This is a genomic window from Dyella acidisoli, assembly GCF_030160295.1.
Classification (GTDB): domain Bacteria; phylum Pseudomonadota; class Gammaproteobacteria; order Xanthomonadales; family Rhodanobacteraceae; genus Dyella_B; species Dyella_B acidisoli.
Genome location: NZ_BSOB01000037.1, coordinates 22,460 through 78,433, shown reverse-complemented (window position 1 = coordinate 78,433; position 55,974 = coordinate 22,460). Strand labels below are relative to the sequence as shown.

The 55,974-nt window shown below is 59.8% G+C and carries 55 protein-coding genes, 1 tRNA gene and 1 pseudogene (1 of these 57 running past the window's edge); 36 read left to right on the top strand and 21 right to left on the bottom strand.

What is annotated here, in order from left to right:
- Window positions 1-473: the 5' portion of a DUF72 domain-containing protein gene (locus QQJ86_RS16025; RefSeq protein ID WP_284321968.1), read on the bottom strand. Its footprint begins 355 nt before the window's first position; the window shows 473 of its 828 coding nt (coding positions 1-473); it begins with the start codon at window positions 471-473; the stop codon falls past the left edge of the window.
- Between the two features lie 19 nt (window positions 474-492).
- Complete coding sequence (locus QQJ86_RS16020) at window positions 493-1,305, bottom strand: c-type cytochrome (protein ID WP_284321967.1); 813 nt, start codon at window positions 1,303-1,305, stop codon at window positions 493-495.
- A 383-nt stretch (window positions 1,306-1,688) separates the two neighbouring features.
- Here QQJ86_RS16020 and pncB point away from each other — a divergent pair, with 383 nt between their 5' ends.
- A complete protein-coding gene (gene pncB, locus QQJ86_RS16015) occupies window positions 1,689-2,888 on the top strand; it encodes a nicotinate phosphoribosyltransferase (protein WP_284321966.1) in 1,200 nt (399 codons plus the stop codon).
- A 131-nt stretch (window positions 2,889-3,019) separates the two neighbouring features.
- Here pncB and QQJ86_RS16010 read toward each other — a convergent pair whose 3' ends face one another.
- The 3 genes from QQJ86_RS16010 to QQJ86_RS16000 form a co-directional block, all read right to left on the bottom strand.
- Window positions 3,020-3,817: a MetQ/NlpA family ABC transporter substrate-binding protein gene (locus QQJ86_RS16010; protein ID WP_284321965.1), complete on the bottom strand. Its 798-nt coding sequence runs from the start codon at window positions 3,815-3,817 to the stop codon at window positions 3,020-3,022.
- Window positions 3,818-3,892: 75 nt separating this feature from the next.
- Entirely contained in the window at window positions 3,893-4,585 is a 693-nt protein-coding gene (locus tag QQJ86_RS16005) for a methionine ABC transporter permease (protein ID WP_284321964.1), read from the bottom strand.
- Window positions 4,582-5,592: a methionine ABC transporter ATP-binding protein gene (locus QQJ86_RS16000; protein WP_284321963.1), complete on the bottom strand. Its 1,011-nt coding sequence runs from the start codon at window positions 5,590-5,592 to the stop codon at window positions 4,582-4,584. The genes QQJ86_RS16005 and QQJ86_RS16000 overlap by 4 nt, the downstream gene beginning before the upstream one ends.
- A gap of 97 nt (window positions 5,593-5,689) precedes the next feature.
- On the opposite strand from QQJ86_RS16000, the gene QQJ86_RS15995 reads away from it, so the two are divergent.
- Entirely contained in the window at window positions 5,690-6,166 is a 477-nt protein-coding gene (locus QQJ86_RS15995; RefSeq protein ID WP_284321962.1) for a glutathione peroxidase, read from the top strand.
- 106 nt (window positions 6,167-6,272) lie between these two features.
- On the opposite strand, the gene dacB is transcribed toward QQJ86_RS15995, so the two are convergent.
- Together dacB and QQJ86_RS15985 are read right to left on the bottom strand one after the other, a co-directional pair.
- Window positions 6,273-7,823, bottom strand: coding sequence for a D-alanyl-D-alanine carboxypeptidase/D-alanyl-D-alanine endopeptidase (dacB, locus tag QQJ86_RS15990; RefSeq protein ID WP_284321961.1), 1,551 nt, complete (start codon window positions 7,821-7,823; stop codon window positions 6,273-6,275).
- Between the two features lie 39 nt (window positions 7,824-7,862).
- The gene (locus tag QQJ86_RS15985) at window positions 7,863-9,200 is read right to left on the bottom strand and encodes an MATE family efflux transporter (RefSeq protein ID WP_284321960.1); all 1,338 of its coding nucleotides are present in this window, start codon (window positions 9,198-9,200) and stop codon (window positions 7,863-7,865) included.
- A gap of 127 nt (window positions 9,201-9,327) precedes the next feature.
- On the opposite strand from QQJ86_RS15985, the gene QQJ86_RS15980 reads away from it, so the two are divergent.
- On the top strand, window positions 9,328-9,810 hold the full coding sequence (locus QQJ86_RS15980; protein WP_284321959.1) for an FKBP-type peptidyl-prolyl cis-trans isomerase: 483 nt from the start codon (window positions 9,328-9,330) through the stop codon (window positions 9,808-9,810).
- A 195-nt stretch (window positions 9,811-10,005) separates the two neighbouring features.
- Here the strand turns inward: QQJ86_RS15980 and QQJ86_RS15975 are convergent, their stop codons facing one another.
- Window positions 10,006-11,088, bottom strand: coding sequence for a phospholipase A (locus QQJ86_RS15975; protein WP_284321958.1), 1,083 nt, complete (start codon window positions 11,086-11,088; stop codon window positions 10,006-10,008).
- Window positions 11,089-11,210: 122 nt separating this feature from the next.
- A complete protein-coding gene (locus QQJ86_RS15970; protein ID WP_284321957.1) occupies window positions 11,211-11,621 on the bottom strand; it encodes a hypothetical protein in 411 nt (136 codons plus the stop codon).
- 149 nt (window positions 11,622-11,770) lie between these two features.
- Between QQJ86_RS15970 and QQJ86_RS15965 the strand changes: the two genes are divergently transcribed.
- On the top strand, window positions 11,771-13,030 hold the full coding sequence (locus QQJ86_RS15965; protein WP_284321956.1) for a winged helix-turn-helix domain-containing protein: 1,260 nt from the start codon (window positions 11,771-11,773) through the stop codon (window positions 13,028-13,030).
- A 2-nt stretch (window positions 13,031-13,032) separates the two neighbouring features.
- On the opposite strand, the gene QQJ86_RS15960 is transcribed toward QQJ86_RS15965, so the two are convergent.
- Entirely contained in the window at window positions 13,033-13,428 is a 396-nt protein-coding gene (locus QQJ86_RS15960; RefSeq protein WP_284321955.1) for a hypothetical protein, read from the bottom strand.
- 284 nt (window positions 13,429-13,712) lie between these two features.
- On the opposite strand from QQJ86_RS15960, the gene QQJ86_RS15955 reads away from it, so the two are divergent.
- The 8 genes from QQJ86_RS15955 (at window position 13,713) to QQJ86_RS15920 (ending at window position 20,051) form a co-directional block, all read left to right on the top strand.
- Window positions 13,713-13,922, top strand: a complete 210-nt coding sequence (locus tag QQJ86_RS15955) for a cold-shock protein (RefSeq protein ID WP_115479759.1) — start codon at window positions 13,713-13,715, stop codon at window positions 13,920-13,922.
- Between the two features lie 292 nt (window positions 13,923-14,214).
- Window positions 14,215-14,424 (top strand): cold-shock protein, encoded by a 210-nt coding sequence (locus QQJ86_RS15950; RefSeq protein WP_284321954.1) that lies wholly within the window; start codon window positions 14,215-14,217, stop codon window positions 14,422-14,424.
- A gap of 273 nt (window positions 14,425-14,697) precedes the next feature.
- A complete protein-coding gene (locus QQJ86_RS15945) occupies window positions 14,698-14,910 on the top strand; it encodes a cold-shock protein (RefSeq protein ID WP_284321953.1) in 213 nt (70 codons plus the stop codon).
- 72 nt (window positions 14,911-14,982) lie between these two features.
- Entirely contained in the window at window positions 14,983-15,879 is an 897-nt protein-coding gene (locus tag QQJ86_RS15940; RefSeq protein ID WP_284321952.1) for an alpha/beta hydrolase family protein, read from the top strand.
- 54 nt (window positions 15,880-15,933) lie between these two features.
- Window positions 15,934-16,992 (top strand): NADH:flavin oxidoreductase/NADH oxidase, encoded by a 1,059-nt coding sequence (locus QQJ86_RS15935; protein ID WP_284321951.1) that lies wholly within the window; start codon window positions 15,934-15,936, stop codon window positions 16,990-16,992.
- 13 nt (window positions 16,993-17,005) lie between these two features.
- Window positions 17,006-17,881 carry a pirin family protein gene (locus QQJ86_RS15930; protein WP_284321950.1) on the top strand — a complete coding sequence of 292 codons (876 nt, stop codon included), beginning with the start codon at window positions 17,006-17,008 and terminating at the stop codon, window positions 17,879-17,881.
- Between the two features lie 70 nt (window positions 17,882-17,951).
- On the top strand, window positions 17,952-18,254 hold the full coding sequence (locus tag QQJ86_RS15925; protein ID WP_284321949.1) for an Mpo1-like protein: 303 nt from the start codon (window positions 17,952-17,954) through the stop codon (window positions 18,252-18,254).
- Window positions 18,255-18,440: 186 nt separating this feature from the next.
- Window positions 18,441-20,051, top strand: a complete 1,611-nt coding sequence (locus QQJ86_RS15920; RefSeq protein ID WP_284321948.1) for a glycosyltransferase family 39 protein — start codon at window positions 18,441-18,443, stop codon at window positions 20,049-20,051.
- Window positions 20,052-20,098: 47 nt separating this feature from the next.
- Here QQJ86_RS15920 and QQJ86_RS15915 read toward each other — a convergent pair whose 3' ends face one another.
- On the bottom strand, window positions 20,099-20,488 hold the full coding sequence (locus QQJ86_RS15915) for a cytochrome C (RefSeq protein ID WP_284321947.1): 390 nt from the start codon (window positions 20,486-20,488) through the stop codon (window positions 20,099-20,101).
- 146 nt (window positions 20,489-20,634) lie between these two features.
- Between QQJ86_RS15915 and QQJ86_RS15910 the strand changes: the two genes are divergently transcribed.
- Complete coding sequence (locus QQJ86_RS15910; RefSeq protein WP_284321946.1) at window positions 20,635-21,417, top strand: tRNA threonylcarbamoyladenosine dehydratase; 783 nt, start codon at window positions 20,635-20,637, stop codon at window positions 21,415-21,417.
- 21 nt (window positions 21,418-21,438) lie between these two features.
- Here the strand turns inward: QQJ86_RS15910 and phbB are convergent, their stop codons facing one another.
- The gene (gene phbB, locus QQJ86_RS15905) at window positions 21,439-22,179 is read right to left on the bottom strand and encodes an acetoacetyl-CoA reductase (RefSeq protein WP_284321945.1); all 741 of its coding nucleotides are present in this window, start codon (window positions 22,177-22,179) and stop codon (window positions 21,439-21,441) included.
- Between the two features lie 137 nt (window positions 22,180-22,316).
- Window positions 22,317-23,183 carry a tRNA glutamyl-Q(34) synthetase GluQRS gene (gluQRS, locus tag QQJ86_RS15900; RefSeq protein ID WP_284321944.1) on the bottom strand — a complete coding sequence of 289 codons (867 nt, stop codon included), beginning with the start codon at window positions 23,181-23,183 and terminating at the stop codon, window positions 22,317-22,319.
- Between the two features lie 142 nt (window positions 23,184-23,325).
- Here gluQRS and htpX point away from each other — a divergent pair, with 142 nt between their 5' ends.
- Entirely contained in the window at window positions 23,326-24,219 is an 894-nt protein-coding gene (gene htpX, locus QQJ86_RS15895; protein ID WP_284321943.1) for a protease HtpX, read from the top strand.
- A gap of 192 nt (window positions 24,220-24,411) precedes the next feature.
- On the top strand, window positions 24,412-26,280 hold the full coding sequence (htpG, locus tag QQJ86_RS15890) for a molecular chaperone HtpG (RefSeq protein ID WP_284321942.1): 1,869 nt from the start codon (window positions 24,412-24,414) through the stop codon (window positions 26,278-26,280).
- Window positions 26,281-26,416: 136 nt separating this feature from the next.
- Here the strand turns inward: htpG and QQJ86_RS15885 are convergent, their stop codons facing one another.
- Window positions 26,417-27,028 (bottom strand): trimeric intracellular cation channel family protein, encoded by a 612-nt coding sequence (locus tag QQJ86_RS15885; protein ID WP_284321941.1) that lies wholly within the window; start codon window positions 27,026-27,028, stop codon window positions 26,417-26,419.
- Window positions 27,029-27,114: 86 nt separating this feature from the next.
- Here QQJ86_RS15885 and QQJ86_RS15880 point away from each other — a divergent pair, with 86 nt between their 5' ends.
- The gene (locus QQJ86_RS15880) at window positions 27,115-27,519 is read left to right on the top strand and encodes an RNA-binding S4 domain-containing protein (protein WP_284321940.1); all 405 of its coding nucleotides are present in this window, start codon (window positions 27,115-27,117) and stop codon (window positions 27,517-27,519) included.
- A 102-nt stretch (window positions 27,520-27,621) separates the two neighbouring features.
- Entirely contained in the window at window positions 27,622-28,179 is a 558-nt protein-coding gene (locus QQJ86_RS15875) for a response regulator (RefSeq protein WP_284321939.1), read from the top strand.
- Window positions 28,180-28,274: 95 nt separating this feature from the next.
- Here QQJ86_RS15875 and katG read toward each other — a convergent pair whose 3' ends face one another.
- On the bottom strand, window positions 28,275-30,485 hold the full coding sequence (gene katG / locus QQJ86_RS15870) for a catalase/peroxidase HPI (RefSeq protein WP_284321938.1): 2,211 nt from the start codon (window positions 30,483-30,485) through the stop codon (window positions 28,275-28,277).
- Between the two features lie 216 nt (window positions 30,486-30,701).
- Window positions 30,702-31,301, bottom strand: coding sequence for a TetR/AcrR family transcriptional regulator (locus QQJ86_RS15865; protein WP_284321937.1), 600 nt, complete (start codon window positions 31,299-31,301; stop codon window positions 30,702-30,704).
- A 128-nt stretch (window positions 31,302-31,429) separates the two neighbouring features.
- On the opposite strand from QQJ86_RS15865, the gene QQJ86_RS15860 reads away from it, so the two are divergent.
- The gene (locus tag QQJ86_RS15860; RefSeq protein WP_284321936.1) at window positions 31,430-32,059 is read left to right on the top strand and encodes a glutathione S-transferase family protein; all 630 of its coding nucleotides are present in this window, start codon (window positions 31,430-31,432) and stop codon (window positions 32,057-32,059) included.
- A gap of 39 nt (window positions 32,060-32,098) precedes the next feature.
- On the opposite strand, the gene mutS is transcribed toward QQJ86_RS15860, so the two are convergent.
- On the bottom strand, window positions 32,099-34,675 hold the full coding sequence (gene mutS / locus QQJ86_RS15855) for a DNA mismatch repair protein MutS (protein ID WP_284321935.1): 2,577 nt from the start codon (window positions 34,673-34,675) through the stop codon (window positions 32,099-32,101).
- 68 nt (window positions 34,676-34,743) lie between these two features.
- On the opposite strand from mutS, the gene QQJ86_RS15850 reads away from it, so the two are divergent.
- From QQJ86_RS15850 to QQJ86_RS15820, 7 genes are all read left to right on the top strand, one after another.
- Window positions 34,744-35,253, top strand: coding sequence for a CinA family protein (locus QQJ86_RS15850; RefSeq protein ID WP_284321934.1), 510 nt, complete (start codon window positions 34,744-34,746; stop codon window positions 35,251-35,253).
- A 131-nt stretch (window positions 35,254-35,384) separates the two neighbouring features.
- Complete coding sequence (recA, locus tag QQJ86_RS15845) at window positions 35,385-36,422, top strand: recombinase RecA (protein ID WP_284321999.1); 1,038 nt, start codon at window positions 35,385-35,387, stop codon at window positions 36,420-36,422.
- Between the two features lie 2 nt (window positions 36,423-36,424).
- Window positions 36,425-37,054, top strand: coding sequence for a short chain dehydrogenase (locus QQJ86_RS15840; RefSeq protein WP_284321933.1), 630 nt, complete (start codon window positions 36,425-36,427; stop codon window positions 37,052-37,054).
- Window positions 37,055-37,226: 172 nt separating this feature from the next.
- The gene (locus QQJ86_RS15835; protein ID WP_284321932.1) at window positions 37,227-37,718 is read left to right on the top strand and encodes a regulatory protein RecX; all 492 of its coding nucleotides are present in this window, start codon (window positions 37,227-37,229) and stop codon (window positions 37,716-37,718) included.
- 78 nt (window positions 37,719-37,796) lie between these two features.
- Window positions 37,797-40,433: an alanine--tRNA ligase gene (alaS, locus tag QQJ86_RS15830; protein ID WP_284321931.1), complete on the top strand. Its 2,637-nt coding sequence runs from the start codon at window positions 37,797-37,799 to the stop codon at window positions 40,431-40,433.
- 270 nt (window positions 40,434-40,703) lie between these two features.
- The gene (csrA, locus tag QQJ86_RS15825; protein WP_188796865.1) at window positions 40,704-40,910 is read left to right on the top strand and encodes a carbon storage regulator CsrA; all 207 of its coding nucleotides are present in this window, start codon (window positions 40,704-40,706) and stop codon (window positions 40,908-40,910) included.
- A gap of 84 nt (window positions 40,911-40,994) precedes the next feature.
- Window positions 40,995-41,087: transfer RNA gene (locus QQJ86_RS15820), tRNA-Ser, on the top strand.
- 76 nt (window positions 41,088-41,163) lie between these two features.
- Here QQJ86_RS15820 and QQJ86_RS15815 read toward each other — a convergent pair.
- Window positions 41,164-41,586 (bottom strand): helix-turn-helix domain-containing protein, encoded by a 423-nt coding sequence (locus tag QQJ86_RS15815; RefSeq protein ID WP_284321930.1) that lies wholly within the window; start codon window positions 41,584-41,586, stop codon window positions 41,164-41,166.
- On the opposite strand from QQJ86_RS15815, the gene QQJ86_RS15810 reads away from it, so the two are divergent.
- Entirely contained in the window at window positions 41,570-42,523 is a 954-nt protein-coding gene (locus tag QQJ86_RS15810) for a class I SAM-dependent methyltransferase (RefSeq protein WP_284321929.1), read from the top strand. The genes QQJ86_RS15815 and QQJ86_RS15810 overlap by 17 nt on opposite strands.
- Before the next feature lie 11 nt (window positions 42,524-42,534).
- Here QQJ86_RS15810 and QQJ86_RS15805 read toward each other — a convergent pair whose 3' ends face one another.
- Window positions 42,535-43,752 (bottom strand): citrate synthase family protein, encoded by a 1,218-nt coding sequence (locus QQJ86_RS15805; RefSeq protein WP_284321928.1) that lies wholly within the window; start codon window positions 43,750-43,752, stop codon window positions 42,535-42,537.
- A 265-nt stretch (window positions 43,753-44,017) separates the two neighbouring features.
- Here QQJ86_RS15805 and prpB point away from each other — a divergent pair, with 265 nt between their 5' ends.
- The 7 genes from prpB to QQJ86_RS15770 all read left to right on the top strand — a co-directional run bounded on the left by prpB (window position 44,018) and on the right by QQJ86_RS15770 (window position 50,734).
- Window positions 44,018-44,905: a methylisocitrate lyase gene (gene prpB, locus QQJ86_RS15800; protein WP_284321927.1), complete on the top strand. Its 888-nt coding sequence runs from the start codon at window positions 44,018-44,020 to the stop codon at window positions 44,903-44,905.
- A 58-nt stretch (window positions 44,906-44,963) separates the two neighbouring features.
- On the top strand, window positions 44,964-46,115 hold the full coding sequence (prpC, locus tag QQJ86_RS15795; protein ID WP_284321926.1) for a bifunctional 2-methylcitrate synthase/citrate synthase: 1,152 nt from the start codon (window positions 44,964-44,966) through the stop codon (window positions 46,113-46,115).
- Between the two features lie 407 nt (window positions 46,116-46,522).
- Entirely contained in the window at window positions 46,523-47,428 is a 906-nt protein-coding gene (locus QQJ86_RS15790; protein ID WP_284321925.1) for a hypothetical protein, read from the top strand.
- 93 nt (window positions 47,429-47,521) lie between these two features.
- Entirely contained in the window at window positions 47,522-47,917 is a 396-nt protein-coding gene (locus QQJ86_RS15785; protein WP_284321924.1) for a hypothetical protein, read from the top strand.
- Entirely contained in the window at window positions 47,914-48,603 is a 690-nt protein-coding gene (locus QQJ86_RS15780; protein WP_284321923.1) for a C39 family peptidase, read from the top strand. Before QQJ86_RS15785 ends, QQJ86_RS15780 begins: the two co-directional genes overlap by 4 nt.
- Window positions 48,604-48,611: 8 nt before the next feature.
- The gene (locus QQJ86_RS15775; protein WP_284321922.1) at window positions 48,612-49,322 is read left to right on the top strand and encodes a hypothetical protein; all 711 of its coding nucleotides are present in this window, start codon (window positions 48,612-48,614) and stop codon (window positions 49,320-49,322) included.
- 38 nt (window positions 49,323-49,360) lie between these two features.
- The gene (locus QQJ86_RS15770; protein ID WP_284321921.1) at window positions 49,361-50,734 is read left to right on the top strand and encodes an acetate kinase; all 1,374 of its coding nucleotides are present in this window, start codon (window positions 49,361-49,363) and stop codon (window positions 50,732-50,734) included.
- Window positions 50,735-50,795: 61 nt separating this feature from the next.
- Here the strand turns inward: QQJ86_RS15770 and QQJ86_RS15765 are convergent, their stop codons facing one another.
- Entirely contained in the window at window positions 50,796-51,407 is a 612-nt protein-coding gene (locus QQJ86_RS15765) for a glutathione S-transferase N-terminal domain-containing protein (RefSeq protein ID WP_284321920.1), read from the bottom strand.
- 48 nt (window positions 51,408-51,455) lie between these two features.
- The gene (locus QQJ86_RS15760) at window positions 51,456-52,127 is read right to left on the bottom strand and encodes a TerC family protein (protein WP_284321919.1); all 672 of its coding nucleotides are present in this window, start codon (window positions 52,125-52,127) and stop codon (window positions 51,456-51,458) included.
- 297 nt (window positions 52,128-52,424) lie between these two features.
- Here QQJ86_RS15760 and QQJ86_RS15755 point away from each other — a divergent pair, with 297 nt between their 5' ends.
- The 3 genes and pseudogenes from QQJ86_RS15755 to QQJ86_RS15745 form a co-directional block, all read left to right on the top strand.
- Window positions 52,425-53,876 carry a bifunctional 2-methylcitrate dehydratase/aconitate hydratase gene (locus QQJ86_RS15755; RefSeq protein ID WP_284321918.1) on the top strand — a complete coding sequence of 484 codons (1,452 nt, stop codon included), beginning with the start codon at window positions 52,425-52,427 and terminating at the stop codon, window positions 53,874-53,876.
- Window positions 53,877-54,155: 279 nt separating this feature from the next.
- Window positions 54,156-55,295, top strand: a complete 1,140-nt coding sequence (locus QQJ86_RS15750) for an OmpA family protein (RefSeq protein ID WP_284321917.1) — start codon at window positions 54,156-54,158, stop codon at window positions 55,293-55,295.
- Window positions 55,296-55,614: 319 nt separating this feature from the next.
- Window positions 55,615-55,974: pseudogene (locus tag QQJ86_RS15745) on the top strand (OmpA family protein); the annotation flags it as partial.

The window sequence follows — 55,974 nt, the reverse complement described above, 5'->3', positions numbered from 1 at the left end:
TCCGGATCGCGTACGTCCAGCACATGGCGCAACGTGCGTGCTTCGATCTGCTTCGGCAACAAATCGAGGAATTCGGCGAAACTGTCGCGCTGCACATTCTCGTTGGCGTCGAATTGCCACACGATCGGGCCGAGCCGATCGCCCAGCGAGATGATGCCGCCCAGGAAGTCCTCAATCTGGGGCCTAGTTTTCTCCAGCTTGCGCGATTGCATGATGCGCATCGGCGCCTTGGCTGAGAACACGAAACCTTCTGGCGTTTCAGCAGCCCATTTTGCATACGTTGAGGGCTTCTGCGTCCCGTAATACGTGCCGTTGACTTCGATTGCGGTGAGTTTGCGGCTGGCGTACTCCAGTTCGCGCCGCTGCACGAGACCTTTCGGATAGAAGTTGTCGCGCCATGGCGCGAAAGTCCAGCCACCGATGCCGACGCGAATACCGTTTACCGGTCGGGGATGTTCGTCGAACAGTTCCATGGTTCAAGTGCTCCGCGGGTTACTTCTCCGCTTTATGTTGCGCCATGTACTTCAAGTAGGCGATCACCGCATCCAGATCCGCGTCCGACAGTAACGCCTGTGTGGGGAAGCCGGTCATCTTTCCTTCCGGCCAGCGTCGCAGAGACTGCGGATTGCGGATGAATGCGCGCAGCGTGTCCGAGCTGAGGTACTCGGTGGGGCTGTGCGGAATATTGAGGTCCGGTCCCATGCGGGCATCACCCTCGCCATTGAGTGTGTGGCAGGCGAAGCAGGTGCGTTGGAACACGGCATAGCCCTGTCGAACGGGGCTGTCAGCAGGCACGGAAGCTGCAGGTGTGATGGCTGGAAAGCGGGAAGCTACATCTTGCGTGCGTTGGATGCGTGCCAATTGGTAAGGCCATTGCTCGCTGCTGATGTTGGCTGCCGTTGGATGTGTCCACACCACATAGAAAGGACCGGCATCGCCCTTGTTATTGGGCAGCGATGGCCATACGTGCCGCGGGTCCTCAATCGCAAGCCATGCTTGCGCGCCTGCCTGATTGAGAATGGCATCTGCCGCGATGTCGACCGAGAAACCGTCGTTCGCAACAAATTTCAAACGATCGCCATGCGCAAGTTCCGGTAGCAGAGCGCGCAGCGGCACGGCGCGATATTCCATTGTGCGATGGAAGGCGACGTCATCGGGAATCGTCACGTTCTGCACATCGGCGCGTACCAGCAATTGAGCAGTGGTCAAAATATGCGCACCGTGGCCGGCATCGATGCTCAGATCGGCCGCATGGATCGGCAGAGCGAAGCACAGCACGAACAGGGCAAGACAGCGACGCAGCATGCTTATGGCCTTGTACTGACAAGTAGTTGGAAAGGATGCAGATGAAACAGTTGGTGCAATGCTTTCGGAAAGCTGAACCGATTCATCTCGTTTCGATCGGTCACTTGAACTTCGTTCGCGTCGGACGCACTAAGCATTCGTATCGCCGTGAGGCGACGACCGGATGCCACAACACATCGTGACATCCAGGGGCCGGTTCCTAGTTTACCCTCCCCCCGGAACACGGCCTAGCAAACCCCGGCAGTTATTCCCCTGGCTGCCGGGGTTTTATCTTTTTTTAGCTTTGCTAAATCTCTCCCAGCTATTCATGGCAAGGGCTTCAGCGAGATAATCTGCGAGTGCCGCGCCATGCGCGATGTTTCTTCCTCCGACATGGACACTCCATGATCGTTAGCTCTCTGCTCGATACCGATCTTTACAAATTCTCCATGATGCAGGTGGTGCTGCATCAATATCCTGCTGCGCAGGTGGAGTACCGCTTCAAGTGTCGCAACCCTGGTGTCAACCTGGTGCCGTATATCGATGAAATCCGAGAGGAGCTGGATGCGCTGTGCAGCCTGCGCTTTACCGAGCAAGAGCTTGATTACCTGCGCTCCTGGCGCTTCATCAAGAGCGATTTCGTCGACTTCCTCGGTCTGTTCCAGCTCAACACGAAATACGTGGACATTGTTCCCTCGCCCTTGAACAACGGCGAGATCGACATACGCATTTGCGGCCCTTGGCTGCACACCATCTTGTTTGAAGTGCCGTTGCTGGCGATCGTCAACGAGGTGTATTTCCGCAATACGCATCCTGGCCTGGATCTCGCCGAAGGGCGTCGCCGGCTGAAGGAGAAGATCGCGCTGCTACATGGAACGCCTGGCTACGAGGAGTGCCGCATTGCGGACTACGGCACGCGCAGGCGCTTCTCGCATGAATGGCATCGGGAAGTGGTCGCGACGCTACGTGAAGGTCTGGGCGCGCAACTGACCGGCACCAGCAACGTATGGTTGGCGTGGCAACTAGGCCTGCGTCCACTGGGCACGCTGGCGCACGAATACCTGCAGGCGCATCAGGCGCTGGGGCCGCGTCTGCGCGATTCGCAAATTGCGGCGTTGGAGGCATGGGCGAAGGAGTATCGCGGGGACCTGGGCATCGCCTTATCGGACGTCTACGGCCTTACCGCCTTCCTGCGCGATTTCGACATGTATTTCTGCAAGCTGTTCGACGGCACGCGGCATGATTCAGGCGATCCCTTTGCCTGGGGCGAGCGCGTGCTGGCGCATTACCAGGCCAACCGCGTCGATCCGCGCAGCAAGGTGCTGGTATTCAGCGACAGCCTGGATATTCCAAAGGTGATGAAGCTGTTCAAGCACTTCCATGGCCGATGCCAGCTGGCCTTCGGCGTGGGCACCAATCTCACCAACGACGTTGGTCCAACGCCACTCAACATCGTGATCAAGATGGTTCGCTGCAATGGGCAGCCGGTGGCCAAGCTCAGCGATTCGCCGGGTAAGAACATGTGCGAGGACGATGCTTATATCGCTTACTTGCGGCAGGTGTTCGATATTCCGGTGCTGGTGGAGGCGGAATCTGCCGTATAACCCATATATCTCCCCATGGTCGTCATTCCCGCGAAAGCGGGAATCCATCTTTGCTTTTGCATCAGAACAAACTGGATTCCCGCTTTCGCGGGAATGACGGCACATGGAGCGCGCAGTGGTAACGCTAGGTATCAGAACGCCGGCAACACAGCGCCGTGATATTTCTGCTCGATAAAGCTCTTCACTTCCGGACTGGTCAACGCCTGCGCCAGTTTCTGCACGCGCGGATCGTCCTTGTTGTCCGGACGCCCCACCAGGTAATTCACGTAGGGTGAATCCTTGCTCTCGATCAGCAGCGCATCCTTGGTCGGATTCAAGCCGGCGGCTAGCGCGTAATTGGTATTGATCAGCGCCAGATCCACTTCATCCAATGTGCGTGGCAGCATCGCCGCTTCCAGTTCCTTGAACTTCAGGTTCTTGGGATTGGCAGTGATGTCCTTGGTGGTCGCCAGCTCGTCGTTGGGATCTTTCAGCGTGATCAGACCGTGCTTGGCGAGCAGTAGCAAAGCGCGGCTGTTGTTGCTCGGATCATTAGGGATCGCAACAGTGGCGCCGTCGGCCAGCTGATCGATGGATTTGAGCTTGTGCGAGTACGCTCCGAACGGCTCGATGTGCACGCCGGCAATGATGATCAGGTTGGTTTTCCGCTCGCGGTTGAAGGCATCCAGATAAGGTTTGGTTTGGAAGTAGTTCACGTCGATGGTTTTTTCGTCCACCTGCAGATTGGGCTGCACGTAGTCGGCGAACACCTTGATCTCCAGATTCACGCCTTCCTTCGCGAGGATCGGCTTCACTTCCTTGAGGATCTCCGCATGCGGCACCGCGGTGGCGGCCACAATCAGCGTCTGGTTGCCGGCGTCGCCGGAGCCGGAGGATGAGCAGCCGGCCACGAGCAGGGCAGCAGCCAGGAGAACCATCAGCTTTTTCATGGGAGCAATCCTTGTGCGGCAGGCCAGAATAGCCGTCCATACGGCCGGATGCAAAAAACCTGCGCTGCGCAGGACTTAGCGTCGGCTGTAATGCGCCACGATGCGATCGCCCAGCATCTGCAAAAGCTGGACGAGTACGATCAGCAGCAACACCGTTACCACCATGTAGTCGGATTTGTAGCTGAGGTAACCGTAGCGATAGGCCAGATCGCCCAGCCCGCCCGCGCCGATCGCGCCGCCCATGGCGGTGTAACCGACCAGCGCAATGGCGGTGACCGTCACACCGGCCCAAAGACCGGCGCGCGCTTCGGGCAGTAGTACGTGGCGCACGATTTGCCAAGTGGTAGCGCCCATCGCTTGCGAGGCTTCAATCACTCCACGCTCCACTTCGCGCAACGAGGTTTCAACCAGACGCGCAAAGAACGGTGCGGCACCGATCACCAACGGCGGAATCGCACCGCGAATGCCAAGCTTGGTACCGACCAGTATGTAGGTTATCGGCATCAGCACGATCATCAGGATGATGAAAGGAATCGAACGCAGCACGTTCACGACCAAAGACAGCGCGCCGTAGAGCTTGGGCATGGCATGCAATTGACCTTTTCCGGTAAGGAACAGCAGCACGCCCAGCGGCAAGCCGATGACCACCGTCAGCAGCAGCGAGCCGCCCAGCATCAGCAGCGTATCGATGCACGCTTGGCCCATTTCACCCCAGTCGTCGATATTGGGAAACAGCGTGTGCAGCGGGGAAAGGTGGGCGGCGATCATCGGGCAAGTTCCTCCACTTCGATGCCCGCTTCGCGCAGCGAGCGCAAAGCGGTATCCACGTTATCGCCCTGCATGGCCAATGTGAGCTGGCCGTAGGGCAGATCCTTGATGCGGTCGATGCGTCCGGCCAGGATGTTGAAATCCACGCCGGTTTCGCGTGTTACGCGCCCCAGCGTCGGGGACCAGGTGGCTTCGCCGCGGAACGACAAGCGCAGGATGCGGCCCGGTACATTTTCGTAGGGCAGGTGTTCGCCCGCGGCTTCTTCGGGTAGTGCTTCGTTGACGAAGCGACGTGTGGTGGCGTGCTGCGGATGCAGAAAGACATCCGCAACCGTGCCGTGTTCCACGATCCGCCCGGCGTCCAGTACGGCCACGCGATCGCATACGCGACGTACCACGTCCATTTCATGCGTGATCAGCACGATGGTGAGCTTCAGTTCGCGATTGATTTCCGCGAGCAGTTCCAGCACCGATGCAGTGGTCTGCGGATCGAGCGCGCTGGTGGCTTCGTCGCACAGCAGGATGGAAGGGCGATTGGCCAGGGCGCGTGCAATGCCCACGCGCTGTTTCTGTCCGCCGGAAAGCTGCGATGGATACTTGTTTGCATGCGCGGTCAAACCTACGCGTTGCAACAGTTCGTCGACGCGCGCACGAATCGCTTTTGCATCCTTGTTGCCGGCCAAGCGCATTGGAAAGGCGATGTTTTCCACCACTGTCTGCGAAGAGAGCAGGTTGAAGTGCTGGAAGATCATGCCGATGCCTTGCCGTGCCTCGCGCAGGGCATCGTCGTGCAGTGCGGTCATCTCAGTGTTGCCGATCAGGATGCGTCCACCACTCGGGCGCTCCAGCAGGTTGATCAGGCGGATGAGGGTGGATTTGCCTGCGCCGGAATGGCCGATGATGCCGAATACTTCGCCATCCGCGATCTCCAGGCTGAAAGGCTCCAGCGCCGGAATGTCCTTGCCTTCGACCCGGTAGGATTTGTGGACATCGATGAAGCGGATCACGGCAAGCCTAGTCTGGAGTCGAAAGAAACCATTTTATGCCACATGGCGGGCTGGGGTCTGAAGTAGACTGCCATATCGATATGACCGGAGCGACGACATGACCACCGTATACGACTTCAGCGCGCGCGACATCGACGGCACCGAGCGCTCGCTCGGCGATTGGCGTGGCAAGACCTTGTTGATCGTCAATGTGGCCTCCAAGTGCGGCTTCACCCCGCAGTACAAGGGTTTGGAGGAGCTGTGGCGCAAGCATCAAGACCAAGGGCTGGCCGTGCTGGGCTTTCCCTGTGACCAGTTTGGTCACCAGGAACCGGGTAACGAGGAAGAGATCAAGCAGTTCTGCTCGACGACGTATGACGTGACCTTTCCGATGTTCGCCAAGATCGAGGTGAACGGCGACAAGACGCATCCGCTCTATCAATGGCTGAAGAAAGAGGCCAAGGGGTTGCTGGGGAGCGAGTCGATCAAGTGGAACTTCACCAAGTTCCTGGTCGATACGGATGGCAATGTGGTGAAGCGCTATGCGCCGAACGATGCGCCGGAGAAGATCGAGAAGGATTTGGCGAAGCGCTGAGTCCGCGTAGGTCGGGGCAACAGCACGGCACTTGCCATGATAAAGAGAACCTGGGAATGGCGGCCCTGAGGTAAGACGACTTTCACGGCAGCCTACGTCCACGGCTTCAGCTATGCCCCTGAAACTCCGCCAGCAACTCCACAATCGCATCCAGCGTGCGGCTCGGACTCGGCTCGTCCTCTCCACGCACGAAATTGTTCAGCATGATGGCGAACGCCAGTCGTTCGCCCGCTGCCGTTGTCACGTAGCCGACGAGGCAGCGCACGTTGTTCATGCTGCCGGTCTTGGCATGCACATTGTCCGCCGCAGCCGAGTTGCGCATGCGCCATTCGAGTGTGCCGTCCACGCCTGCGGACGGCAGCGCATCACGTAGTTGCGCACCATAGGGCTGACCAGCCAGATAGGTCAGAAGATGCACCATGGCATCGGGTGTGGACAGATCCTGCCGTGATAGCCCCGCGCCTTCCTCGATCTGCGCTGCACCGGATGCAATGCCGATGCGATCCAGCAATGCTTTGAGCGCGCGCGTGCCCCAGGCTTCGCTGCTCAAAAAGCCGGATGGCGGGTCGCCGGACTGTTCTGCGTTGGCCTGCGCTTTGACGCCTGCGATCTGCAACAGGTTCTGCAGATACAGATTCTGCGAACGCTTCAAACCGCGCGAAAGGATGTCCATCACCGGCGGTGAAAGCACTTGCGCCAGCACTACGGCTTTCTCGATGTCCGCCGTGTTCTGCTCGGGCCAATGTCGCACACGCAGTCCGCCCTGGACATGCACGCCATGCCGTTCCAGTGCTTCGCGCAGCCGCGTGCCGGCATACCAGGCGGGGTCGGCGATCGCGAGCTTGAAGGTTTGCGACTCCGCTTGCGCCGGAATGTTGCCGAAGGCGTACAAGGTCGGATCGCCCGGCGCGCGATAGAGATTGATATCGCTGTGCGTGCCGTGGGCGCCGGTGGCCAGGTGGTTTACCACCCGCGTCATGGCGCCCGGCGGGTCGAACATCAGCGATGCTGGACGACCCGGCGCGTCCGACGCGCGCACCGTGAGATCGACCACGTTCTCCTGCACGCTCAAGGCTGAAGCGGGTACGGCGAACCAACTCTGCAGGTCACGCGCCTCCCATCCGGAGCCGATTTGCGGACCCTGGAAGTAGCTATCGTCCGCGATCAGGTCGCCTTGCACGTCATGCACACCGCTGGCGGCAAGTTGTTCGGCCAGCTGGTCGGCCCAGTCCATGTTGGTGCCGGGTGTGCCGAGCGAGGGATCGCCCATGCCGCGCAAGATCAGCGGCCCTTCCAAGCGACCTTGTGCAACCGGACGCGTAGCAAGCAGCTGCGTGGGGATACGGTAGTCGGTGCCGATGGTGTCGAGCACCAGCGCGGCGGTGTACAGCTTGGCGGTGGAAGCGGGTTGCAGTAGCCGATTCGCATCATGTGCGTACAACGCATGACCGGTATCCAGCGATATCACGGCAATGCCCCAGCTGGCGGAAGCGAAGCGTGGGTCGCTGATCTGCTCATCGATGGCCGATGCAAGCTGCTGCGGAGTAGTTATCGCAGTGGATGCATTTTCAGCATGCAAAGATGCATTGGCGAACAAGGCCAGCGCCAAGCAAGCCGTGCTGATGCGTAACGCGGGGCGAAAAGAAGCGAAAGTCATGAGGCTAAGTATTGCCCAAGCCACGTCTTGCGCAATAGCTCATGCAATCCACGCGCGGCGTCGGCGAATACGCAAACCAAGCCATGCCAGGCTCAGCCCGCGCACGGTCATGAAGGCCAGGAACGTCAGCCACAAACCCTCGTTGCCCAGGCTGCGCGTGAGCCATGCAAGCAAGGCGAAGAACAGCACGGACATCAGCATGCTGTCGCGCATTTCGCGTGCGCGCGTTGCGCCAATGAACAGACCATCCAGCAGATAGCTCCACATCCCCACGATCGGCAGCGCCGTCAGCCATGGCAGGTAGCGGTAGGCGGCATCGCGCACTTCGGGCAGATTAGTCTGCAGGTCGACGAACAAATGGCCGGCACTGCCGAAGAGCAACGCATAGCCTATGCTGCCGATCAACGACCATCCTCCCGCCACGACAAGAGCGCGACGCAAGGCGTGATGGTCGCGGGCGCCGATGGCATGTCCGCATAGCGCTTCGACCGCATTGGCCAAGCCATCAAGGCCGAAGGCGGTCAGCATCAATCCGTTTAGCAGCAGCGCGTTCGCGGCAACTGTGGCATCGCCCAGGCGTGCGCCCAGCAGCGAAAGGCTGAAGAACACGCCTTCCAAGGCCAGCGTACGCAGGAAGATGTCGCGGTTCACGCGCAATAGGGGCAGCCACTGCCGCCATGCGCGCAAGGTTTGCCAGTCGACGTGAGCGTCCAGGCCGCGCACGACCTGGAGCGCCCGCCACAGGCCATAAAGTGCGCCGCACCACTCGCCGACTACCGATGCCAGCGCAATGCCTGGCACGCCCCATCCGAGCAGCGGCACGAACAGCAAGTTCAAGGCGATGTTCACCAGATTCGTGACCAGCAACAACGCAAGTGTGGTGCGTGCGCGCTGTGCACCGATGAACCACCCTGCCAACGCATAGTTGAGCAGCGCCGCCGGCAGGCCGAACAGGCGCAAGTGCAGGTAATCGAGCGCGCGTCCTGCCATCAGCGGCGTCGCATGCATCTCGGCCACCAGCCACGGCAGTGCCGGAACCATCAGCAAGCCCACCAGCACGCCAAGCACGGCAGCAAGCAGAAGTGCCTGTGTCTGCACGGTGCGCAGCGCGGAAGCATCGTTCGCGCCTTTGGCTTGGGCGGCGAAACCGGTCGTGCCCATGCGTAGAAAGCCCAGGCTCCACACCGGTAGCGCGTACACCGCGCTGCCTACGGTGACTGCAGCCAGATCCTGCGTATGCGGCAGATGACCGGCCACGGTGCTGTCCACCAGCGACACCAGGGGTACGGTGAGGTTGGAAAGAATCATCGGTGTGGCCAGCGCCCACACCTGCCGGTGCGTCGCGCGATGGCGCCAGGCTTCGAGTAGTGTCGTCATGGGGGAGTTGGGGGCGATTGCCGGCGCATTCTGGCACGTTTTGGGCGGCAAACTGGGGTGAGGTGTTACCCTTACGCATTCCGTCGTCGGCAAAGGTCGGCGCGTATCCATAAACAGCGAGACCACCATGCAGATCGCCGAAAATTCCGTTGCCTCCTTTCACTACACGCTTACCGACGACAACGGCCAGGTCCTCGATAGCTCCGAAGGGCGCGAGCCGCTGACCTACCTGCACGGCACCGGCCAGATCGTGCCGGGCCTGGAAAAGGCAATGACTGGCCGCGTGGCCGGCGACCAATTCAAGGTCGAAGTCGCTCCCGCTGAAGGCTACGGTGTACATCACGCCGAACTGGTGCAGGCGGTGCCGCGCGAAGCATTCCAAGGCGTTGACGATATTCAGCCTGGTATGCAGTTCCAGGCTCACGGCCCGCAGGGCGTGGTGCATGTCACCGTCACCCAGGTCGACGGCGAGACCGTGCATATCGACGGCAACCATCCCCTGGCCGGACAGACGCTGCATTTCGACATTCATGTGACCGAAGTGCGCGAAGCGAGTGCGGAAGAACTGGCGCACGGGCATGTGCATGGGCCGGGTGGGCATCATCACTGATCCGAAGTGCAGATCGAGCCCCTCTCCCCTCGGGAGAGGGGTTGGGGTGAGGGTGCGATCAGCGCGTGATTGTCACTACTTGCGCAAGACGATGGCATCGCGCTTCGCCCGAACCCTCACCCGCCTCTCGGCACCCTCTCCCGTAGGGAGAGGGATTCACCAAGGCAGTTTCGTAGTCGGAAAAAGAAACAGGGCTCAGTACCAGTCCAGCAACGAAACCCCTACACCCAGATACGTGGCGTTGTGGTTGTAGTCGAGTATGTTCTCGCCATCGCCTTTGAACAGCTCCATGTACCCGCGGAAGTTGCCAGCTAGCGGGAAGCTCCAGGTAAAGCGCGCCGCGCCGTGCTGGTGGCTACCGCCGCGCAGTGAGTCGCGCAGCATCAAGCTGAATTCCTGGCCTTGCCATTCGTGGATGACTTGCACATCCGCACGGCCGATGTAATTGCTGATGTCCGGATTGTTATCGTCTTTGGCCTGTTCGGGAATGCGCCACCACGGGCGGAACATGATCGTCCAATTCGCGCGTTCGAAACCGATCTGCGCCATCACGCGGTTCCAGCTGCGGGAGAGCGGATCGGATTGACCATTGGATTGGTGATTGAGGCCGATGCTGAGCAACCGTCCGTCCCAGCCGAATACCTGGTAATCGGTGTTGAACACCAGCATGGCCTCGGGCTGATAATCGGTCTCGCGGAACGGGCGGGAATGCTTGGCGTTGTAAACCTGCCAATAAGAATCCTGGGTGTACCCCACCCACAGATCGCCCGTGTCGCCGAATACACCTTGCCAGATCTTGGTTTTCAAGCTGAGCTGGAACTTACCCTCTATATTCTGCATGCCCGTCGGCATCTGCACCGCGTTAACCGGATTCGGGCTGTACGGCAGGTTGTTCTGGTGCGTGGTACCGAAGAATGGCAGCACGTAAATGGGTTGATAACCACGCAGGTTGAACGTACCTAACTTGCTGTCTGGTGAAAGCTCCCAGCGGCTGTCCAGCAGCGAAAGCGGTGGAGACACGTTGCCGGTTGCAGCAGCGGTTTCGCGTTCGCGATGAAAAGCAGCGGTGTCCTGCGTAGCACTCGGCGTGATGCGTTTCTGTGCAGCGGGCATTTGAGTGCGCCCAGTGGCGCGGTCGTAGCAGATAAGCCGCTGTGCGTCGCTGTTGATGCCTGTGCAAGCCTTGATGTCGGCGGGATCGATGTGCTGAGCGTGCAGCGGCGAGAATCCCAAGCTGGCGCTTACGCCTAACAATAGACAGCTGATCCGATAATTCATGGAAGCTCCCCGAGCGCCAATCCGGGCGCGGCTGTGCCAAGTCTAGCCACCTTGTGTGCGAGTACAAAAAAAGCCGGCCATCGAAGGATGGCCGGCATAACGGGTGATTGAAAGAAGGTTATTTATCTCAGGTCTTTCAACCAATGCTCGTATTGCGCTTTGGAGATGCGGCTTCCATTGTTGGATGCGTACAGGAAGTCATTGGCCAGTGGCGGATACGCATTGGCATCGTCCTTGGTGATGTACTTCTTGCCGTTCGCCAGTTGCTCGAACGATGGGGGCGACATGGCAGGCTGAGTGGTAGGTACCGTGGAATTGATGGTGACCTGGCCCTGTGACGTGTTGTACGTCGCGCTGTTGCCAGTAGCGGCCGAGGATGAAGGCGTAGTGGACGGTGTCGGGCTGGTCGTAGTTTGGGTGGATGGTGCCGGCTGTGTCGGCATCGGTTGGCTTTGCGTTTGCGCCAGTGCGGACCCTGCCATAAGCAGGCTTGTGCCGAAGATACAGAACAATGTAGAGATGCGTTTTTTCATTGCGAGGGCTCCGTGCAGCGCTTGATATAGGCCTGCAAGGTTGCCGTTGGCATTGCTCGTCGACCCACCAAGCTGCAAATGCACGTTAGCAATGCAGCTTTAAATGCCAGCAAAATAGGCATGTCACCATTAAGTGAAGGTTTCTTCTTTTGAATGAACTCTTACTGGGCAAGAAAGCTCTAACACTCTCTAAGGCGCGAGTGTTGCAGTTGGCGGCGCAAGGATTACTGCAAGCACCACGTCGACGCGCACGGCGCGAAGATCTTATCGCCACGATCCAGCGCATGCGCTTGCTGCAGATTGACAGCATTCATGTCGTCGCACGCAGTCCTTATCTGGTGTTGTACGCGCGACTAGGCGATTACCCGCAAGCTTGGTTGGAAGAATCGCTAGAATCCGGGCGTATTGCCGAATGCTGGGCACACGAAGCTTGTTTTGTTACCGCAGCCGACATCGGCCTGCATCGGTCATGGCGTGCACAGGCGGAAAGCAATCATTGGGCGGATAAGCATGCGGCGCGTGCACGCGACGCCAACTTGCAGGAAATGCATGCCTTGCTCGAACGCGTACGCGCTTCTGGGCCGGTGCGCGCTTCCGATTTCGAACGTGCGGATCGCGGTGTTTCGGGCTGGTGGGAGTGGAAGCCGGAAAAGCGCTGGCTGGAAGCATGGTTTGCTTCCGGCGAATTGATGGTGACGCGTCGGGAACGCTTCCAGCGCGTGTACGACCTGGCCGAACGCGTGCTGGCCAAATTGGATCCGCCGATCAATGCTTCAGTATCGAGTTTGTCCCGGGATACGCTGCGGAAGCATTTCATTCTCGATAGCGTGCGCGCGCTTGGTATCACACAAGCGCGATGGATTGCCGACTATTTCCGCCTGAAGCCCGCGGTGGACGAACGCGAACTTGCCCCGTTGGTGTCATCCGGTGATTTGTTGCGCGTGGAGGTGGCTGGTTGGGATAGCGCCGCATACGTGCATCGTGATCATGCTGCGTTGCTGGATAGCGCGCGTGAGGGCCGTTTGCGCGCAACGCATACCGCGTTGCTTTCGCCTTTCGATCCACTCGTGTGGGATCGAGCGCGCGTGCGTGCCATGTTCGATTTCGATTACACGATCGAATGCTACGTGCCTGCGGCCAAGCGGCGTTACGGGTACTACGTTCTGCCGATTCTGCATCGCGGACGGTTGATTGGGCGCCTTGATGCCAAAGCGCATCGGGCTGAAGGCGTGTTCGAGGTCAAAGCCTTGTTTCTGGAAGAGGGTGTGACGCCGACCGAGCGGATGCTGGCGGACATGGCGCAAGCGATCGCGACGACCGCGGTCTGGCATGGCACGCCCAAGATCCGACTTGGACGATGCCGTCCCGCGCAGGTGGCATCTGCATTACGCGCGCACTGGCGTGGTTGACGTCAATGCGGGGTTGGGCCGCCGGAAGCCGGGTCGGTACAGGCACGGCTTTGCAGGGCATCGTGCAATTGCTGGGTCAGCCCCTCGCAGCGGCTGGCCAGATACGGGCGTACGCCAGGATCGCCGGCTTCCTGCAGCAGCGTGTCGCGCATCGCCTGGTAGTGCGTTTGCAGCGCATCAGCCGGGTAGGTGCCGGCCGCGCGGTGGCAAGCGAGATAGGTGTTCAGATAGGTATCGCAGGGGGCGATGCCAGTGATGGCTGGGGAGACGGAAGTGGCGGGCGGGACGGGTTTTTTAACCGCGTGGCTGCATCCGAAAAGAAACAGGGTGGATACCAAAAGCCCCGTTCTGGCCAGGTCAGTCCATCGAAAGATACCTGTCGCATTATCTTGTTTCATGGATCATCATTCACAAAGTCATCACAATTGATCACGTTAAGCATACCCGTTGGGCATTAAAGACGGCTCCTGAATGCCTAGTCGCTTTACGCCTTCATTTGCGGGTATGATGCGCACACTGTGTTTGCCAGGTCACCAGAGTCACGTGACCCGATGCAGCTGATTACGATCTGCCTCATCGCTTCACCCCCTTGGGTTTTCCTTTGCACACCAGTAAGCAGGCTCCGCTTGCGGGGCCGAGTCTCTTTTGTATGTTTGAAAACTTGAGTTTGGAGTGAGCAACAATGTCTGATCGTCAGATCGGTACCGTCAAATGGTTCAACGATGCCAAAGGTTTCGGCTTCATCAGCCGCGACAATGGCCCGGATGTTTTCGTGCATTTCCGCGCGATCCAGGGCAATGGCTTCAAGAGCCTGCAGGAAGGCCAAAAGGTGAGCTTCAAGGTGGTGCAGGGCCAGAAGGGTCTGCAAGCCGATGAAGTGATTCCGGCCTAATTGCCAAGATAGATCGAGATAGATCGATTTAAAAAAAGCCGGGCTAATGCCCGGCTTTTTTGTGCGCGCAAATTAAAGCTGCGATTAGCGAATGTGATTGGGCGCGTGAATTTTCCATCACATATCGATTCACGAAAATCACTATGCTTTGCGCCACTGGCTGGCCGGCAACTGCGTGTTCGCTAAGCATGTATGGCGAAGCGTGCGATTGGGATATCGGCGTGCCGGTAGCCGCTTGCTCGGGTGGGCAGCGGTTTTCTTAAAGTTAGCGCTTGAATGGATGGGGTAAGTCATGTCGGATAAGGCAACGGGCACAGTCAAGTGGTTCAACGACGCCAAGGGATACGGGTTCATCAGTAGTGACAAAGGCGGTGACCTGTTTGTGCATTTCAAATCGATCAAGGGCGACGGCTTCCGAACACTGAAGGAAGGCCAGAAAGTCCAGTTCGAGGTAAAGCAGGGACCGAAAGGCTTGCAAGCGGAAGATGTATCGGTGCTCTGACCCGGTTATTCCAATGGCGGAAAAGCCAGGCTTTTAGCCTGGCTTTTTTCGTTTCTGGGCGGGTGTCCAAGCGAGTCTGTCGCGTGAATTTCCCATCACATTTCATTTCACGGAAGTGATTATCCTGTGTTTACTGTGTCTGCTCGGTTAGGCGCGTTCGCCATGCGGTTTTGAACCCGCATGCTCCCACCCGATCTCGGCATGCCCAGTAAGCCGTCGGCTCGGGCGGGCCGACTGGTCTCAAAAGTTCGATGTTTGAATACGGAGTGATTTATGTCGGAACAACGCGAAACAGGCACAGTGAAATGGTTTAACGATGCCAAGGGTTTCGGTTTTATCAGCCGCGCCAATGGCCCCGATGTGTTCGTGCATTTCCGTGCAATCCAGGGCAATGGTTTCAAGAGCCTGAAAGAAGGCCAGAAGGTCGAGTTCAAAGTGGTGCAAGGACAAAAGGGGTTACAGGCGGATGAAGTGACCACGGGTTAGTCTTTGGCGCTTAATGACTTGAAGGCCGGCGTACTCGCCGGCCTTTTTGTATCTCTAGGTTATGCTGAGCCAATGTCCGCCTTTCCTGATTCGTCTTCGACGCATTCCATCTCCACCCTCATTACGCCTGTCGTGGCGACAGACGGTGCGCGCAGCGAATTGATCTGCGTGCAGCCCTTCGATTATCCAAAGCGGGTGATGTATTGGCTGCCTGCCATGGGCGTGCCAGCGAAACACTATCTACCCTTGGCGGAAGCGTTTGCCGCGCATGGCATTGCGATGGCTTTGCACGAATGGCGTGGTATCGGCTCCAGCGATCATCGTGCCGGCCGACGCAGTGACTGGAATTATCGCCAGTTGCTTGAGGCGGATGTGGCAGCAGGTATGCGTGAGGCCCGTGCACGCTGGCCGCAAGCAACGGTATGGATTGGCGGCCACAGTCTTGGCGGTCAGCTGGCGTGTCTCTATGCCAGCCTTCATAGCGATGAGGTTGCCGGCATCGCGCTGGTAGCGAGTGGAGCGCCTTATTGGCGAACCTTTGCGTATGCGCCATGGCTTCTTGCAGCGTTCGCGTTGGTCACTCCGCTGTCGCAACTGCTTGGCTATCTGCCGGGAAGACGTCTTGGCTTTGGTGGCAACGAAGCGCGTGGTGTGATTGCGGATTGGTCGCGCAGCGGGCGCACCGGGCACTATGCCGCGCACGGCATGGCGGTCGATTTCGAACAGCAGCTTGCGGCATTGCACTTGCCGGTACTGGCATTGCGCCTGCGTGACGACTGGCTTGCCCCATCGGCTTCTCTGGCTTGGCTGCTGGAGAAGATGCCGCGGGCAATAAAGCACGTCGGGATTGTCACCCCGGATCAGCTGGCGGGGCAGGCTGCGGATCATTTCACCTGGATGAAAGTGCCCGATGGCATCGCTGCGCAATGGGTGGACTGGATGGACACGTCTTCCGATACCCGTACTTGATGATCTTTCAATCGCCGCCATGTTGACGGTTTCGTTAGTCGTGACGGTGCCGCCATGAAGCTGTTCGAACCCTATGCCCAGCGAAGCCTGACGCTGCGCAATCGCATCGTGATCTCGCCGATGTGCCAATACTCCGCGCACGACGGTGTGCCGAATCAATGGCATGCCGCGCATCTTGGCAGCCGGGCTGTGGGTGGTGCGGGTGTGGTGATTACAGAAGCTAGTGCGGTATCGCCGGAAGGTCGCATTTCTGCCCACGACGCCGGCATCTGGAACGGTAAACACGTTGATGCGTGGCGACCCATTGCTGCATTCATCGCCGAACAAGGCGCTGTTCCGGGCATACAGCTGGCGCATGCGGGGCGCAAGGCCAGCGTGTTGCGTCCGTGGGAAGGCGGTGGTCCGCTGACTGCGGAGCAAGGCGCGTGGCAAACCGTGGCGCCCTCGGCGATTCCGTTTGACCAGGACTGGCATGTGCCGCAAGCCCTGGATAGCGATGGCATACGCAAGGTCGTAGCGGATTTTCGCGCGGCAGCGGTGCGCGCGAAGGAAGCTGGCTTCAAACTGATCGAACTGCATGGTGCGCATGGCTATCTGCTGCATCAGTTCCTGTCGCCGCTGAGCAATCAACGCAGTGACGCCTATGGCGGCAGTTTCGAGAACCGCACGCACCTGGTGCGGGAAGTGATTGCAGCCGTGCGCGAAGTGTGGCCGGACCATTTGCCGCTTTGGCTGCGCATCTCCGCGACGGACTGGGCGGATCACGGCTGGACCATCGACGATAGCGTGCGCCTGGCGAGCCAGCTATCCGCACTTGGCGTGGATCTGGTCGACGTCTCCAGCGGCGGCCTGGTACCGCATGTAAAGATTCCGCTTGGTCCCGGTTATCAGGTGCCGTTTGCGGCGCGTATTCGACAGGAGGCCGGCATCGCTACCGGCGCGGTCGGCCTGATTACCGAGCCGGCGCAGGCGGATGGCATCATCGCGGGTGGTGCGGCGGATGTGGTGCTGATCGCGCGCGCCAGTCTGCGCGATCCGTATTTCCCACGCCGTGCTGCACAGGAACTAGGTGCAACCCTTACGCCACCGGCGCAATATCAACGCGCCTGGTAAACGGAACACGCGCATGCAAGCCACGCCAACCCTGATCGAAAACGCCCGTCTGCACGATCTCGGCGATGGCTTCGTCGTACGGCGCATGTTGCCGGTGCTGTTGGCCCGCCATGTTGGACCGTTCGTGTTCTACGACCACATGGGACCCGCAGACTTTGCGCCAGGTAAAGGCCTGGACGTGAGGCCGCATCCGCATATCGGCCTGGCTACCGTCACATGGTTGTTTGAGGGCAGCATTCGTCATCGCGACAGCGTTGGCAGCGTGGCCGATATCACACCCGGCGCGGTGAACTGGATGACCGCCGGCCGTGGCATCGCCCATTCGGAACGTACCCCGCCGGATGCGCGCAAGAGCGGACAACGCATGCATGGCATCCAGGTTTGGGTGGCCCTGCCGAAAGAACACGAAGAAGTGGCGCCCGAGTTCCATCATCACGATGCCGCGAGCCTGCCGCGCATTCGCAAGCCCGGCGCGGAGCTGGCGCTGATCGCAGGCACCGCTTATGGCAGCGCATCGCCGGTAAAAGTGTTTGCACCGATGTTCTTCATTGAAGCGCGCCTGGAAGCAGGGGCCGAAATCCCACTGCCGGAAGAGCATGCCGAACGCGGCGTGCACGTGATCGAAGGCGAGGTAAGTTGGGGCGATCTCGCTCTTGGGCCGGCGCAGATGGCTGTGCAGACGGGCTCATCCGCTCCTGCTGTGCGCGCGAAGATCGACAGCCGCGTGATGTTCTTCGGCGGCGCGCCGTTGGATGGCGAGCGGCACCTTTGGTGGAACTTCGTATCGAGTTCACGCGAGCGTATCGAGCAGGCCAAGGCAGACTGGGCCGCGCAGCGTTTCGACAAAGTAGTGGGCGACGAAGAGGAATTCATTCCGCTGCCGGCGTGACGTCATGCAGCATGCATGCGCGAGCTGGCTGGATTACGCTGGATGTGATGGAACGTAGTGGAGACCCGTCATGTCCGCGTTCGCCAGCTTTCGCGATTTCTATCCTTACTACCTCAACGAACACCGCGATCGCCGTTGCCGCCGCCTGCATTTCATCGGCAGCTCGCTGGTGCTTTTGATTGTGGTGTTTGCCCTCGGCTCGGGCCAGCTAGTGTGGTTGTGGCTGGCGCCAGTCGTGGGTTATGGATTCGCATGGATCGGCCATTTCGCATTCGAGAAAAATAGGCCGGCCACGTTTCGCCATCCGTTGTATAGCTTGATGGGGGACTGGGTGATGTATTGGGAAGTGTTGCGCGGAAAAGTAAAAATTTAATTGCGTAGGTTTCGCGCAAGCTCACTTTCTCGGTATCAAAGCAAGGGCAGGTGTGCCACAAGTCACGCCGCAATCTTTTTCGCCTGAATGTGCACCAACGTGTCATATAAGCCAGACAACCGATCCATGGCGCGCGCGTTACATTTCGGGCTCTCTGCTCGAGTTCGATAGCGGGATTGTCGGCGCATGAACGAAATCGTCACTTCTGCGATACGCACGGATGCTTCGTATCGGCGTCATGCGCTTGAAGATAGTGCAGGCTTGGCCGGCTCATCGGTGGTCCACAAAAGATCCTGGACGCAAGCACGCTCAAACATGGCGTGGATGCTGGCGATCGTGCTGCTTGGCTTGATGGCGCGGTTGTTTCGCATCGACCATCAACCGCTGTGGCTGGACGAAGCATTGACGCTGCAGCGCATTCATCTTGGCCTGAGCGGACTAATGGCCGACAGCTTCACCAATCGGCACATGCCGACTTATTTCTTGCTGCTGCGGGTGGTGTCTCCCTTCTTTGGCACCGGTGATGACTGGTTGCGCATTCCCTCGGCGTTGTTCGGTGCGATGTCGGCGGGCATGGTGTTCGTTATCGCCAGTCGCATTGGCAGCCGCAACGCAGGCATCGTTGCCGGTTTGTTGATGGCGTTGTCGCCATTGCAGGTGCAGTACGGACAAGAAGCGCGTTCCTACACGCTGGTGACGTTGCTGATCGCAGTGGCCCTTTGGGGCTTGCTGCGACTTGCGGAACAACCGTTGCGCGCATCGATTGATGTGCGTCGCTCGGACGCCGATCGGATGGGCTGGGGCGCCTACGTGCTTAGCACGATCGCAGCGCTGGACGTGCTTGGGGATGCAGTGCCGTGGCTGATCGCATCCAACCTTTCCTTGTTGCTGATCTGGCGCAGTCTCGCTGACTTGTCCAGCGCGCGAGCTTTTTGTCGGAACTGGATAGGGAGCGTCATAGCGATCATCGCCTGCACGGCTCCTTTCTACGCCGCGATTTTTGCAGCCAGCGACGGGCACATGCTGCAGAAGTTCGACTGGATTCCGCAGATGAGCTGGCAGCACATGTGGGTGGTGGCCGGCAGCGTCTATCTGATGCGCATGGTGGCGGTGGTCAAGTTCGATCTGATGCACACGGCGGTACCTTTGCTTGGAGCCATGGTGGCTTTGGCTGGATGCATGGGCCTGTTCCGCATGCGTGCGAAGCTGCAAGGCCGTGTGCTGTTGTTGAGCGTGTTGGTGCTGCCGCTCTTGATCCTGAGTATCTCGTTGTTCAAGTCGATGCTGCTCCCTCGCTACGTGCTATGGAGTGCGGTGCCGTTCTTCGTACTGGTGGGACTGGGTGCGGATGTGCTGCCGCGCCGGGCGTGGGCTATGGCTGCGACGCTGCTGTTGCTGTTGGGTGTAGTGAACCTGGGGCCGGTCTATCGCATGGAGACCAAGCCGCGCTGGGACATGGCGGCTGCGACGCTGGCGGCCAACGTGCGGCCCGGCGATACCGTGTTCACCGGCGATCCAAATGCACCCACCATGCTCTCGGTGTTGCATCCGAAGGGCGAGCTTCCGCTCGAATCCACCACGCTGGTCACTTCGCAACTGGACGAAGCGCTGGCGCGCTGGCGGCAAGGCAGCCGCGTATGGGCGGTGAACGGACGCTCGGCGCTAGGGCAGCGCGAAGAGCTGTCGGATTTCAAGAACCGCGTAGCCGCGCTCGGCACGCCAGTGGTGGAAATTCCTCAGGGCAAGGAAATCACCATTCTGATGTTCCCTGCGCCTGACGAAGTCGAGCCGAATTAGTCCGTGCCGAATTAATCCATGGATTAGGGTGCAAACCCCAACCTGCATCAGCGGAATTGCTGGTGACATTGGTGGCACGCTTCGTCCACCGGCTTAAGCGCCGCGGCCAGGGCCGGGCAATCCGCCGGTGCAGCCTGAGTCGCCGACTGCAAGGCGCTGCGTAGGTGCGTGGCGATTTCGTTGAATGGTTGCGGCGCATCCGGAAAGACGGCAGGGATATCCGCCGCAATCATCTGCATATGCTGCAGCTGATCGAGATTTGCAGCGGCTTCGCAGCGTTGTCCCTTCACCGCCTGCTGCAACTGGTGACGATGGAAACCCATGGTCACCATCAGTGCCTCCGGGAACGGATTTCGCTCGCTCAGCGCGCGCATGGTGAACACGGTGCCGATGATGCCGATGACCAAGCCGAGCACGATCAGAAGCGCTGCGCGCATTGCTTTTCCTTTCCGAAGGGCATTGGGCTTGGAGAATACCCCCAGGCTGCTTTGGAGTCCCTTAGGCCAGGTAAAATAGGGGGTCTTTTCGAACCTGGTATCAGCGTGACTCCTTGCGTTCCTGAAACGGCAGCCGGTGGCTGCCCATGAGCGGTGCGTATCCCACCGAGCGTTTTGAAGGTGTCGAGCGGTTGTACGGCGCCGGCAGCGTCGCGCACCTGATGCACAAGCATGTCTGTGTGATTGGCATTGGCGGTGTCGGCTCCTGGGCGGCGGAGGCGCTGGCGCGTTCCGGCGTAGGGCGACTTACGTTGATCGACGCGGATGAAGTGTGCGTGTCCAACACCAACCGCCAGTTGCACGCGCTGGATGGTGAATACGGCAAGCCCAAAGTAGGCGTGATCGCGGCGCGTGCGCATGCGATCAATCCGGCAATTCGGCTGGAGGCGATCGAGCGTTTTCTTACCCCCGCAGCGTTGGACGAACTGCTCGATCGTGGTTACGACGTGGTGTTAGATGCCTGCGATGCGTTCCGCGTAAAGCTGGAAGCCATCGCCTGGTGCCGCCGCCGCAAGCTGCCGATGGTAACGGTGGGGTCGGCCGGTGGTCGCACCGATCCCACGCAGATTCGTGTGCGCGATCTTTCGCGCACCGAGCACGACGCCATGTTCAGCCTGATCCGCAAAAAGCTCCGCCAGGATTTCGGCTTTCCGCGCAATCCGGATCGCTACTTCGGCGTTTCGGCGGTGTATTCGCTGCAGAACGTGCAGTACCCGCAACCGGATGGCACCGTGTGCGGCACACGGCCACCCGGCGGAGATTCGTTGAATCTTGCTTGCGGTGGCGGCTTGGGGGCCGCCACGCATGTCACCGGCGCGTTTGCTTTCGCAGCGGTCGGCAAAGTGCTGGAAAAGTTGCTGGAACGTTAGTCCCGTTTTATCAGCTCCGGTTTACCAACCCATGTATTGCCCACCGTTGATCTTCAGATTCGTGCCGGTGATCCAGCTGGTTTCATCGGTAGTGAGGAACACCACCGCGTGGGCTATTTCTTCCGGTGTGCCAAGGCGCCCTACCGGGATCTGCGCGATGATCTTCTCGCGCACTTCCTCCGGCACCGCCATCACCATGTCAGTAGCGACATAGCCCGGCGAAACCGTGTTCACGGTAATGCCGAACCTGGCGTTCTCCTGCGCCAGTGAAATGGTGAAGCCATGCATGCCAGCCTTGGCCGCTGCGTAGTTGGCCTGTCCGTATTGGCCCTTCAAGCCGTTGATGGAGCTGATTTGCACGATGCGGCCCCATTTGCGGGTGCGCATGTCCTCGATCACCGGGCGGGTGACGTTGAAGCAGGCGTTGAGGTTGGTGTTCACCACGTCCATCCACTGCTGGTAGGTCATCTTGTGGAAAGTGGTGTCGCGAGTGATGCCGGCATTGTTGACCAGGATCTCCACCGGGCCGACCTTGTGGTGGATGGCGTTGATCATGTTTTCGCAGGAAGCCGGATCAGTCACATCGCCCGCCACCAGGGTGACCTCAATGCCGTCCTGCTTCATTGCATGGTGCCAAGCCTGGGCCTTGGCTTCATCACGGTAGTTCGTGACAACTTTATGTCCCTGTTTGGCCAAGTGCCGCACGATGGCGGTACCAATGCCGCCGGTGCCGCCCGTGACGAGTGCCGTACGCTGTGTCATGCGTGATCTCCTTGTAATGTCTACGTAATAGGCCCCGCGCAAGTTGCGCGAACCGGTTGAGGTTATACGCAGACATCATGAAGGCATAGCGGTTCTCGGCATCACGGTACGACTGCGCATCGGTTCGTTATACAGGGTTAAGCGACCCGATGATCGCTGCATTGCGTCAACTGATGCGGATCGAATTGCCGGAGTGCGACTTCCAGCAATTCCAGCGGATAGACGGCTGTTTCATCGGGAGCTATGCCCAAAAACGAGAGTGCGCGACGCAGTGCATGCATCGGGTTGGAGGGATCGATTTCCTGCGAGCGTTCGGACTTCGATAATTTGCGGCCATCACTGTCCAGCACCAACGGCAGATGCAGGTAACCCGGCGTTGGCAAACCCAGGCAGCGTTGCAGCCAGATCTGTCGTGGCGTGGAATCCAGGAGATCGCTGCCGCGCACGACCTGGGTGATGCCCTGCCATGCATCGTCCACCACGCAGGCAAGCTGGTAGGAATAGAAACCTTCGACACGGCGGATCACGAAATCGCCCACGACTTCCCGCAGCCGCTGTTGTTGCGACCCTTGCAGCTCGTCGAAGAAGGCAATGCATTCATCGGGCACACGGATGCGCCAGGCTGGTGCGCGATGGAGGTCAGGAGGCGCGATGCAATGGCCATCGCGATGAATGCCTCCCGTTGCGGCCAGATCGCTGCGGCTGCACCAGCAGGGAAATACCAGCTCGGCCTCCCTCAATTGCTCGAACGCCGCGTCGTAGGCGGCGATACGGGATGATTGATAGATAGCGGGTTCATCGGCCGTCATTCCGAAGCCGGGCAGGGCGCTAAGGATGGCCGCCGCTGAGCCCGGCACTTCTCGCGGCGGGTCGATGTCTTCCATCCGCACCAGCCAGCGTCCATTCGCATGGCGCGCGCACAGCCAACTGCCCACGGCGGCGACCAGGGAGCCTGCATGCAGGAGACCCGTAGGGGAGGGAGCGAAGCGTCCGCGATAGTTCATCGCGTCATTCTACGTAAGCTGACCGGGTGGCCGATGTCAGGGGCGCTACGTGCGCTTAACCCTTGAAATGCTTCCATTTCACCCGAATCTCTAGCTCCGGTTTACTATTGCTTCCCTTCGGAGCGACCCTTTAAGGACGACTATGCGCCGCATCGCACTTTTCCTGCTTACCAACATCGCTGTCCTGCTACTGCTCAGCATCGTCTGCCATCTGTTTGGCATCGACCAATGGGCGGCCGCGCGTGGTTACGGCGGCATGGGCGGGCTGCTTGTCTACGCCGCGGTGTTCGGCATGGGCGGTGCCTTCATCTCGCTGGCCATGTCCAAGTGGATGGCGAAGATGAGCACCGGCGCGCGCGTGATCGAGCAGCCGCAGAACGAAGCCGAGCGCTGGTTGGTCGATACCGTGCGGCGCCATGCGCAGAACGCCGGCATCGGCATGCCTGAAGTGGCGGTCTACGACGCGCCGGAAATGAACGCCTTCGCCACCGGCATGAGCAAGAACCATGCGCTGGTCGCCGTAAGCACCGGCTTGCTGCAGCAGATGGACCGCGAGCAGATCGCCGCGGTGCTCGGTCATGAAGTGGGTCACGTCGCCAACGGCGACATGGTTACGCTGACCTTGATCCAGGGCGTGCTCAATACACTGGTGATCCTGGCTGCGCGCATCGTCGGTCGCCTGGTCGACAGCTGGCTTTCGGGTGGTCGTGACAATCGCGAAGGTGGCGGCATTGGCTACTTCGTATCGGTGATGGTGCTGCAGCTGGTGTTCGGTCTGTTTGCGTCGATGATCGTGATGGCTTTTTCACGCTGGCGCGAATTCCACGCCGATGCGGCAGGTGCCAAGCTTGCCGGTCGTGGTGCCATGATCTCCGCACTGCAGCGCTTGCAGCTCAACCATGGTGAAAGCACATTGCCGAAGACGATGGCTGCCTTCGGCATTTCTGGCCCGCTGGCGCAAGGCCTGCAACGCCTGTTCATGAGCCATCCGCCGCTGGAAGAGCGCATCGCGGCGCTGCAAAAGCAGCAGATGTGATGCATATGGATTTCCCCCTCTCCCCTCCGGGGAGAGGGTAGGGTGAGGGGCGAATCTAGCGGCATCGCCAGATTCGAAGCGTGGCCCTGTTGAAGTCTGGGGCAAGCCTTGTCCCCTCACCCCTCCACCCCTCTCCCCAGAGGGAAGATGGGCTTAAGTTTTTTTCATTGCCTGACAACTTTCGACGACACCATGACCACCACAACCGAAACCCGCAAATTCGAAGCCGAAGTCGCCCAGGTACTGCATCTGGTGACGCATTCGTTGTACTCGCACAAGGAAATTTTCCTGCGCGAGCTGATCTCCAACGCCTCGGATGCTTGCGACAAGCTCCGTTTCGAATCCATCGCCAAGCCGGAGCTGCTCACCGGCGATATCGAGCTGCACATCGACGTAAGTTGGGATGCCGATAAGCGCACCATTACCGTGCGTGACAATGGCGTGGGCATGAGCCGCGATGAAATTGTCGCCAACATCGGCACCATTGCCAGCTCCGGCACTCGCCGCTTTCTGGAAGCGATGAGCACTGAGCAGAAAAGTGACGCGCGCCTGATCGGCCAGTTCGGCGTCGGCTTCTACTCGGCTTTCGTCGTGGCGGACAAGGTCACCGTACTCAGTCGTCGTGCCGGCCTGCCGACTAGCGAAGGCGTAAAGTGGGAAAGCGACGGCAAAGGCGAATATTCGCTGGAACAGGTGGAACTGCCCGAGCGTGGCACCGCAATTGTGTTGCACCTGAAAGCCGATGAGGACGAGTTCCTCAAGCGCTGGGAATTGCGTTCGCTGATCACGCGCTACTCCGACCACGTTGCGTTCCCGATCCGCATGCCGGTGGAGAAAGACGACAAGCCCAGCGACGAATGGGAAACCATCAACGCCGCCTCGGCCTTGTGGACGAAGCCCAAGAGCGAGATCAGCGACGAGGATTACCAGAGTTTCTACAAGTCGCTGGGCCACGATTTCAACGATGCCCTGGCTTGGACGCACAACCGCGTCGAAGGCAATCAGAGCTACATCACGCTGCTCTACCTTCCCTCGCAACCGCCGTTTGAATTGATGATGGGCGGCCGCGACGAGCGCAAGGGACTGAAGCTGTACATCAAGCGCGTCTTCATCATGGATGCGGCCGAAGAGCTGCTGCCGAACTACCTGCGCTTCGTGCGTGGCGTGGTGGATGCCGATGATCTTCCGCTTAACGTAAGCCGCGAAATCCTGCAGAAGAACCGCCAGCTCGAGCGCATCAAGGCCGCTTGCGTGAAGCGCGTGCTCGACCTGATCGAAAAACTGGCTAAGGACGAGCCAGAGAAGTTCCAGACCTTCTACAAGGCGTTCGGCAACACGCTCAAGGAAGGCATCGTGGAAGACCATGCCAACCGCGAGCGCATCGCCAAGCTACTGCGCTTTGCTTCCACCAAGGGCGAGGGTAGTGCGCAATCCGTGTCGTTGGATGATTACATCACCCGCATGCCGGTGAGCCAGGACACCATCTGGTACATCACCGCCGACAGCCATGCCGCTGCAGCGGGCAGTCCGCAGTTGGAAGCGTTCAAGGCCAAGGACATCGAAGTGCTGCTGATGTCCGATCGTATCGACGAATGGATGCTGGGCAGCTTGAACGAATACGCTGGCAAGAAGCTGCGCAACGTCGCCAAGGGTGAATTCCCATTGGACGAGGAAGCGAAGAAACAGCAGGAAGAAGCGAGTAAAGCCGCCGAGCCGTTGCTGAAGAAGCTCAAGGATCTGCTGGGTGATCGCGTGGGCGATGTGAAGGTATCCGCGCGCCTTACGGATTCGCCGTCGTGCCTGGCGCTATCCGATTATGAAATGGCACCGCATCTGGCGCGCCTGTTGCGTGAGGCTGGGCATGACATGCCCTCCAACAAGCCGACGCTAGAGATCAATCCGCAGCATGCATTGCTCAAGCGCGTGGAAGCGGAAAGCGATGAGAGCAAGGCGAAGGACCTGGCCAATCTGCTGCTGGAACAGGCGGAGATTACGGCGGGTGCGCAGTTGCCCGATCCGGCCGCGTTCGTGCAGCGCTTGAATCGCGTACTGCTTGGTTGAGCGCATCCTGATTTCCCTCTCCCCTCCGGGGAGAGGATTAGGGTGAGGGCCAATCTTGCGAAGGACATGTAGATTGGGGTGCAAACCCAACCTAGCGAACTCGCATACATGGCGATGTTAGGGTTTGCACCGCAACCTACGTGGCAGCGACATGCAAACGAGGCAAGTGCATCCCCCACACAACTGCCAGCAAACGCATCAAAAGGATCACCACCACGCCCACGCTTATAGCAATGCCACGTGGTGCACCGAGCTTCTGTAAAACCAAATACGCGAGGATTCCGGCAATCGCCGCCGTCGCATAGAGATCCTGCTGAAAGATCAAAGGCACCCGCGCAGTCATCACATCGCGCAGCATGCCCCCTGCGGTGCCGGTCATCGTCCCCATCAGCACTACGATCAACCACGACAATTTCGCAGCTTCCGCAATCTGCGCTCCGCTGATCGCAAACAGCGCCAAACCCAAGGCATCCGCAATCAAGAAGCCATGACCCGGTGGTGGAAAGAATGCGATATAGACCATCGTCAGCGCAGAGGCGACCAGAATCACCAGCAGATAGCGCGCATCCCGCACCCAGAAAATCGGATGGCGATTGAGCAGTACGTCACGTAAGGTGCCGCCACCGATCGCAGTCAATGCGGCCAGCGCCAGGCCGCCGAGCAGATCCATGTTCGAACGCGCGGCGACCAGCACACCGCTCACGGCAAATACCGCCACCCCGATCAGATCCAGCAGATAAAGCAGCATGCGGATTCCCCATCAGCTCGTTCGCCAGGCTTGCGGCGGCTTGCCCGCGTTCCCACTTACCATGCGTCGCCGCCGATAATGCCACGATGAAACACGCAGCCCACGAACCGCTCAACGAAGTACGCGCCGATGTCTGGCTCTGGGCCGCGCGCATTTACAAAACGCGCAGCCTGGCCAAGCAGGCCATCGACGGCGGCAAGGTCGATGTGAACGGCGCCGGATGCAAGGCTTCCAAGGCGCTGCACGTGGGCGATCGAGTGCGCCTGACCCGCGGCGAGGAGCGACTGGAGCTGGAAATCCTGGCGCTTTCGGAGCAGCGCGGGCCGGCCCCCGTGGCACAGGCGCTCTACTGTGAAAGCGAAGCAAGCCGGCTGGCGCGCGAACAGGCCCGGGAGCAGCGGCGCCTGAGCGGGGCGGGTCTAAACCGCCCTCCAACCCGCCCCAACAAGCAGGAACGTCGAGAATTGCGACGGCTTAAAGATTTTCCCTGAGCAGCACATCTCAGAAATCCATCTGGAAGTGCGTGAATATCCTTGCAAAAGCAGGTAGCCCCGGAGAGGGTGCTGCGAACTGGGGATATAAGGGGGAAACACATGAGCGGAATCGACTTCTTCAAACGGTTGTTGGGCGGCCAAGCGACGGATAACTCGCAGCAGGCAAATCTGCTGCAAGCAGCCGCAGGCCTGCGCACCTTGGTGGTGGACGATTCCCCGACCATCCGTGCAGTGCTAGGCAAAATGCTTGGCCAGGAAGGCTATGCGGTGCAGAAGGCCGTCGACGGCGAAAGCGCGATCGAACTGGCCAAAGCCGAGCAGCCCGAATTGATTTTTCTCGACATCGTGCTGCCGGGCGTGAATGGTTTTTCCGTGCTGCGCACCTTGCGCCACGATCCGCTTACCCAGCACATCCCCATCGTGATGATCAGCGGCAACCAGCAGGCGACCGAGCAGTTCTACGTGCAGCGCTTCGGTGCGGATGATTTCATCAAAAAGCCTTTCGGTCAGCGCGAAGTGCAGCGCTCCATCGATCAACTGGTTCGCGCCGAACGGTTGCCTGTGCGTGTGCCGATGCCAGCCGTCACCGTGCCTGCAGCCGCTGCGGCCACTCCGTACGATGAACTTCGCAGCACGATCTCGGGTATGGCTGCATAAATTTTTCTACCCCTCGGTAAACCGCCTGACTTCAGACGGAAACGCCGCAGCGTGGTGACGCTGCGGCGCTTTTTTTCCTGCATTCCTCTTTGCGATTACGCGAGATCGAAGCGATCGAGGTTCATCACCTTGGTCCATGCCGCCACGAAATCGCGGACAAACTTCTGCTGTGCATCCGAACTTCCATAGACTTCGGCCAAGGCACGAAGCTGCGAATTCGAACCGAAGACAAGGTCGGCACGCGTACCGGTCCACTTGATGTCGCCGGTCTTGCGGTCGCGTCCTTCAAACACGTCCTGGTCGTCTGAGGCCGCCTTCCACTCTGTTCCCATGTCGAGCAAGTTGACGAAGAAGTCGTTGGTCAACGCTTCCGGCCGCTTGGTGAAGACGCCGTGCTTGCCGCCGCCAACGTTGGTATTCAGAGCGCGCATGCCGCCAACCAGTACGGTCATCTCGGGGGCGCTCAGCGTCAGCAATTGCGCTTTGTCCACCAGGAACACTTCGGCCGGCACGCTGTACTTGCCCTTGAGGTAATTGCGAAAGCCGTCCGCAACCGGTTCGAGCACGGCGAAGGATTCCATGTCGGTCTGCTCCAGCGAGGCATCCATGCGGCCTGGCGTGAATGGTACCGTCACGACCACACCCGCATTCCGCGCAGCCTGTTCGACACCCGCGCTGCCAGCCAGAACAATCAAATCGGCGAGTGAAATCTTCTTCCCGCCGGACTGCGCACTGTTGAATGCCTGCTGGATCCCTTCGAGCGTGTTCAGCACTTTCGCCAATTGCTCAGGCTGGTTGGCCGCCCAGTCCTTTTGCGGAGCAAGGCGAATGCGCGCACCGTTCGCACCACCGCGCTTGTCGGAGCCGCGGAAGGTGGATGCCGACGCCCAGGCGGTTGAGACCAGTTGAGAAACGGACAAGCCCGAAGCCAGGATCTTGGTTTTGAGCGCGGCGATATCCTGCGCATCAACCAGTTTGTGATCGATCGCGGGGATTGGGTCTTGCCAGATCAACGCTTCAGCTGGCACTTCAGGGCCCAGATAACGTGCGCGCGGTCCCATGTCACGGTGCGTCAGCTTGAACCATGCACGAGCGAAGGCGTCGGCGAACTGGTCCGGATTTTCGAGGAATCGCCGCGAAATTTTTTCGTACGTCGGGTCGAAGCGCAGGGAGAGGTCGGTGGTCAGCATCGAAGGTGCATGACGCTTGGCGCGGTCATGCGCATCCGGCACCGTGCTGGCGCCTGCGCCGCCCTTTGGCGTCCATTGATGCGCACCAGCCGGGCTCTTCGTCAGTTCCCACTCATAGTCGAACAGGTTCGAGAAGAAGTTGTTGCTCCACTTGGTCGGCGTGCTGGTCCAGGTGACTTCCAGGCCGCTGCCGATGGCATCGCCACCTTTGCCGCTGCCGAAGCTGCTCTTCCAGCCCAGGCCTTGTGCTTCGATGCCCGCCGCTTCCGGTTCCGCGCCTACATGCGATGCCGGACCTGCGCCATGGGTTTTGCCGAAGGTATGGCCGCCGGCAATCAGGGCCACGGTCTCTTCGTCATTCATGGCCATGCGCCCGAACGTCTCGCGGATGTCCTTGGCTGCGGCGAGTGGATCAGGGTTGCCGTTCGGGCCTTCCGGGTTCACGTAGATCAAACCCATCTGCACAGCAGCGAGTGGATTGTCGAGCTGCCGGTCGCCGGAGTAGCGCTTGTCGTCAAGCCATGTCGTTTCGGAGCCCCAATTGACGTCTTCTTCCGGCTCCCATACATCCGGGCGGCCACCGCCGAAACCAAATGTCTTGAAGCCCATCGATTCCAGCGCGACGTTACCGCTGAGAATCATCAGGTCGGCCCAGGAAATCTTGTCGCCGTACTTCTGCTTGATCGGCCAGAGCAGTCGGCGTGCTTTGTCCAGATTGACGTTGTCCGGCCAACTGTTGAGCGGGGCGAAACGTTGCTGACCAGCACCGGCGCCTCCGCGGCCATCACCGGTGCGGTATGTGCCGGCGCTGTGCCACGCCATGCGAATGAACAAGGGGCCGTAATGACCGAAGTCTGCCGGCCACCAGTCCTGCGAGTCGGTCATCAGCGCATGCAGATCTTTCTTCAGCGCATCGTAGTCGAGTCCGTTGAACGCCTCGGTGTAATTGAAATCCTTACCCATTGGGTCGGACAAGGAGGAGTGCTGGTGCAGGATCTTCAGATTCAACTGGTTCGGCCACCAATCCCGGTTGGTCGGACCACCGTTACCGGCGTGGTTGAACGGGCATTTCGATGCACCCGAAGCAGTGGTCGATATTTGAGGGTCTTTGCTCATGGCTGAATTCCTTTTTGCTAGGAAGAGTGGCTGGCGTCGGCTGGCTTCCAGTTCAATCTACGCGCACATGTACTTCGCGGGAATTGAATTGTTCTGATGCATTCCATAGGCGTGAGCTATGGCTAAAAATGCCAGCATCCGATGAAGGCCGAAGCGCTATTCATCACCGCGGCGGTGAACGCGCGGTGACGAACATGTTGCCGTGGAAAGAACGTTTCAGTCGGCGGACGAGCCGATCAGCTCCAGCGCCATCGCACGTGCTGCACGCCGCACCTCGTCGGCGAACGAGGGGTCGTCGATGGTGCGTGCCAGCACCATGCCGCCCACGCAGAGAGCAGTAATCGCCAAACTGCGCTCGCGGGCGTTGTCGTTGCCTTCGCCATCCATGCAGCTAGCCAGCATGGTGGCCATATGCTCGAACAAGCAGCGGTAGGCATATCGCACGCGAGGCCCTGCGCGCGCGGCGTCGGAAGGCAGTGCGATCATCGGACATTGGCCTTCGACATCTTCCAGGTGGGCCGTGGACAAGTAGGCCTCCACGAACTGACGCCCCATCGCAACACCGCAAGCAGCAGGGTCGAATCGTATGTCGTCCCAGCGCTCGGCCGGATTGAAATGCAGATAAGCCGAGACCGCTTCGGCGAACAGTTCTTCTTTGGTTTTGAAATGGTTGTAGAAACCGCCGCGAGTGAGGCCAGCTCGCCGCATGATTTCATCGATGGAGACTTCCTCGAAGCCACGGCGATTGAACAGTTCACGCGCGCATTCGACGATGCGCTGGCGGGTCTTCTGCTTGTGTTCGGCGGTAAAAGGCATGGCTCTGGGGGAGGTTGGCCGGAACGAGGAGAGCCTACTCTGGAAACAAAATATGTTCTTGAACATATGTAGGGTACTGACAAACTTCCCGGTGCTTACTTCCCCACACCCCCAAGGAGACAGTGATCATGAAGCTGTACTACGCAGAGACCATGAACCCGCGCAAGGCGTGCGCAGTGGCGAAATATCTCGGCTCACCGGTGGAATATGTCCGGGTGGATCTGAGCCGAGGTGAGCACCGCAAGCCCGAGTTCCTGGCATTGAACCCCAACGGCAAGGTACCGCTGCTGATAGATGGCGACATACATTTATGGGAGAGCACCGCGATCATGGCGCATTTGGCGGTGAAGGCTGGCTCCGATCTGTGGCCCAGCGACGCCGCCAGCCAAGTCGAAGTGCTGCGGTGGCTGTCATGGGATATCGCCCATTTCTCGCGCCACGGCGGCACGCTGTATTTCGAGCATCACGTCAAGCCATTCTTAGGTCTGGGTGATGTCAACACGGCCGCCGTGGACGAAGCCACCGGGTTCTACAAGCGCTTTGCGACGGTGCTCGATGCGCATTTGGCGCAGCATGACTATCTGGTCGGCGACAAGCTGAGCATTGCGGATTTCGGCGTAGGCGTACTGTTGCCGTGGACCAAGGAGGCACGCCTGCCGGTTGATGGGTTCGCCAACATTGCTCGCTGGCACAATCAGTTGATGACGTTGCCTGCATGGCGCGAACCGTTCCCGGCACCGCTGCCGGCTGCGGCCTGAGCAGTTTCGACTACGCCGCGCCTATTTGGCGCGGTGTAGTCACACCAAAGCCTTCAGTCGATACAGAACCTCCAACGCTTCGCGTGGCGTCAGCGCATCAGGATCGACGTCCTTAAGCGCACGTTCGGCCGCGGAAGGTTCGGGCGGTGCAAACAAACCCAGTTGTGGTGACGGCTCGTGCTGAAGCGATGGCTTGGCAACATGCGCATGCATGCCATTTTCCAGCTGAGCCAGCGTTTTGCGCGCATCGGCAATCACCGATTTCGGCAGGCCCGCCAGCGCGGCCACTTGCAGGCCGAAGCTGCGATTGGCCGGGCCTTCCTTCACCGCGTGCATAAACACTAGCTGGTCGCCGTATTCGACGGCATCCAGGTGTACGTTGGCAATGCTGGCGTATTCGGCAGCGAGTTCAGTCAGCTCAAAATAATGCGTGGCGAACAACGTGTAAGCCTTGCTGTTCGCAGCCAGATGCACGGCGGCGGCGCGCGCGAGCGCCAAACCGTCGTAAGTACTGGTGCCGCGTCCCACTTCATCCATCAACACCAGGCTTTGCGGCGTGGCGTTGTGCAGAATGTTCGCTGTCTCGCTCATTTCCACCATGAAGGTGGATTGGCCACGCGAAAGATCGTCGCCGGCACCGATGCGGGTGAAGATGCGATCGATCGGGCCGATCACCGTGCGTGAGGCGGGTACGTAACTGCCGATATGCGCCAGCAACACGATCAACGCGTTCTGGCGCATATATGTCGATTTACCGCCCATGTTCGGGCCGGTGATCACCAGCATGCGGCGATGCTCATCGAGCGTCAAATCGTTCGGCTCGAACGGCTCCTCGCGCACTTTTTCTACGACGGGATGGCGGCCGCGTTCGATCCGAAGGCCGGGTTCATCGGTAAGCTCTGGCGCACTCCAGTCCAGAGCTTCGGCGCGTTCGGCCAGCGTGCACAGCACATCCAGCTCGGCCATGGAGGCGGCGGCGTGCTTGAGCGGCTCGAGCTGTTCGGTGAGCGTGTCGAGTAGGGCTTCGTACAAGGCGCGCTCGCGCATCAGCGAGCGTTCCTTGGCGGAGAGCACTTTGTCTTCGAAGGTTTTCAGTTCTTCGGTGATGTAGCGTTCGGCGTTTTTGGTGGTTTGCCGGCGCGTGTAATGCGTGGGTGCCTTGTCCGACTGCGCCTTGCTGATTTCGATGTAATAACCGTGTACTCGGTTGTAGCCGACCTTCAGCGTGGGAATGCCGCTGGCGGCTTTTTCGCGCTCTTCCAATTCCACCAAGTATTGATCGGCGTGCGTGGCGAGACGGCGAAGTTCGTCCAGCTCGGCGTCATAGCCGTCGGCGATGATGCCGCCGTCGCGCAGCAACACCGGTGGTTGTTCGACGATGTACCGCTTCAGAAGATCGGCTGTGGCAGCGTGATCGCCGATACCGTCGACCAGATCGTGCAGCAGCGGGCTGTCCAACGAGGCGATGGATTCACGCAAAACCGGTGCGGCGGCCAAACCATCGCGCAGCGTGGACAGGTCGCGTGGACGAGCAGAGCGCAACGCCACGCGCGCAAGGATGCGTTCCAGATCACCGATGCCCCGCAACTGCTCGCGCAAGGTTTCATGGCATCGCGTTTCGATCAACGCACCGATCGCCTGGTGCCGACGACGCAACGTATCGCGCGAACGCAGCGGACGATTGAGCCAACGACGCATCAGGCGCGCGCCCATCGGCGTTACGGTTTCATCCAGCACGCCGAGCAGGGTGTGTTCGACGCGTCCGCTTGGATGCGTATCCAGTTCCAGATTGCGGCGCGTTGCGGCATCCAGCGCGATGGTTTCGCTGGCGCTTTCCACGGCCATGCCGGAAAGATGCGGCAGCGCGCTCTTCTGCGTTTCTTCCACATAGCCGAGCAAGCAGCCGGCGGCGGCGATCGCAAGCGGCAGATTGTCGACGCCGAAGCCCGAAAGATCACGTGTGCCGAAAAAACGATTGAGCTCGCGCCGTGCTGCATCGCTGTCGAAATGCCACGGCGGGCGCTTGCGCAGACCGGGCAGAGTGCTGACCAGTTTCGGCCAAGCGACGTCTTCACCAGCCAGCGTTTCCGCCGGCTGCAGGCGTGCCAGTTCTGCGGCGAGCGCTTCCGCATTCGGCACTTCGCTCAACAAAAAACGTCCGCTGGAAAGATCCACCCACGCAAGGCCGTAACTACCGTTTGCGCCGGCTGCGATCGCCAGCAGCAAGTTGTCGCGGCGTTCTTCAAGCAGTGCTGCATCCGTCACCGTACCTGGCGTGACGATGCGCACCACTTTGCGTTCGACCGGTCCTTTCGCCAACGCCGGATCACCGATCTGCTCGCAGATCGCCACGGATTCGCCGAGCCGCACCAGCTTGGCCAGATAGTTCTCGACGGCGTGATATGGCACGCCCGCCATCGGAATCGGCTGTCCCGCGGACTGCCCCCGCTGCGTGAGCGTAATGTCCAGCAAACGCGCCGCCTTGCGCGCGTCGTCATAGAACAGCTCGTAGAAATCGCCCATGCGGAAGAACAGCAACACGTCCGGATGCGCGGCTTTGGCCGCAAGGTATTGGCGCATCAAAGGGGTGTGCAGTGAAAGTTCGTCCTGATTCATGCGGTCGAGTCTTGGCGTCGTAGAGTAAGGCGAGTAAAACGGGGCGTTTGCAAGACGCGGAGTTTCGCATGGAGTTGTTGTCGGTTCCTACTGACGTCCAGTTGGGCGCGCTAGCTACGCGCATTGCGGCTGCGATGCAGCAGCATAGGCTGATGCTGGCCGCTGCTGAATCCTGCACTGGCGGTTGGATCGCCAAGACGTTGACCGATCTGTCGGGCAGTTCCGCTTGGTTCGAGGCGGGCGTAGTGAGCTACAGCAACGAAGCCAAGATGTCGCTGCTCGGCGTGCGCAGAGAAACGCTCGAGCGCAGCGGTGCAGTGAGCGAGGAGACGGTGTTGGAGATGGTGTCTGGCGCGCTGGATCGCCTGCATGCTGACGTGGCGGTGGCAGTCACCGGCATCGCCGGGCCTACAGGTGGCACGCCGGAGAAGCCCGTCGGCACAGTGTGGATTGGCTGGCGGCGGCGCGGTGGTGCGGCACGCGCCCAGCTGTTTCATTTCGCGGGTGATCGCGAAGCCGTGAGGCGACAGACGGTGGCGGCAGCCCTCGAAGGCGTGCTGGCGACGCTGACGGACTGAGTAGAAATTGACCAGCTTTCCGTGTTGACCGATGTGGGATACTCAGATCCACCTCTCCCGCATCCCAGCCCGTGAGACTAAGACCGGGCATCATGACCGCCATGACTACGAACACGACCGGAACCAAGACGATGGATGACAACAAGCGCAAAGCGCTCGCTTCGGCCCTCGGCCAGATCGAGAAGCAATTCGGCAAGGGCGCGGTGATGCGCCTGGGCGATCGTACCGACGACAACATCGACACTGTCTCCACCGGCTCGCTGGGATTGGACATCGCGCTGGGTGTCGGCGGCTTGCCGCGCGGTCGCGTGGTCGAGATTTACGGTCCGGAATCCTCAGGTAAAACCACGCTCACGCTGCAGGTGATCGCCAACTGCCAGAAGAACGGCGGCACCGCAGCCTTCGTCGACGCCGAGCACGCGCTCGATCCCATCTACGCGCAGAAGCTGGGCGTGAACATCGACGATCTGCTGGTTTCACAGCCCGACACCGGTGAGCAGGCGCTGGAAATCGCCGACATGCTGGTGCGCTCCGGCGCGGTGGATGTGGTGGTGGTCGACTCTGTCGCCGCGCTCACACCCAAGGCGGAAATCGAGGGCGAAATGGGCGACTCCCATGTGGGTCTGCACGCCCGACTGATGAGTCAGGCGCTGCGCAAGCTCACGGCCAACATCAAGAAATCCAACTGCTTGGTGATCTTCATCAACCAGATCCGCATGAAGATCGGCGTGATGTTCGGCAACCCCGAAACCACTACCGGCGGTAACGCGCTGAAGTTCTACGCGTCCGTGCGCCTGGACATCCGTCGTATTGGTGCGGTGAAGAAGGGCGAGGAAGTGATCGGCTCGGAAACGCGCGTGAAGGTGGTGAAAAACAAAGTTGCACCGCCGTTCCGCCAGGCCGAGTTCGAAATCCTCTACGGTGAGGGCAGCTCGCGCGAAGGCGAGATCATCGAACTGGGCGTAGCGCAGAGCCTCATCGACAAATCCGGTGCGTGGTACAGCTACAAGGGTGATCGCATCGGCCAGGGCAAGGAAAACGTGCGCCAGTTCCTCAGGGACAATCCGCAGATCGCCAACGAGATCGATCGTGAGTTGCGCGCACGTCTGCTGGTGAGCGGCGGTGGCGCTGCACCGGCTGCTTCCGAAGAAGCGATGGAAGAAGCCTGAGGATGAGCGAGCGACGTCTACGCATTTTGCTCGTTGGCGCTTCGGGCACGCTGGGTGGCGCGGTGGAAGCCGAGCTCAACCAGCGTCATGAAGTGATCGCTGCCGGACGCAACTCCGGCAGCATCCGCATCGATCTCACCGACGTACAAAGCATTCAGAGCGCCTTGAAACAGGCGGGTGAACTGGATGCGGTGGTCAGCGCCGCGGGCAACGTCACCTTCGCGCCGTTGGTGGATTTCAAGCCAGCGCCTTATGGTGAGTCGCTGCATACCTTGGGTATCGCCGACAAGCTGCTGGGGCAGGTCAATCTCGCCCTCGCCGCGCGAGATTACTTGCGCGACGGTGGTTCGATCACGCTCACCACCGGCATTCTTTCCGAGCAGCCGATCGTGGCGGGCAGTTCCGCCAGCCTGGTCAATGGTGCGGTGGAAGCGTTCGTGCGTGCCGCGGCGATCGAGCTTCCGCGCGGATTGCGCATCAACGTAGTCAGTCCCAATGTGCTGACTGAGGCGATGCCGGCCTATGCGCCGTTCTTCCGTGGCTTTGAACCTGTCAGCGCTGCGCGTGCAGCACTGGCGTTCAGCCGCAGCGTGGAAGGAGCGCAGACGGGACAGGTGTACAAGGTTTATTGAGAGCATCACTTCAGTGAGCCTTCTCCCTTCGGGAGAAGGTGCCCGAAGGGCGGATGAGGGTGCGATCAGAGCGTAAACATTCTATCTTGCGTGGGATGTTGTTACAGCGCTCCGCTCGAACCCTCACCCCAACCCCTCTCCCGCAGGGAGAGGGGCTTCATCAGGCAAGTGCATGAGGAAGCGCAACGATTCCAATACGAATAAGCCCAGCGCCTACAACAAGGCGCTGGGCTTGCTTGCACGTCGCGAACACTCCCGCAAAGAACTGCGTCAGAAACTCGACCGCAACGGCTATGCCCGCGACGAAGCCGGGGACGCGCTCGACCGTCTGGGCGAGCAGCACTATCAGGACGACGAGCGCTTCGCCGAAGCCCTGATCCGCAATCGCTCTGCCCAGGGCTACGGTCCCATGCGCCTGCGTGCAGAACTGAAAAGCCATGGTCTGTCGGATGCGCGTATTCGCGGCCTACTTGATGCTGCCGAGATCGACTGGGCCGAATCCGCCGCTGCTCAACTGCGGCGCCGCTATGGCGCTCAAGGCACGACAGACCCCGCCGAACGCGCGCGCCGTGCCCAATTCCTCTTGCGCCGAGGCTTTCCCGCCGCCACAGTACGGGATGTTACCCACGCTGAAGTGGACGATACCTCTGACGAAAACCCCTGAGGCCCCGCCGCGGGCCGGGCGAGGGGTCGCTGGTGTCGCCGTTTCGCGCCACTTTTTTTGTCTTAAGCCCCGAACTCAATGAAAACTGCAGACATCCGCGCCGCTTTTCTCGATTACTTCCGCACCAAGGATCACACCATTGTGCCGTCCAGCTCGCTGGTGCCGGCCAACGATCCGACCTTGCTCTTCACCAATTCGGGCATGGTGCAGTTCAAGAACGTCTTCCTGGGCAGCGAAAAGCTGTCGTATGTGCGAGTGGCCGACGTGCAGCGTTGCCTGCGTGCAGGCGGCAAGCACAACGACCTCGATTCCGTGGGCTATACCGCGCGCCACCACACGTTCTTCGAGATGCTGGGCAATTGGTCGTTCGGCGACTACTTCAAGCGCGACGCCATCCGTTATGCGTGGGAGCTGTTGACGGTCGTCTTCAAGCTTCCGGCGGAAAAACTGTGGGTCACCGTCTATCACACGGACGACGAGGCTTACGACATCTGGTCCAAGGAAATGGGCGTGCCTGCAGAGCGCATCGTGCGCATCGGCGACAACAAAGGTGCACCATTCGCTTCCGACAATTTCTGGCAGATGGCCGACACCGGTCCCTGCGGCCCGTGCTCTGAGATCTTCTACGACCACGGTCCGGAAGTCGCCGGCGGCCCACCCGGTTCGCCCGATGAAGACGGCGATCGCTACATCGAAATCTGGAACCTGGTGTTCATGCAGTTTGACCGCGCGCCGGATGGCACGCTGTCGCCGCTGCCGGCACCGTGCGTGGATACTGGCATGGGCCTGGAACGCCTCGCCGCTGTACTTCAGCACGTACATTCCAACTACGAAATCGACCTGTTCCAGCACCTGATCAAGGTGGCGGCGGAACTCACCAAAACGCAGGATCTTGGCAACAAATCCCTGCGCGTGATCGCCGATCACATTCGTGCCTGTTCTTTCCTGATCGTGGACGGCGTACTGCCCTCCAACGAAGGTCGCGGCTACGTGCTGCGCCGGATCATCCGTCGCGCGCTGCGCCATGGCTGGATGCTTGGCGTGCGCGGCGATTTCTTCTGGAAGATGGTGCAGCCGCTGGTTGAAGAAATGGGCGCGGCCTATCCGGAACTCACCGCCAAGCAATCCTTCGTGGAAGATGCCCTGCGTGCCGAAGAGCAGCGTTTCGGTGAAACGCTGGAGCACGGTATGCGCGTGTTCGACGAGGTTGCGGCCAAGTCAGGCAAAACGATCGCTGGTGAAGATGCGTTTCGCCTGTACGACACCTATGGCTTCCCCGTCGACCTTACCGCCGACATTGCTCGCGAGCGTGGTCTGAGCGTAGATATGGCTGGCTTCGAGCAATCGATGGAGCAGCAGCGCGAACGCGCGCGCGCCGCCAGCCGCTTCGAGGCGAAAGGTCAGATGCCAGCGGAACTGGCCAGCCAGCTGGCACCCACTGTCTTCCTGGGTTACGAAACCCTCGCCAGTCGCGCAAGCAAAGTGGTTGGCATCGTGCAGGGCGGTAAGCAGGTCGGGCAGTTGACCGAAGGCGAAGAAGGCCTGGTGATCCTCGATCAGACGCCGTTCTACGCCGAATCCGGTGGCCAGGTGGGCGACACCGGAACGTTGTCGAATGGTGCGGGCCGTTTCGAGGTCGGCGACACCATCAAGATGGGCGGTGTGTTCTTCGGTCATGCAGGTCGCTGGCACGGTGCGCAGCCGTTGCGCACGGGCGACGTAATCGATTCCACTGTAGACGCTTCGCGCCGTCAGGCGACCGTACTCAATCATTCCGCCACACATCTGTTGCACGCAGCGCTGCGCAAACTGCTGGGGACACACGTCACCCAGAAGGGTTCGCTGGTGGCGCCTGATCGCCTGCGTTTCGACTTCGCCCACTTCAAGCCGGTTGCACGCGAGGAACTGGCGAAGATCGAGGCCATGGTAAACGCCGAAGTGCGCCGTAACGTGGAAGCCGAAGTACGCCAGATGGCTTATGACGACGCCATCGAATTTGGCGCCATGGCGCTGTTTGGCGAGAAATACGGCGACGAAGTGCGTGTCCTGAAAATGGGCGAATTCTCCACTGAGCTGTGTGGTGGCACACATGTGGGCCGCACCGGCGACATCGGCTTGTTCAAGATCGTCAGCGAGGCTGGCGTGGCTTCCGGTGTGCGTCGCATCGAAGCGGTAACCGGTGTCGGTGCGCTAGCGTACGTAGCTGAAGAAGAGCGTCGCCTTGGCGAGCTGTCGCAACTGCTTTCCACCAGCGGTGACGATGTAGCGGAAAAGCTGAAGCAACTGCTCGATCGCCAGAAAAAACTCGAACGCGAACTGGAATCGCTACGCGCCAAAGCTGCCGGCTCGATGACCAGTGATCTGGCTCAAACCGCGCAGGACATTGCTGGCGTAAAGGTCGTCGCAGCACGTTTGGAAGGCCTGGATGCCAAGGCGTTGCGCGATGGCGTTGATCAACTCAAGCAACAGCTCTCCGACTGCGTGGTAGTGCTCGCAGGCGCCGTGGAAGGGCGTGTTTCACTGGTAGCGGGCGTGAACGGCAAGGCGGCAGGCCGCATCAAAGCCGGCGATGTAGTGGCATATATAGCGAATCAGATCGATGGAAAAGGTGGCGGCCGTCCGGATATGGCGCAGGGCGGCGGTATAGACAAACCACAATTGCCTGACGTTCTGACAGGTACAGTGACGTGGATCGGTAAACAGCTGACAAGTTGATGCGCTGCATATGGACCCCGCGTCAAGAATCTGTGTAGATTGCACGCAGCGCCAGGGCTCAGCTAGTATCGGTCAGATACCGGTGCCGCTGGTTGCGGTGGCGCTGTAGGTGGCACCAGATGCTCACAAAGCATCTTGGTGTTTGGAGCCGGGGAAGGCGGTAAGGCCTTTGACGGACGTTACGTCAGATCTGCGTTGTGATTGTGCTCAGGGGTGAGGCATGAACATGCAGGTGGCCTGTAACCACAAGCATTAAATGGAGTAACAGCTATGTTGATTCTGACCCGCAGGGTCGGTGAAACCCTGATGATCGGCGACGAGGTGACCGTTACCGTTCTCGGCGTTAAAGGCAACCAGGTTCGCATTGGCATCAATGCGCCCAAGAACGTGGCCGTTCATCGCGAAGAGATCTACCAGCGCATCAAGGGCGAAAGCGAAAACGACGGCGGCGCGACCGGCGAGTCGGGCGGACGTTGATTCCCCCTTTACCTTACGGGCATCGGCCGGTATCCTTTCCGGCTCCCGTGGAGTCCCTTTGACGTCGCGGGGAACAAAAATTATGGAGAGATGCCCGAGAGGCCGAAGGGGCTCCCCTGCTAAGGGAGTATAGGGTCAAAAGCCTTATCGAGGGTTCGAATCCCTCTCTCTCCGCCACCCATAAAAAAACGCCCCATGTGGGCGTTTTTTTATGGGTGGCGGAGAGAGAGGTTTAAGTCAATTAAGTAGACTCTCATCGCCGCACAGCTTTCTTCTGCGTCTTCCTGACCCCAGAAGCAGCCCGCATCAGCCGCTGAAAAGTAGGACATTCCATATGTGTCGGCGCAGGACAAGCTGCTGCATGTCGTAAGCCGTTACGCATGGCAGTCAGCCGGCGGATAGTTTTGTCGAGATCGCTGGCCTTGGCTGCGAGCATCTGTCGATCGATGCGCGGCTTTCCTTGTGGCGTGAACATTCGCGCTATTTCATCGAGCGAAAAACCTGCTGCGCGTCCCAGCGCGATCAACGCCAGTCGCTCCAGTACACCCACGTCGAAGAGCCGGCGCAGTCCGCGTCTTCCGGAAGAGGTGATCAGCCCCTTTTCCTCATAGAACCGCAGCGTTGATGCGGGAACACCGGATTGGTCCACCACTTCGCCTATGTCGACGTATTTCACCCTCTTGACCTCAAGTGAACTTGAAGTTGCACAGTTTAGCGTCCGCTTTTCGACGGTAAACAAGAGAACGATCATGAATGGCACGCATCACGCCAACAACGAGCAGGCAGCACTTTGGAATGGCCGCAATGGGCAGGCCTGGATTGACGGTCAGGTATTGCTCGACCGGATGTTCAAGCCGTTCGAGGATTTGCTCGTTGATTCCGTTTCTACGGAAGCCGTACGGCGAGTGCTCGATGTCGGCTGTGGTACGGGCAGCACGACACTTGCTGTGACGCGAAAACTGGGGGCCACTAGTCATTGCGTCGGGATCGATATTTCGGCGCCCATGATTGCCGTGGCACGGGCGCGCGCTGAGCAGAAGGGTGCATCCGCAGACTTTTTGTGCGGCGATGCTCAAACGCATGCCTTCGAAGTCGCCCGTTTCGACAGGATCATTTCGCGCTTCGGTGTGATGTTCTTCGACAAGCCAGTTGCCGCTTTCGCAAATCTACGGCGTGCCGCACAAGATAGCGCCGGACTTCACGTGATCGCTTGGCGAAGCACTGCAGAAAATCCATTCATGACAACCGCAGAGCGCGCGGCTGCTTCGTTGCTGCCGAATATTCCGCCACGTCGACCGGATGCGCCGGGACAGTTTTCCTTTGCGGACCGACATCGCGTCGAATCCATTCTGGCGGGGAGCGGCTGGACCCAAATCGATATTCAGCCGATCGACGTCGAATGCTCATTGCTTGAACAAGACCTGGTCAGCTACTTCACGCGTCTTGGCCCTGTGGGTCAGCTCCTGCAGCAGTCAGACGAACGGACACGCAGGCACGTCATCGAAACGGTGCGTGCCGCGTTTGATCCTTACGTACATGGCGCAGTGGTTCGCTATATCGCAGCCTGCTGGATGGTGAGCGCCAAAGCATCCAACGCTTCTGCTGCTGAGTAACGACCGATGTCTTAAACATCGCGTTGTGGCATACGTCCCGCATAGCTGGCTCTCGGCCTGATCAAACTCCCGCTTTCTTGCTGCTCCAACGCATGCGCCAGCCAGCCGGCCATGCGTCCTGCAGCAAATATGGCCAACGCAACATCGGCACTCAATTCGTATGCGGATGCAATCGACGCCAAGGCAAAATCCAGATTGGGGCGACGGCCGCACTGCGTCTGCACAGCATCGATCAATCGTTCGATGGGTGCCAGTTTCGTGGGGCGCGGGCGGGTGGTCTGTAGTGCATCGAGCAGCACCGTGGCGCGTGGATCACCATCTGGATAGAGCGGGTGTCCGAAGCCTGGCAAGGTTTCGCCGCGGCGAAGACGTTCGCGCACGCGGTCGACGGGTTTGCGTTCGCGCAGCAGGTCCTGAATGAAGGCATGCGCTCGTGCAGCAGCTCCGCCATGATGCGGGCCCGATAGAGTTGCCAAACCTACGCACATGGCTGCATGCAGGCTGGCACCGGTTGATGCGGCCACGCGTGTTGCGAATGATGATGCGTTGAGTTCGTGATCCGCGCACAACACCAATGCGCAGCGAACCAGCTCGGATAGACCCGCCTCGTTCTTGCGCCAACTCGTCACCATCACACGGTGAATAGGCTGTTCGCTCGGCTTTGCGCCGCATAACAAGGCTGCAGCTTCGCGCAAAAGCAGCGCGGCGTCGCGACGGCGATGTAGCGGATCGATGCTGTGTGCGTGTGTCGCGTCGAGCGCAAGCAACGGCAGAGCCGCAGTCGCTCTTTCCAACGGCGGTACATCGGGTTGCCGTAGTAGAAGGGTGATAGTTGCAGGCCATTGGTCCGGCAACTTGGCATCGAATGGATCGTGCTCGCCGCAATCCCATAGCAAGCGTGCTGTCTCTTCCAGCGTGGTGCCGCCCTTCGCCAGCGCGATAGCTGATTCGCCGCGGTAGTAATGACCATGCGGACGAATCAGCGAGATGCGCGTTTCCATCACCGGCAGCCCCCAAGCCAGACTGTGCGCCGCGCCTTGTGCCGCACCACGTCCGGCCTGCCTGCGCTCGATGAGTTGCTCGATATCGCCGGAACTGTATTCCCGGGTGCGTCCGTCCGGGCCGGGGCGGGAATCGATGCGGCCACGGCTGACGTAGGCGTAGAGCGTGGCAAGACTCACGCCGAGGCGTGTGGCGGCATCTTGAGCGGAAAGGTAGTCGGTGTGCATGAGCAATATATTGATCTTTCTAATCAAGATTGATCAACGTATTTCGTCATGACAGAGTAGCGCCCGTCGTAGTCGTCAGTGCGTCCCCCATGACCCCATTCGAGTCGACAGACAGTGCGCATGCTGGGCAGATGCAGGCGTTCACTGCGTGTATGCCTGGGTGCCTTTTCACGAAATTCTTAACGCTACGCGCCGACGTGCTTAGTGCGCCGCGACATGGCGGCTCTGGCATATCGCTTACAATTTCCCGTTTCGGAGATCCGCAATGACCCAACTCGATTCCGCTGGCAGCCGATTCCGCGCCGCGCTTGCTGCCGAAAAACCCTTGCAGGTGATTGGTGCTATCAACGCGAATCATGCCTTGCTTGCCAAACGTGCCGGCTATCGCGCCATCTATCTTTCCGGTGGCGGCGTAGCGGCGGGTTCGCTGGGTATGCCGGACTTGGGCATCAACACGCTCGATGATGTGCTGACCGACGTACGCCGCATCACAGACGTATGCGATCTGCCGCTGATGGTGGATATCGATACGGGCTTCGGTCCCAGCGCTTTCAACATCGCGCGCACGGTGAAAAGCCTGATCAAGTTCGGTGCAGCGGCCTGCCATATCGAAGATCAGGTTGGTGCGAAGCGCTGCGGTCATCGTCCGGGCAAGGAGATCGTGCCGGCCGGCGAAATGGCCGATCGTGTGAAGGCCGCGGCGGATGCCAAGACCGACTCCAATTTCTTTCTGATTGCGCGCACCGATGCGATTGCAGTCGAAGGCGTCGATGCCGCCATCGAGCGTGCGCTGGCCTGCGTGGAAGCGGGGGCCGACGGCATCTTTGCTGAAGCTGCCTACGATCTTCCCACTTATCGCCGTTTCGCCGATGCCGTCAAAGTGCCAGTGCTCGCTAACATCACCGAGTTCGGCAGCACGCCGTTGTTCAGTGTGGACGAACTGCGGACCGCTGGCGTGGGTATCGTGCTGTACCCGTTGTCGGCCTTCCGCGCCATGAACAAGGCGGCCGAAACCGTCTATCAAGCCATTCGCCGCGACGGCCACCAGCGCAATGTGATCGACACGATGCAGACGCGCGAAGAGCTGTACGACCGCATCGGCTATCACGACTTCGAGAAGAAGCTCGACGCGTTGTTTGCCAACAAAAAGTGATCACCGTTTCCCGCGGCCGTTACCAGCGGCCGCTGTATCGCACCCTGGAGCACTACCAATGAGCGAGCAATCTGCAACCGCCCCCAAGCCGAAGAAATCCGTTGCCCTTTCGGGCGTGGCGGCGGGCAACACCGCGCTGTGCACGGTCGGCCGTAGCGGCAACGACCTGCACTATCGCGGCTATGACATTCACGACCTGGCCGCAAAGGGCTGCTTTGAAGAAGTAGCGTATCTCTTGGTGCATGGCGTGTTGCCGAACTGGGCCGAGCTGAATGCATACAAGGCCAAGCTCAAGCGTCTACGCGGTCTGCCGGCGCCCGTGAAGAGCGCGCTGGAACTGTTGCCGGCCGCCACGCATCCGATGGACGTGATGCGCACTGGCTGCTCGGTGCTGGGCACTGTGTTGCCTGAAAAGGAAGATCACAACATCACCGGCGCGCGCGACATCGCCGATCGACTGATGGCAAGTTTTGGTTCCATATTGCTGTACTGGTACCACTTCAGCCATAACGGCAAGCGCATCGAGACGGAAACCGAAGACGAAACGATCGCCGCGCACTTCCTGCACCTGCTGCACGGCAAGAAGCCGAGCGAGCTGCATGCGCAGTCGCTGGATCGCTCGCTGGTGCTGTATGCCGAGCACGAGTTCAACGCGTCTACCTTTACTGCGCGCGTGATCGCCGGCACTGGCTCGGACATGTATTCAGCCATCACCGGCGCGATCGGCGCGCTGCGCGGCCCCAAGCACGGTGGCGCGAATGAAGTGGCCATGGACATCATTGCCAGGTACCGTAATGCCGCCGATGCCGAGGCGGACATCCGCGCGCGCGTGGAGCGCAAGGAAATCATCATCGGCTTCGGCCATCCGGTTTACACCGTGTCCGATCCGCGCAACGAAATCATCAAGGAAATTTCGCGCAAGCTTTGCACGGACGGCGGCAACCCCACTTTGTTCGAGGTGTCCGAGCGGATCGAGAAGCTGATGTGGGAGCTCAAGAAGATGTTCCCGAACCTCGATTGGTACTCGGCCAGCGCCTATCACATGATGGGCGTACCTACGGCGATGTTCACCCCGTTGTTTGTGATCTCGCGCACCTCCGGCTGGAGTGCACACGTGATCGAGCAGCGCGAGGATGGGAAGATCATTCGTCCCAGCGCGAATTACATCGGTCCGGAAGATCGCAGCTATACGCCGATTGAGAAACGCTGATCGTTTCTGGTGGCGTCGGGAAGAAAAAAGGGGCCTCGCGCCCCTTTTTTTATGCCGCCTGCACCAAGCCCCCGCGAAAGCCCCTTTTTAAGGCACGAAAATGTTTCATCGACGATACACCCGTCACTATTTTGTGCATATGCGGTAACGCGCTGTTTCTGCAGTGCGTATCGGGGTGAAGCGTACCCATGCACGAGCAACGGTGTGTGCACTGTTGCATCCATGTAGCACTTTTCTGATGGATTTGTGTTCGCATGGTCACGATGCGGTTAGCGCAATGTATTGATTTCTATCACGGAAGCGAATGCCGCTGCGGTTATCTGCGTGTGGCATGCGGTTTGCCATATCTAAATCGCTGTCACAGCAAAAAGCAGGGGGTAATCGCATCCATTCCGGGAGGAATATTTATGCGCAAGACTCTTCTTTTCACGGCATTGACGCTTGGCTTGGGACTTGCACTCCCGGCTATGGCTCAGGACAACTCCAGTAACCAGAAAGACAACACCATCAGTGGCAACAACACGAGTTCGAGTAGCAGCACGGATTCCAGCACTCATACCAAGAGTGTTGCCGTATCCATCACCCCGAGCGGTAACGATCGCAACAACAGTGGCGACGTCAATAGCGATGGCATGGGGACTTCGGCGGCCAACAATGGTGGTACCGCCGTGTCTTCGGTCAACGATGCGTTCAACACCAGTACGGCGGTCGCCAACACCACGTTAGACGGCTCCGTGTCGAATGTTTCGATATCGAGCGTCGGCAACGTTGCCACCAATAATGGCAACGCCAACGGTGGCAAGGGTGGCCGAGGCGGTGACGGTGGATCGGGTGGCGATGCTCATGCTCGCGGTGGCAGTGCAGGTGGATCGAGCGCGAGCAGTGGCAACGCAGGTTCGCTCACCTTCGCAGCAGGAGCTGGCGCGAAGGCCTCAGGTGGCGGTGCTTGGGCCACCACAGGCAACGACGATGGTGTGTCGACTGCGGCAGGTGGAGCCGGTGGAACCGCTACCGGTGGCAGCAACACGGCAGGTGCGGCAACGTCGACATCGGGTTCAGCCAGTTCGATGGGCGGTACCAGCGGCAGCGTCGCCAATGCAGGTGGCAATGGCGCGGCAGGCGGCAGTGGCGGTAACGGCGGTAATGGTGGTAGCACCGACGCAAATGCTGGCACTTTCGACATGGCCAACGCGATGACCAGTACCGCAGCAGCAGCGGCCGGCATTACGACGATTGCGCAGAACAGCGGTGCAGCAGCGCTGATTCAGCAAGGCGTGACAGTCCAAGCCAATCTGAACGTGGGCGGTCATTGATAGTCGACTGACCGACATGGCGGAGCACGCATCGCTCCGCCATGTCGTTTTAGGCAGTCGCATGCGATGCGCCAACACGATCGGAGTAGTGCCATGGCTCATTCAAGACCCGCAATAGGGCTGGCGCTGTTGTGCATGACGGGAGCGGTATGTGCGGCAGATTCGCCGGGAAGTATGGCGAGCGCCCAGAACGGAAGCGGACAGCCTGCAACGAAACCGGCAACACAACCGGCAACAGTGGACGGCTTCGGTCAGCCGGTAAGCACTAGTGCATTGCAACGCTATAGCGGCAGCGGTCTGGTGCAAAACAATCAGACCATCACTGGTACGGTGACCGGCGACACGGCCTCGAACGTCACCACCGGTAGCAATGCGATCACCGGCAATGCATTTCAAGGTGCCACGGGCATGCCGTCAGTGGTGCAGAACACCGGCAACAACGTGCTGATTCAGACCGGTGTGATCGTCAACGTGCAGTTGAAACCATGAAATTCACGCTGCCAGTGTTGGCGGTGCTGTCCGTGCTCGCTTGGGCGCAGGCATCGCGTGCCGCCACGATGGCGTTGAACGACAACGCGGGTCAGACCTATGCGTTGCATATCTCCACGCTGAAAGAGGTGAAGTACCGCAACACCATTCACCAGAAGTATGACTTCAGCTGCGGCTCGGCCGCGGTGGCGACGTTGCTGACGTACCAATACAACTATCCGGTCAACGAGCAACTTGTGTTCGAGCAGATGTACACGCATGGCGATCGAGCCAAGATCAACAAGGAAGGTTTCTCGCTGCTGGATATCAAGCTTTATCTGCAAAGCATTGGCTTCGATGCTGATGGTTTTCATGCCAGCCTCGAACAATTGCAGCAGGCGAACCTGCCCGCGATTGTGCTGATCGAAGACCGCGGCTATCACCACTTTGTGGTGATCAAGGGTGTGCGTTATGGACGTGTGTTGCTAGGCGACCCTGCACGCGGTACGCGTGCGATTCCCTTGGGGCGCTTCAGCCAGCTGTGGCGAAACGGACTGGTGTTCGTGATCCACAACCGGCGCGAACTGGCGCATTTCAATACTGACAGCGACTGGCGCAACGCGCCGATCGCGCCACTGGGCGTGGGCATCGACCGGCGCGGCCTGGATACGATCACCATGCACAAGTATGGACCTGGCGACATATGAGGTGACCTATGAACCGTTTCGGTCTCCCTTTGTGCGGCATCGGATTGCTTGGCTTTGCTTGCTGCGCCGGCATGGCGCATGCGCAGGATCGCGCACCGATTCCGAACTCGATTGCAGGCTTTGGCGTGCCGGTTTCCATGGAGCGGCTTGATGCTGTGCGTGGTGGCTTCGATCTTGGCGACGGCCTGCAGGCGTCGCTGGGCATCCAGCGTGCGGTGTACGTCGACGGCAATCTGGTGACTTACATCAATGTGACGATTCCCGATATCGCGCACATCACCACGCAGCAAGCGGTATCGCTGGCTGAGGCGCTCGGCACTGTGGATGTGCAGGTCGGGACGGGCAATACGTTCGATCCATCATCGTCGGTGCAAACCAACAGCGTAGCGGCGGTGACACAGGCTGTGGTGAACAGCACCGTGAGCCATGCTGTTTCCGCGGCTGCTCCGTCCTCGCAAACATCGCCGGCGTCGCAGACGAATGCGGCAACGGTCGTACAGAACACGCTAAGCAGTCCGCTCGTGACCAGCACTGTGATTCCAGCATCCGCCGCAGCGCAGGCCAATGCGGCGACGGTGATTCAGAACACGGTCGACAACCAGGTCATTCGCAGTCTCACTACGCTGAGCATATCCATCAACGCACTCAACGCTCTCCGCAACCAGGGTCTGCAGCAAAGTCTGCAAACCGCGCAGCAGTTGCAGGCGTTGTCACATTGACATGGACACGTGTCGGTATCGCTAAAGGGGAGAACAGCATGAACAGGAAGGATCACCATGCGAAGCGCCTGTCGAAGCCGTGGCTTTACGCTGTCGGCTGCACCGGACTCATGGCCATCTGCGGGGTGGTTACGGCTCAGGATGCGTCGAACACGGACGACACGTCATCACCTGCCATCCGACAGCGGCTGGCAGAGCAGGGCGCGCGTATCGAAGTCATGCGAGGCCAGATCGAAGCCCTGCAGCGCCAGCTCGCGCAACAGGAAGCCGATTACCAGGCGTTGCGCCATGCCGTGGGCATGGATGTGCTGGCCCGCCAGCGCGGCGGCAATATTGCCGCAGGTGGAGCGGGTGCCGCGGCGTTGCCCATGCCTTCGTCAGATACCTACACCGACGTGCAGGCAGCCCAACAAGGGCCGTCCTCACCGGTAGGACAGGCTCCTGCGGAGAGTTCGCGTCCACCTGAAGTGGCACCGATCTTCCAGCAACCGGGTGTGCTGACGCCGAAAGGCAAGATTGTGATCGAACCGACATATCAGTTCGGGTATTCCACTGCTGATCGTGTTTCGTTGATCGGCTACACCATCATCCCCGCGATCCTGATCGGCTTGATCGACGTGCGCCAGGTGCGTAGCACGACGCAGACGGTGATCCTTACAGGACGCTACGGCCTCACCAACCGCATGGAGCTGGAAGTGCGTGTGCCTTATGTCGACACACACACCGATACCGTGAGTCGCGAAGTGCTTACCGGCTCGGCGGAAGACAATGTGTTCGGTTCCAGCGGCAAAGGTCTGGGCGATATCGAGGCAACGCTGCGCTACCAGATCAACAACGGTGGCGCCGACAGCGCGTATTACATCGGCTGGCTTCGCTTCAAATCACGCACAGGCAAAGATCCATTCGAGGTGGTGACCGATTGCGTGACGCGCTGCGTGCAGAATCTCACCGGTACTGGCCTGCCGATCCGGCAACCGACGGGTACCGGTTTCTATACCGTGCAGCCGGGTGTGACGTGGTTGTTCCCATCCGACCCGGTGGTGTTCTTCGGCAACCTCAGTTACCTCTACAACGTTGAGCGCCACAACGTCTACGAAAACATTCTGCTAGGTGGCAGGCAGTTTCTCGGCAATGTGAAGATGGGTAATGAAGCCGATATCAGCATTGGCATGGGCATGGCCTTGAACGACAAGGCGTCACTCAGCATCGGCTACGATCAGACCTTTGTCGGTGCGACGCGTGAATCCGGCATCAAGGTACCGGGTTCGACCAAGGTATGGCTGGGTTCGCTGCTGATTGGCGGCTCGTATCGCTTCAACGAAAAGCGTACGGTGAACTTCACCCTGGGCGTTGGCGTTACGCGTGATACGCCAGATGCGACGGTGATCATACGCGTGCCGATGATGTTCTGATCAACGCCATCTTGCCGAGCATGCTCAAAAAAATGCCGCGCTTTGCGCGGCATTGGTACGTTTAAAAACCTTCCGCCTGCATCGCCGCCTTCACTCCCGCATCCGCGTGCATGCGCGCACTGAACGCTTCGAGATGATCGAAGCCGCCAAGGTTCACCTGCTTGCCCTTGGCCCAACGCAGCGTCACGAACAGATAGGCATCGGCTACGGAGCGGTGACCGGTAAGCCATTCGCGATCGGCCAGCTGCGTATTCAGGCGCTCGAAGAGTCCGCGCAAGCGCTGTCGAGCCATGTCCTGCAAAGTTGCATGCTGTGATTCATCCGTAATGAAGCGCTGCGGACCGAACAGCGGCTTGAACGCGGGATGCACATCGGAATTGAGGAAGCACAACCAGCGATTCACTTCTGCGCGCTCGCGTGGCGTACCGTTGCCGTCGAGCTTCGCTTCTGGAAAGCAGTCCATCAAATAGTTGAGGATCGCAACGTTTTCGGTGAGCACCCAGTCATCTTCAACGACGAGCGCGGGCACCTGTCCAAAAGGGTTGATTTGCAGATATTCCGGAGAGCGCAATGCTTCGCGCGCCACCAGGTGCGCTTGGTACGGCTTGCCGATCCATTCGAGCACGATGTGATCGGCCATTGAGCAAGCGCCGGGCAGGTAATACAGCTTCATGACAACTCCATGCTGACGAGATAGCCCGACAGTGTCGCGCGCTGTGCTTCAGGCCTCAAGCCTTCGCCGTCGATGAAGCAGATAGCCACACGCACACACGATCAGCGCCAAGCCGATCTCCAACACGTGCTTCATCCAGCCGTGCGCGTCGAACCACGCACGCCATAGCGCTTCATGGCTGATCATGCGGCCTGCGGTCCACGCGATGGCCGCAGCACCGGCATAGATGATGACGGGATAGCGCTCGATCAGCTTGAGGATCAGCGTGGAGCCCCACACCACCAGCGGAATGCTGATCAAGAGGCCGATCACGACCAGACCCATATGTCCTTTCGCGGCACCGGCGATCGCCAGCACATTGTCCAGTCCCATCAGCACGTCGGCTACGACGATGGTTCGTAGGGCGATCCAGAAGCTGGCCGCGGGAGCGGCGTTCTCATGATTGTCGCCGTCAGGTTTGAGCAGCTTCCAGGCGATCGGTAGCAAGAGCAGGCCACCCACCAGCATCAGGCCCGGGAGTTGCAGCAGGTACACCACGATCACGGTGAGCAGTATGCGTACGACGATGGCGCCGAACGTGCCCCAGATCACCGCGCGTCGCTGCAACGGCGGCGCTAGATTGCGCGCGGCAAGAGCAATGACGATCGCGTTATCGCCCGCCAGCACCAGGTCCAGCAGGACGATGGTGAGCAAGTCTGAAAGCAGATGGGGGAGCATCATGCGGTTCCTGGGCGCGCGGGACTCAAACGGCGACGACAGGACGCGCGCTTGAGTCCTGTCATCACCGCAAAAGTCTCGTTCTAGGCCTGGCCACCGCGGCGCCCGGAGCGATGCTTCGCTCGTGATGACGATCGCCACGCGGATGCGGAAAGCCCGCACCCGGAACTACTCCCCTTTGGGTGGTGGTATCGATTGTCAGTGGGGCAGTAGGCAGGGTCAAGCGTGAGGCGAGTGCAGCATGTCTGGTTTCCCGTTCCCCGGTACAATTTCCGTTTTCCCTTACCGCGAGACCCCCCCATGAGCGCGCACGACATCCGTTCTGCCAAGCGTCCCGATCCCGATCAGCCGATGGTCGACATTGCCAACTATGTCGCCGACTACAGGATCGATTCGACCGAAGCGTACGACACCGCGCGCTACATGCTGCTGGATTCGCTGGCCACGGCGATGATGGCGATGAAGTTTCCCGAATGCGTGAAGCATCTGGGCCCCGTTGTACCCGGCGCCACATTGCCAGGCGGTGCGCGCGTGCCGGGCACCAGCCATGAACTGGATCCGGTGCAGGCCGCATTCGCGATCGGCACGCAGATCCGCTGGCTGGATTTCAACGACACGTGGCTGGCGGCCGAATGGGGCCATCCGTCCGACAACCTTGGCGCGATTCTGGCGGTGGCCGATTACCTCAGCCGCAAGGCCGAGCGCGAAGGCGGCAAGGCGCTCAGCGTGCGCGACGTGCTCAGCTATGCCATCAAGGCGCACGAGATCCAGGGCTGCTATGCGCTGCTCAACAGCTTCAATCGCGTTGGCCAGGACCATGTGATTCTGGTGCGTCTGGCTTCCACAGCAGTGGCCACCGCCATGCTGGGCGGCACCAAGGAGCAGATCATCACCGCCGTGTCGCACAGTTGGATCGACAACGGCGCGCTGCGCACCTACCGCCATGCTCCGAATACCGGGCCGCGCAAGAGCTGGGCAGCCGGCGACGCTTGCCGTCGCGCAGTCACACACGCCATCAACGCGGTGTATCGCGGCGTGGTCGATTACCCCTCTGCGCTCAGCGCCAAGACTTGGGGCTATTACGACGTGGCGTTCAAGGGCAAGGCGTTCGAATTCGAGCGCCCGTTCGGTAGCTACGTGATGGAAAACGTGCTGTTCAAGATCAGCTTCCCGGCCGAGTTCCACGCGCAGACGGCCGTGGAGTGCGCCATGAAGTTGCACGCGCAGGTCGCCGGCAAGCTGGACCAGATCGAGAAGGTGGTGATCGAAACCCAGGAAGCCGGCTGCCGCATCATCGACAAGACCGGTCCGCTGGCCAACTACGCCGACCGCGACCATTGCATCCAGTACATGGTGGCGGTGCCGCTGATCTTCGGCCGCCTTACCGCCGACGATTACAACGATGACGTCGCAGCCGATCCGCGCATCGACACGCTGCGCGAGAAGATGGTGGTCACCGAGAATCCGCAATTCACCAAGGACTACTTCGATCCTGAGAAGCGCTACATCGGCAACGCCGTGCAGGTGTTTTTCAAGGACGGCAGCAGCACGGAGAAGGTGTCCATCGACTTCCCGATCGGCCACCGCAAGCGCCGCGCCGAGGGCATTCCGGTGTTGCTGAAGAAGTTCGAGGCGGCCATGCGCAGCTACCTGCCTTCCCACAAGGTGAAGGCCATCCTGGAGGCTTCGGCGGATCCGGCCAAGCTGGATGCCATGCCTATTCAGAGCTTCCTCGGTCTCTTCACGCTGTGACGACGTCGTGAGCAGAAAATCTTAAGTAGTGGGGCAGGGCTCCGGTTTGGTGTGGGTACCGAACCGAGCCCGGCTTAATACGTGGGGTAAGCAAGTCGGGGCCGGCCGCCTGTCAGCGGTCATTTTGCAAATCGTTTAGAAGTTGTTAAAATGCGCGCGCGCCGGGTATTGGTCATCGCAGGAAATTCGTTTGCCGCAGTTGAGTTTGCGTGACGAAAGCGATTTTTTTGTCTTGGCGGGATGAATGCCCTACTCATTAAGAGAAAGAGGAGACACCTGATGAAACGTAAGGGCCTGTATTTTCTGATCGCTCTTGCCCTGGGCGGCGTAGGTGCCGTTCATGCGCAGGACAACGCGGCTGCTGCGAGCAGCAGCACGAGCAGCACTGCACCAGCTTGGCCGAATGGTTTTGATGATCGCTGGTATGTCGCACCGACGGTGGGCGGCTACTACAACGACACCGATCGCAACACGCGTAGCCGCCAGATTTACTACGGTTTGTCGGTGGGTAAGTTCGTCAGCTCGAACGTGTCGGTGGAACTGTTCGTTGATCGCACCAAGCGTCGCGCAGATACGCGCGTGTTCGGTCAAGGCAACACCTGGTCGAGCAACAACTACGGTGTGTCGGCGCGCTACTTCTTCGGTGATGCGAACTCCTGGCGTCCGTACCTGCTGGGCGGTGTGATGGGCAGCTACCACCACAACCCGCTCAGCCGCGACTGGGCACCGGCCGCTGAAGGTGGCGTGGGTGTATCGAAGGCGATCACCGACAGCGCCGACTTCCGTGTGGAAGCGGGCTACCGCTATGACTGGGACGACAAGACCCAGCCGGCAAAGAACGGTTACGGCGATTGGTTCCTGGGCTTCAGCATCGTGGCGAAGATCGGTGCAGTGCCGGCCCCGGCCGCCGCGGCTGCGCCGCCCCCGCCGCCGCAGCCGGATTGCTCCAAGCAGTTCCGCAATGGCGTGAACCTGTGCGACAACAAGTGCCCGGACCTGCCGGAAGGCACGATCGTGGGTCCGGATGGCTGCCCGCAGAAGGTGGTGATCGACCTTAAGGGCGTGAACTTCAAGTTCGACCGTCCGAAGAAGGGCGAGACCAACATCGAGCCGGCCCTGGCCGTGCCGAGCAGCGATTCGCTGGCGATCCTGGATCAGGCAGTGGACACGCTGAAGCGCTACCCGCAGGTGAAGGTGGCTGTGGCGGGTTACACGGACAGCGTGGGCAAGCCGGCCTACAACCAGGGTCTGTCGGAGCGTCGTGCGAAGATCGTGTACGACTACCTGACCGCACATGGCATCGATCCGAGCCGTCTGGAAGGCCCGATCGGTCATGGCGAAGAAAGCCCGATCGACAGCAACAAGACGGCCGAAGGTCGCGCACGCAACCGTCGTACGGAACTGCAGGTCCAGCAGTAATTCGTACGGCAAGTTGTCATGGAAAAGCCCGGCCTTTGCCGGGCTTTTCTTACATAGGGGGCGGAAAAGTAAAGAACTGTATTCGTACGGCAATCAACGTGCGCTATTTAGCTGAACAAAGCCTCACCGCTGCTGGAAGCACCGTGAAAGACCGGCGTACGAATCCCTTAACGGTTTTGCTACACTCTGCCGCGCTTGCTGTTAGGGACACCAAGCTCAATAGGTGGCGAATAAGTCCCCCGCATACCTAAAAGTTCTGCCGCGCGATTTCCGTCTGGGGTGGAATGGACGCGAACACCAATAATCGAGGAGACACCTGATGAAACGTAAGGGCCTGTATTTTCTGATCGCTCTTGCCCTGGGCGGCGTAGGTGCCGTTCACGCGCAGGACACCACGGCTGCGAGCAGCGGCACGAGCAGCACCGCGCCGGCATGGCCGAATGGTTTTGATGACCGCTGGTACGTCGCACCGACGGTTGGCGGTTACTACAACGACACCGATCGCAACACGCGCAGCCGCCAGATCTATTACGGCTTGTCGGTGGGTAAATTCGTGGCCCCGAACGTGTCGGTGGAACTGTTCGTCGACCGCACCAAGCGTCGTGCGGACACGGCGGTGTTCGGTCAAGGCAACACCTGGTCGAGCAACAACTACGGTGTGTCGGCCCGTTACTTCTTT

Bases quoted from the DNA above. Each gene is read 5' to 3' on its own strand.
- QQJ86_RS15980 (WP_284321959.1), top strand. From the start codon at position 9,328: ATGCAGATCGCCGAAAATTCCGTTGCCTCCTTTCACTACACGCTTACC.
- QQJ86_RS15985 (WP_284321960.1), bottom strand. From the start codon at position 9,200: ATGACGACACTACTCGAAGCCTGGCGCCATCGCGCGACGCACCGGCAG.
- QQJ86_RS15920 (WP_284321948.1), top strand. From the start codon at position 18,441: ATGAACGAAATCGTCACTTCTGCGATACGCACGGATGCTTCGTATCGG.
- QQJ86_RS15760 (WP_284321919.1), bottom strand. From the start codon at position 52,127: ATGATGCTCCCCCATCTGCTTTCAGACTTGCTCACCATCGTCCTGCTG.
- QQJ86_RS15805 (WP_284321928.1), bottom strand. From the start codon at position 43,752: ATGCACACCGACTACCTTTCCGCTCAAGATGCCGCCACACGCCTCGGC.
- recA (WP_284321999.1), top strand. From the start codon at position 35,385: ATGGATGACAACAAGCGCAAAGCGCTCGCTTCGGCCCTCGGCCAGATC.
- QQJ86_RS15930 (WP_284321950.1), top strand. From the start codon at position 17,006: ATGCAAGCCACGCCAACCCTGATCGAAAACGCCCGTCTGCACGATCTC.
- QQJ86_RS15940 (WP_284321952.1), top strand. From the start codon at position 14,983: ATGTCCGCCTTTCCTGATTCGTCTTCGACGCATTCCATCTCCACCCTC.
- mutS (WP_284321935.1), bottom strand. From the start codon at position 34,675: ATGAATCAGGACGAACTTTCACTGCACACCCCTTTGATGCGCCAATAC.
- QQJ86_RS16020 (WP_284321967.1), bottom strand. From the start codon at position 1,305: ATGCTGCGTCGCTGTCTTGCCCTGTTCGTGCTGTGCTTCGCTCTGCCG.
- QQJ86_RS15995 (WP_284321962.1), top strand. From the start codon at position 5,690: ATGACCACCGTATACGACTTCAGCGCGCGCGACATCGACGGCACCGAG.
- QQJ86_RS15865 (WP_284321937.1), bottom strand. From the start codon at position 31,301: ATGCCTTTTACCGCCGAACACAAGCAGAAGACCCGCCAGCGCATCGTC.
- katG (WP_284321938.1), bottom strand. From the start codon at position 30,485: ATGAGCAAAGACCCTCAAATATCGACCACTGCTTCGGGTGCATCGAAA.
- QQJ86_RS15910 (WP_284321946.1), top strand. From the start codon at position 20,635: ATGAGCGGTGCGTATCCCACCGAGCGTTTTGAAGGTGTCGAGCGGTTG.
- QQJ86_RS15840 (WP_284321933.1), top strand. From the start codon at position 36,425: ATGAGCGAGCGACGTCTACGCATTTTGCTCGTTGGCGCTTCGGGCACG.
- QQJ86_RS15975 (WP_284321958.1), bottom strand. From the start codon at position 11,088: ATGAATTATCGGATCAGCTGTCTATTGTTAGGCGTAAGCGCCAGCTTG.
- gluQRS (WP_284321944.1), bottom strand. From the start codon at position 23,183: ATGAACTATCGCGGACGCTTCGCTCCCTCCCCTACGGGTCTCCTGCAT.
- QQJ86_RS15945 (WP_284321953.1), top strand. From the start codon at position 14,698: ATGTCGGAACAACGCGAAACAGGCACAGTGAAATGGTTTAACGATGCC.
- QQJ86_RS15770 (WP_284321921.1), top strand. From the start codon at position 49,361: ATGAACAGGAAGGATCACCATGCGAAGCGCCTGTCGAAGCCGTGGCTT.
- phbB (WP_284321945.1), bottom strand. From the start codon at position 22,179: ATGACACAGCGTACGGCACTCGTCACGGGCGGCACCGGCGGCATTGGT.
- pncB (WP_284321966.1), top strand. From the start codon at position 1,689: ATGATCGTTAGCTCTCTGCTCGATACCGATCTTTACAAATTCTCCATG.
- QQJ86_RS15750 (WP_284321917.1), top strand. From the start codon at position 54,156: ATGAAACGTAAGGGCCTGTATTTTCTGATCGCTCTTGCCCTGGGCGGC.
- QQJ86_RS15935 (WP_284321951.1), top strand. From the start codon at position 15,934: ATGAAGCTGTTCGAACCCTATGCCCAGCGAAGCCTGACGCTGCGCAAT.
- QQJ86_RS15885 (WP_284321941.1), bottom strand. From the start codon at position 27,028: ATGCTGCTTTATCTGCTGGATCTGATCGGGGTGGCGGTATTTGCCGTG.
- dacB (WP_284321961.1), bottom strand. From the start codon at position 7,823: ATGACTTTCGCTTCTTTTCGCCCCGCGTTACGCATCAGCACGGCTTGC.
- prpC (WP_284321926.1), top strand. From the start codon at position 44,964: ATGAGCGAGCAATCTGCAACCGCCCCCAAGCCGAAGAAATCCGTTGCC.
- QQJ86_RS15960 (WP_284321955.1), bottom strand. From the start codon at position 13,428: ATGAAACAAGATAATGCGACAGGTATCTTTCGATGGACTGACCTGGCC.
- QQJ86_RS15775 (WP_284321922.1), top strand. From the start codon at position 48,612: ATGAACCGTTTCGGTCTCCCTTTGTGCGGCATCGGATTGCTTGGCTTT.
- QQJ86_RS15785 (WP_284321924.1), top strand. From the start codon at position 47,522: ATGGCTCATTCAAGACCCGCAATAGGGCTGGCGCTGTTGTGCATGACG.
- htpG (WP_284321942.1), top strand. From the start codon at position 24,412: ATGACCACCACAACCGAAACCCGCAAATTCGAAGCCGAAGTCGCCCAG.
- QQJ86_RS16010 (WP_284321965.1), bottom strand. From the start codon at position 3,817: ATGAAAAAGCTGATGGTTCTCCTGGCTGCTGCCCTGCTCGTGGCCGGC.
- QQJ86_RS15955 (WP_115479759.1), top strand. From the start codon at position 13,713: ATGTCTGATCGTCAGATCGGTACCGTCAAATGGTTCAACGATGCCAAA.
- QQJ86_RS15880 (WP_284321940.1), top strand. From the start codon at position 27,115: ATGAAACACGCAGCCCACGAACCGCTCAACGAAGTACGCGCCGATGTC.
- QQJ86_RS15835 (WP_284321932.1), top strand. From the start codon at position 37,227: ATGAGGAAGCGCAACGATTCCAATACGAATAAGCCCAGCGCCTACAAC.
- QQJ86_RS15765 (WP_284321920.1), bottom strand. From the start codon at position 51,407: ATGAAGCTGTATTACCTGCCCGGCGCTTGCTCAATGGCCGATCACATC.
- htpX (WP_284321943.1), top strand. From the start codon at position 23,326: ATGCGCCGCATCGCACTTTTCCTGCTTACCAACATCGCTGTCCTGCTA.
- QQJ86_RS15875 (WP_284321939.1), top strand. From the start codon at position 27,622: ATGAGCGGAATCGACTTCTTCAAACGGTTGTTGGGCGGCCAAGCGACG.
- QQJ86_RS15755 (WP_284321918.1), top strand. From the start codon at position 52,425: ATGAGCGCGCACGACATCCGTTCTGCCAAGCGTCCCGATCCCGATCAG.
- QQJ86_RS15780 (WP_284321923.1), top strand. From the start codon at position 47,914: ATGAAATTCACGCTGCCAGTGTTGGCGGTGCTGTCCGTGCTCGCTTGG.
- QQJ86_RS15970 (WP_284321957.1), bottom strand. From the start codon at position 11,621: ATGAAAAAACGCATCTCTACATTGTTCTGTATCTTCGGCACAAGCCTG.
- QQJ86_RS15925 (WP_284321949.1), top strand. From the start codon at position 17,952: ATGTCCGCGTTCGCCAGCTTTCGCGATTTCTATCCTTACTACCTCAAC.
- prpB (WP_284321927.1), top strand. From the start codon at position 44,018: ATGACCCAACTCGATTCCGCTGGCAGCCGATTCCGCGCCGCGCTTGCT.
- QQJ86_RS15810 (WP_284321929.1), top strand. From the start codon at position 41,570: ATGTCGACGTATTTCACCCTCTTGACCTCAAGTGAACTTGAAGTTGCA.
- QQJ86_RS15915 (WP_284321947.1), bottom strand. From the start codon at position 20,488: ATGCGCGCAGCGCTTCTGATCGTGCTCGGCTTGGTCATCGGCATCATC.
- csrA (WP_188796865.1), top strand. From the start codon at position 40,704: ATGTTGATTCTGACCCGCAGGGTCGGTGAAACCCTGATGATCGGCGAC.
- QQJ86_RS16005 (WP_284321964.1), bottom strand. From the start codon at position 4,585: ATGATCGCCGCCCACCTTTCCCCGCTGCACACGCTGTTTCCCAATATC.
- QQJ86_RS15860 (WP_284321936.1), top strand. From the start codon at position 31,430: ATGAAGCTGTACTACGCAGAGACCATGAACCCGCGCAAGGCGTGCGCA.
- QQJ86_RS15950 (WP_284321954.1), top strand. From the start codon at position 14,215: ATGTCGGATAAGGCAACGGGCACAGTCAAGTGGTTCAACGACGCCAAG.
- alaS (WP_284321931.1), top strand. From the start codon at position 37,797: ATGAAAACTGCAGACATCCGCGCCGCTTTTCTCGATTACTTCCGCACC.
- QQJ86_RS15790 (WP_284321925.1), top strand. From the start codon at position 46,523: ATGCGCAAGACTCTTCTTTTCACGGCATTGACGCTTGGCTTGGGACTT.
- QQJ86_RS15850 (WP_284321934.1), top strand. From the start codon at position 34,744: ATGGAGTTGTTGTCGGTTCCTACTGACGTCCAGTTGGGCGCGCTAGCT.